The following is a 47,658-nucleotide window of genomic DNA, read 5'->3' on the forward strand; positions in this document are numbered from 1 at the left end:
CAGCGGGTGACGCCGGAGATCGACGGGGTGGTGAGCCGGGTCTCGGCGGACGTGACGAGCGACCCGAAGACGGGGATGAGCTACTACGTGGCGCGCATCCAGGTGCCCGAGGAGCAGACGGCGCGTCTGAACGGGGCCAAGCTGGTGCCGGGCATGCCGGTGGAGAGCTTCATGCAGCTCGGCGAGCGCTCCGTGCTCTCCTACCTCACCAAGCCCCTCACCGACCAGATCGCCAAAGCCTGGAGAGAACGATAGACGCGGGCGGGACGCGCCGATCCGTCTTGCCTCCCGGGGGCGAATCCTGATAAGGCAGCCGCCTTTCCGCGATGCGTCCGCTGCCATCGCCGGGGATGCCGAGAGGCGCTCCCGTTCCCGAGACTTGAACCGACAGGCGGCCGGGACCTCCGCGCCGAGAGAGAACCGATGAAGATTCGCAACTCGCTGAAGTCGCTCCGCGGCCGGCATCGTGACAACCAGCTCGTGCGCCGCAAGGGCCGGGTCTACGTGATCAACAAGACCCAGAAGCGCTTCAAGGCGCGCCAGGGCTGAGACCCTCCGCGGCCCGCGGGCTTCCCGCCCGCGGGCGCCGCATTCCGCGCGGCCGGAGCCCGCGCGGCAAGCGAGCGCGTTGACGCGCGCGCGCGGGGCGCACAAGCTCTCCCGATGCTGCGCCTCCTCCCCCTCGCCCTGGCAGCCCTCCTGGCCGCCGCGCATCCCGCCGCCGCGGCCCCGCCCGGCACGCTGTCCCGCGAGCCGCAGGCCGAGGACCGCGACAAGCCGGAGACGGCCAAGCCCAAGCCGCCCGCGAGCCTCGACGAGTTGTTCGCGCGCCTGCGCGACTCCGAGGACGATGCGGAGGCGCGCGGGATCTCCAAGCTGATCGAGCGGCGCCTCGACCGGTCGGGCAGCGCCACCGCCGACCTCCTCACCGAGCGCGCCCGCCAAGCCATGGCGAGCCAGGATTTCCCCCTCGCCGTCGAGCTGATGGACCGGGTGCTGACGCTCGAGCCCGGCTGGTCCGAGGGCTGGAGCCGGCGGGCCAGCGTGTTCTGGCACCTCTCCGACAAGGCCGCCGCGATCGCCGACCTGCAGCGCGCCCTCGTGCTGGAGCCGCGCCATTTCGAGGCCTGGGCGACGCTCGGCCGGCTCTACCTCTCCATGGACGACAAGGCGCGGGCGCTCGGCGCCTTCCGCCGCGCCGCCGCCCTCTATCCGCGCATGGACAAGGTCCAGAGCTCGATTGAGCGGCTCGCCCCCGAGGTCGATGGCCGCGACCTCTGATGGGCGTCGCGCAGGCGCTCGCCGGGCTCGCCGGCCTCGTCGCGGCCCTGATCGGCGGCGTTCTCGGCCTCGGCGCCCTGGCCAGCCTCCTGATCACGCTTCGTGCCGAGGCGGAGTTTCCGCCGGCCGGCCGCTTCGTCCCCGTGGCGGGCGGCCGCCTCGCCGCGATCGAGGCCGGCCCCCGCGAGGGCGCGCGCGGCACCGTGATCCTGCTCCACGGCGCCTCGGCGAACGGCGCCGAGCCGATGGAGGGGGTGGGCCGCCTCCTCGCCGCCCAGGGCTTCCGGGTGATCGCCTTCGACCGGCCGGGCTTCGGCTGGAGCGACCGCCTCGCCGCCGCCACGCCCGCCGCGCAGGGAGCCGTCATCGCCGAGGCCCTGGAGGGGATGGGGATCGGCCCCGCCATCGTGCTCGGCCATTCCTGGTCCGGCGCGCTCGCGGCGAGCCTCGCCCTCGACCATCCGGAGCGGGTGGCGGGCCTCGCCCTGGTCTCGCCGGTGGCCCTGCCATTCCCGCAGCGCCCGGATCCTCCCTGGTACTGGCGGCTCGCCCTGAAGCCTCCCGTGGCGTGGCTCCTCAGCCGCACCCTGGCTCCGCCGGTGGCGATGACCTACCTGGAACGCGCGGCGAGATCCGTGTTCGCGCCGCAGGCGGTGAGCGACGATTATCTGACCCGGGCGCGCGCCGCCCTGGTCCTGCGGCCGGGTACGCTGCTCGCCAACGTGCAGGACCTGACCGGGCTGCCCGCCGCTCTGGCGGCGCAGGGCCCGCGCTACGGCGACATCCGGGTGCCGACCGTGATCGTGGCGGGCGAGGCGGATCCGATCGTGCGCACCGAGTTCCAGGCGCGCCCACTCGCGCAGCGCATCCCCGGCGCGGAGCTCGTGGTGCTGCCGGGCATCGGCCACATGGTGCATTACGTTGCCGCCGAGGCCCTGGCGCGGGAGGTCGGCCGGCTCGCGGAGCGGATCGGCGAGCGCAGGCCGCTGCCGGCGGCGGCCCCGTGACGTCAGGTGGCCGGCCTCTCCCGACCGGGAGAGGCGAGGCGTCGCTCACGCCCGGGCGGCGTGCTCGCGAGTGACGAAGGCGATGCGCACGAGGTTCGTGGCGCCCGGCGTGCCGAAGGGGACGCCCGCCACCACGATGACCCGGTCGCCAACCTCGGCGAAGCGCTCGCGCACGGCGAATTTCGCGGCCCGGAAGGCCATGTCGTCGACGTCGCTCGCGTCGTTCGTGACGATCGGGTGCGTGCCCCAGGCCATGGCGAGGCGGCGCGCGGTCTCCCGCTTCGGCGTGAGCGCGATCACGGTCGCGTTGGGGCGGGAGCGGGCGAGCCGCAGGGCGGTCGAGCCCGAATGGGTCCAGGCCATGATCGCGTTGAGGCCGAGGGAGCCGACCATCTGGTGAGCCGCGGCCGCGATCGCGTCCGAGGCGGTGGCCTCCGGGGCGGAGCGCTGCTGGGCCGTCAGGATGTCCCAGTAGAGCGCGTCCCGCTCCACCTGCTCAGCGATGCGGCTCATGGTCGAGATCGCCTCGACCGGGAAGGCGCCGGAGGCGCTCTCGGCCGAGAGCATCACGGCGTCGGCGCCCTCGTAGACCGCGGTCGCCACGTCCGAGACCTCGGCGCGGGTCGGCACCGGGGCCGTGATCATCGATTCGAGCATCTGCGTCGCGACCACGACGGGCTTGCCGAGGCGCCGCGCGCCGCGGGTGATGCGCTTCTGCACGCCGGGCACCTGCTCGAGGGGCATCTCGACGCCGAGATCGCCGCGGGCGACCATCAGGCCGTCGGAGACCTCCATGATCTCGTCGAGGCGGGTCAGCGCCTGCGGCTTCTCGATCTTGGCCATCACCAGGGCGCGGCCGGCGGCCAGCGCCTTCACCTCGGCCATGTCCTCGGGGCGCTGCACGAAGGAGACGGCGATCCAGTCGGCGCCGGCATTGAGCCCGGCCTCGAGGTCCAACCGGTCCTTGTCGGTCATGGCGGGGACCGGGATCACGGTGTGGGGCAGCGAGACGCCCTTGCGGTTCGAGATGCGGCCGCCGACCTCGACGCGGGTCACGGCGCGGCCCGGCCCCACCTCGGTGACGGTCAGGCGCAGCTTGCCGTCGTCGATGATGACCGAATGGCCGGGCTCCAGCGCCGAGAGGATCTCGGGATGGGGCAGGTAGACGCGCTCGGCGTTGCCCGGCGTCTGGTCGCTGTCGAGGACGAAGCTCGCCCCGTTCGCGATCATGGCGCTGCCCTCGGCGAAGGCGCCGAGGCGCAGCTTCGGGCCCTGCAGGTCGACGAGGATCGCGATCGGGCGCTTGGCCTCGCGCTCGATGGCGCGGATCACCTCGATCTTCTCCGGCAGCGTCTCGCGCGGCAGGTGGCTCATGTTGAGCCGGAACACGTCAGCGCCCGCGTGGAAGAGCTTCGTGATCATCTCCGGCGTGTCGGAGGCCGGTCCGAGCGTGGCGACGATCTTCGTGCGGCGTGAGCGTTTCAATCCGGCCTCCATCAAGGCAGCGCAAGCCCGGCGGTGCGTCGTGTCCGGCCGGTTGAGGGCGAGCGGCCACAAGCACCGGCCGGGCCGCCGCGTCAAGCGGCCGGGGCCGGCAATCGCCGTTTCACGGGGGAGGCGCGCGCCGCTCCGGGGCCGAGGCTTCGGACGTCGCCTTCGGAGGCAGGGGAAAGAGGGTGACGAAGCGCTCCGCGAGCGCCCGGTCGCCCTCGAGGCTCAACGCGCCGGCGAGCGCCTCGAAGGACTGGCCGCCGTAGATCGCCGCGGCGATGACCGGGGCGGGGCCGGAAAAGACGAGGTCCGCCCCCTCGAGCGGCCCACGCTCCACCGTGATCGCCCCGTCCGCGACGCGGGCGAGGTAGGTTTCCGCGCCGATGCGGAAGCCGATCCGGGCCGACAGCCCCGCCGCCCGCGCCGGGTCGAGCATGGTGCGCAGCGACAGGAACAGCGAGGTGGCGCTGAAGGGCAGGCTCGGGTCGTGGAGCGGCGAGCGCGCCGCCCAGCGGCCGAGGGCCTGGAAGATCGGCTCGCTCTCGGAACCCCAGGGCGTCAGCGCGTAGACTTGGCTACCGGCCGGCGGCGGCAGCCTGAGGCGCACGAGGATCCCCACCGCCTCCAACCCTTCGAGGCGCTGCGTCAGCACGTTGGCGCTGATCCCGGGGAGATCCGCGCGCAGGTCGCTGAACCGCTTCGGGCCGAGCATCAACTCCCGCATGACGAGGAGCGCCCAGCGCTCGCCGACGAGATCGAGGGCGTGCGCGGCCGCACAGGCATCCTCGTAGCGCCGGGACGTTCTCGAACCCTCAGTCACTTTTTCTAACTTCATAGTTGCAATTTATAACTTAATCGGGCATCAGGGTCAAACTTGGCCGTGAGGGCCGGGCGAGGAAGGAAAGTCCGATGCCGCAGATGATCTTCGTGAACCTGCCCGTGCGCGACGTGGCGAAGTCCACGGCCTTCTACGAGGCGGTGGGCGCCACCAAGAACCCGGCCTTCTCGAACGACGACGCGTCCTGCATGGTGTTCTCGGATGTCATCCACGCGATGCTCCTGAGCCATGCCTTCTTCGGCACCTTCACGACGAAGACGATTCCAGACGCGCGCGAGACCTGTCAGGTGCTGATCTGCATCTCGCAGGAGAGCCGCGAGGCGGTCGACGCGATGGTGGCGAGGGCCGCGGCCGCGGGCGGGCGCGCGGATCCCGGCCCGACGCAGGATTACGGCTTCATGTACGGCCGCAGCTTCGAGGATCCCGACGGGCACGTCTGGGAGATCAGCTGGATGGATCCCGTGGCGGCGGCGCAGGGTCCGGAGGCCTACGCCGCGGCGAACGGCTGAGGCGGCATCGAAGGGTCGCGGCGAATCGGGCACGATCGGCCGCCCACTGACGAGAGAGGGAGACCGGCATGTCCGAGCGCGCCAACAGCTTCGTCTGGTACCAGCTCATGACGACCGACACGGGTGGGGCGGAAGCCTTCTACCGCGCGGTCGTGGGATGGGAGGCGCAAGCCTGGGAGGGCGAGGGCGGCCCCTACACGGTGCTCAGCGCGGATGGGCGCCCGGTCGCCGGGATCGCGCCCCTGCCCGACGAGGTGAAGGCGCAGGGCGGCCATCCGGGCTGGAGCGGCTTCGTCGGCGTCGCCGACGTCGAGGCGATGGCGGAGCGGGTGGCCGCGGCCGGGGGCGGCGTGCGCAAGGGCCCCGAGGACCTGCCGGGCGTCGGCCGGTTCGCCGTCGTCACCGATCCGCAGGGCGCGTTCTTCGTCCTGTTCCAGCCGAGCGGGCCCGCCATGGCGGAGGCCCCTGCCGGCACGCCCGGCCATGTCGGCTGGCACGAGCTCTTCGTGACGGACTGGGTTGCCGCCTTCGACTTCTACGCCGGCCTGTTCGGCTGGACGAAGGACCGGGCCGTCGAGCTCGGGCCGATGGGGACCTACCAGACCTTCGCGGCGAACGGGCGCGCGATCGGCGGCATGATGAACCGGCCGCCGAGCCTGCCGGTCTCGGCCTGGGGCTACTATGTCACGGTGCCGGAGATCGATGCCGCCGCCGCCCGCGTCACGGAGCACGGCGGCAAGGTGCTGATGGGTCCGCACGAGGTTCCGGGCGGCTCCTACATCGTGCAGTGCATGGACCCGCAGGGCGCCTTCTTCTCCCTCGTCGCCGCGCGGCGGTGAGGGGGTTCAGGGCGAGGGCGCGGCCGGCTGGTTCGGGTCGGTGAGCTGGATCGTCCAGCTCTTCTGCTCGCCGGTATCGACCTCGAAGAAGCCGTTGCGGTCGTAGCCGCGGGCGAGGCAATCCTCGACCCCGCGGATCGTGAACTCGGCATCCTTGGTGCACATCAGCGAGCGCCCGCTCCACTCGCCGCCGCGCGTGTAATCCACCGCGAAGACGTAGTAGAAACGGGCCGCGAGCGCCCCCTTGAGGAGCGTCTCGCAGGCCTTCGGCGTCAGGTCCCACCACCCTTCCGTGACCCAGCCCTGCGGGTCCCGGTAGCCGAGCGCGACGCCGACCTTGCTCGCCGTCAGGTTGCACATGCGCAGGTCCGCCCGCGCGGGCCCAGCGCCGAGAAGGCAGAGGCCGGCCGCGAGGACGAGACCGAGCGCGAGGCGGGGCGAGCGCACGCGCTCAGCCGACGAGGATGATGCGGCAATCGTTGACATTGGTGCGGGTGGGGCCGGGCTGAACGAGGTCGCCGATCGTCGCGAAGAAGCGCGTCGAGTCGTTGTCGGCGAGCATCGCGGCCGGATCGAGGCCGGCGGCACGGGCGCGCTCCAGCGTCGTCGGGTCGACGAGGCCGCCCGCCGGGTCGGTCGCCTCGCCGCGGCCGCCATCGGTGCCGTCCGTGTCGGCCGCGATGCCGGCGATGCCGGCTTCGCCCTCGAGCGCGATGGCGAGCGCCAGCGCGTATTCCTGGTTCGGACCGCCATGGCCCTCGCCGCGGATCGTGACGGTGAGTTCGCCGCCGGAGATCAGCGCTACCTTGCGGCCTTGCGCCTTCGCCTCGCGGGCGAGGCGCGCGTGCTCGGCCGCCACCTCGCGGGCTTCGCCCTCGAGATCGGGGCCCAGCATGACGGGCTCGTAGCCCGCCTTCCCGGCGGCCGCGGCGGCCGCTTCGAGCGCGTCGATCGGCCGGGCGATGATGCGGTACTCGGCGCGGGCGAAGGCCGGGTCGCCCGCTTTTGGGGTCTCGTTGTTCGGGTCGTCGAGGAGCGCCCTGGCGGCCTCGGGCAGGGGGATGCCGCGGCGCTCGCAGATGGCGCGGGCCTCCGCCAGCGTCGAGGGGTCGGGCACGGTCGGCCCCGAGGCGATCACGGCCGGGTCGTCGAAGGGCACGTCGGAGATGGCGAGCGTCAGGATGCGCGCGGCGTTGCGGGCGGCGAGCGCGAGGCGCCCGCCCTTGATGCGCGAGATGTGCTTGCGCACCGTGTTGATCTCGTTGATCGGCGCGCCCGAGCGCAGGAGGGCGCGGGTGATGGCCTGCTTCTCGGTGAGCGTCAGGTCGCCGGCCGGCGCGATCCAGTTCGCCGAGCCGCCGCCGGAGAGGAGCACCAGCACCTCGTCGTCGGGGCCGGCCTCCGAGGCGATGCGCAGGGCTTCCTTCGTGGCCTCGATGCCGGCGGCATCCGGCACCGGGTGACCGGCCTCGACCATGCGGATGAGCGGCGCCTCCTCCCCATAGCCGTGGCGGGCCACCGCGAGGCCGCTGATGCGGTCGGCCCCGAGCCCGTGCTCCTCCCGGTAGAACCGGCTCGCCACCGCGGCCATGCTGCCGCCCGCCTTGCCGGCGCCGAGGATGATCAGGCGGCCCTTGGGCGGGGGCGGCAGGTGGGGCAGGAGGCAGCGCGCCGGGTGGGCAGCGGCGATCGCCTCGGTGAGGAATCCGTTGAGCAGGCTGCGCAGGTCGGTCGCGCCGGTCTCGTTCGGCGTCCCGGTCGGGGCGGGCGTGGTGGCACTCATGCGGGCGTCCTCGCGCGTCGTGTCGTCTTCTTCTCGTGCGTCCTCGCCCTCGCGCCCGCGTCAGCGAGGGGAGGGCGACGGGCCTCATGTTGCCGTGAGCGCACGATCCTTGATACGTGCTCTGCCCGAGCCTCGACCCGTCGGCAAGCTGGAAACGAACCGGATCCCCCATGCCCGTCCCGCATCCGCCCCACCCCGTCGAGACGGTGCCCGGCGATCCGGCCTGCGGTCTGCTCCTGATCTGCGACCACGCCTCGAACTTCGTGCCGGAGGACATCGTCCTCGGTGTGGCCGAGGCGGAGTTCGGCCGTCACATCGCCTACGACATCGGCGCGGCCGGCGTGACGCGGGCGCTCGCCCGGCATCTCGGCGCCCCCGCGATCCTCACCCGCTTCTCGCGCCTCATCATCGACCCGAACCGGGGCCGGGCCGACCCGACCCTGGTGATGCGGCTCTCGGACGGAGCGGTGGTCCCGGGCAATGCCCGCATCGACGAGGCGGGCAAGGCGGAGCGCGTCGCCCGCTTCTACGAACCCTTCGACCGGGCGATCGACGCGGGCGTCGCGGCGGGCGAGGCGGCGGGCGCCCTGCCGGCCATCGTCACGATCCACAGCTTCACCCCCTACTGGCGCGGGGTGGCGCGGCCCTGGCAGGTCGGCATCCTCTACGACCGGGACGACCGCCTGAGCGCGCCTCTCATCGCCGGCCTCAGGGCCGACCCGGCCGGGCTCACGGTCGGGGACAACGAGCCCTATGGCGGGGGCCTGCCCGGCGACACGATCGACCGGCACGCCACCGCCCGCGGCCTGCCGAACGCGCTCGTCGAGATCCGCCAGGACCTGATCGCGGGCGAGGGCGGCCAGGCGGAATGGGCCGAGCGCTTCGCCAAGCTGCTCGGCCCGATCCTCCGCCACGGCGCTTGACGCGGGCGCCCGCGCCGCCGACCTGAGCGGACACGCCCCATCCAGGAGCAGACCACGATGCCCGAGATCGACCCGAAGACCCAGACGGAGCTGGAGGCCGCCGTGTTCCGGCGCCTCGTCTCGCACCTGCGCAACCGCCCGGACGTGCAGAACATCGAGCTGATGAATCTGGCGGGGTTCTGCCGCAACTGCCTCTCGAACTGGCTGAAGGACGCCGCCGACGAGCGCGGCCTGCCGCTGACCAAGGACGAGAGCCGCGAGCAGGTCTACGGCATGCCCTACGAGGCCTGGAAGGCCCAGCACCAGGCGGAGGCGACCCCCGAGCAGCAGGCCGCCTTCGCCGGGCGGCAGGCCGAGCCGCACTGAGCCCGGCGGGCCCGGCTCGGCTAATCTCCCGGTAAGGTTGCTCGCCTACCACCCCGCGTGAGGCGCCGCGCGCGGCGCGCAGATGGAAGGACTTTCGGAGACATGGCAGCCTCAGCAAGCCCGGCGGTCGACCCCTCCTCGGTCGCCGCCGACCAGCTCAAGAGCTTCATCGAGCGCATCGAGCGCCTGGAGGAGGAGAAGGCGGGCCTCGCCGGCGACATCAAGGACGTCTACGCCGAGGCGAAGGGCACCGGCTTCGACACCAAGGCACTGCGCAAGATCATCTCGCTGCGCAAGAAGGACCATGCCGAGCGCCAGGAGGAGGAGGCGATCCTCGAACTCTACATGCAGGCCCTGGGCATGGCGTAGCCGCGCCCGCTCAGGTCCGGGCGGCCTCGTCCGCACGCACGAGGTCCCGCCATTGCAGCACCAGCCGCTCGAAGGCGGCGACATCCTCGGGCGCGAGGCGGCCCAGCGTGCGCGCCACGTAGGCCTCCTGCGCCGCGATGCCCCGCGAGGCGAGGCCCGTGCCCGCCGGGGTGAGGTGGAGCGCGTGGGAGCGCCGGTCGCCGGGAATCGCGCGGCGCTCGACGAGGCCCGCCTCGACCAAGCGGTCGATCAGCCCCGAGACGTTGCCCTTCGTGACGTAGAGGCGCGCGGCCAGTTCCTGCTGCGTCAGGCCCTCGCGCTCGGTCAGGGTCGAGAGCACGTCGAATTGCGGGATCGAGAGCCCGATCTCGCGCAGTTCCGCCCCGACGGCGGCCGAGACCCGCCGGTTCAGGCGGATGAACCGGAACCAGACCCGGAGCGGATCGACCGGATCCGGCTCGTGAGCCGGGGCTTGGCCCGGACTTTCCATGGCTGTGACACGCGACATCGTGGCCTGCCTATAGCAGACCCGCGGCCGGCGGGCAGCGGGGCTCCCCGAGACAACTGTGGGAGGTTGCGCGCCGGCCTCATCCGCTGTCGGCAGCGGGCTTCCGGAGGCCGCTCTTCCCCGACCGGTACGTGTTCTGGTTGCGGTCCGCGCCGCGGGTAGCGCGGCGGCCGGGCGAGTTGTAGAGCTTGGGTCCCGCCGCGTGCCCCCTCCCGCCTCAGCCAGCCTCGGACAGCGAACCCGCCACCATGCGCCGCCTGCTCATCGAGGAACCCGTCACGCGTGCCGGCGGCCTGTCGCGGCAGGTGGCGTGGCTGGCGCTCCTCGTCACGGGGATCGCGCTCCTGCTCGTCCGCGATCCGCGGGCGGAGACCGGCCCGGCGCTCGCGACCCTCGGCAGCGGGCTCGCCCTCGCCCTCGTCTCGGTGCTGCTCGCGGCCTACGCCTTCCTGCGGGTCTGGCGCGAGGGCGCGCGCGGGCTCGGCGCGGCCTTCGGCGGCCTGTTCCTGGCGCTGCTCGTCCTCGCCTACCCCGCCTACGGGGCCCTGCGCGGCCTGCGCCTGCCGGCGATCAACGACGTCACCACCGACATCGAGAACCCGCCCGCCTTCTCGCGCTCGCGAACCGCCTTTGCCGCCCGCGACGGCCGCTACCCGCCCGATCCCGGGCCGGCCGCGCGCGAGCGGCAGCGCGGCGCCTACCCGCAGATCGCGCCGCTGACCCTCGACATCGACGCGGACCAAGCCTTCGAGCTGGCGCGGAAGGCGGCGATCAACCGGCGCTGGCAGATCGTCGAGGCGATTCGCCCCGGCGGGCGGATCGGCAACGGGCGGATCGAGGCGATCTCGCGCAGCCTCGTCCTGAACCTGCCGGACGACGTCACCGTCCGCGTGCATCCCCGGGCGGACGGGGCGCGGATCGACGTGCGTTCGGCCTCGCGCCTCGCGGGCCGGGATTTCGGCGTCAACGCCGACCGGATCCGGGCCTATCTCGACGAGGTCGCCAACCTCGCCATCGCGGTGAAGTGAGGGTTCGCACGCGATCCGGCTCCTCCGGGGTGCCGGATCGCGCCGCCGATCAGATCCCGGCCCCGGCCCGGTAGCGGCCGTCGAGGCGGGCAGGCCCGTCCGTGAGGACGAGGCCGCGCTCCACCAGATCCTCGAGATGGGCGAAGACGGAGAGGGCCGCGGCCCCCAGCAGCGCCGGGTTGAGCCCCTGATAGATCGCCTCGACGATCCCGCGGATGTCGGCCTCGCCCGCCGCGATGCGGGCGCGGATCGCGGTCTCCCGCTGGCGGCGATGGGCGGCGAGACCCCGAACGAAGCGGCGCGGATCGCGCACCGGGCCGCCATGGCCGGGCCAGTAGACCGTCTCGGACCGCTCCCGCAGCTTGTCGAGGGAGTCCAGGTAGGCGCGCATCGAGCCGTCCGGGGGCGCGACGATGCTCGTCGACCACGCCATCACGTGGTCGCCCGAGAACAGCGCCTCCTCCTCCGGCAGGGCGAAGGCGAGGTGGTTCATGGTGTGGCCGGGCGTCTCCACGGCGGCGAGCGTCCAGCCGGGTCCGGAGACCGTCTCGCCCTCGCGCAGTTCGCGGTCCGGCCTGTGCAGCCTGTCGGCGCTGGCGTCGAGCATCGGCAACTCGCCCTCGGCGAGCGAGCGCGCCGCCCGGTGCGGCCCGCACCCGACGATCGGCGCGCCCGTGCGCGCGGCCAGGAGGCGCGCGCCCGGCGAGTGGTCGCGGTGGGTGTGCGTCACCACGATCGCCTCGACGCTCTCGCCCGCGAGGTCGGCGAGGAGCGCCTCCACGTGGCCCGCATCCTCGGGCCCCGGATCGATCACCGCGACGCGGCCGCGCCCGACCACGTAGGTGCAGGTGCCGCTCGCGGTGAACGGGCCGCCATTCGGGGCGATGCGGCGGCGAACGAGCGGCGTCAGCGCCTCGATCGTCCCCGGCGCGGGCGTAGCACCGTCGAAAGCCGGCTCGGCCTCCGGCCCGCCATTCGTCTCACCCATCGATCGGAACTCGGGTCTCGGCCTCGGGCGGCGTGCCCGGACATCCGCGCGGGCCTACGACATCGCGCCGCCGCGGACAACGGAGCGCCGCTCAGCGGGCGTAGGGCGAGGGCTCGACCACGCGCACCGGGCCGAAGCCGCCTGACGCCCCCTCGGCGCGCAGAGCGCCCCGGAAGCCGTCGCCGATCGCGGCGACGCGGACGATGGTCCCCCGGTCGGCCGCGCGCATCGCCTTCCGGAAGGCGCGGATCTCCGCCTCCCGGCGCAGGACGCCGACCCTGTCCTCGATCGTCCGGGTCCGGGCGGCGGACAGGCCCCGCGCCCGGCGGAAATCGACGAGTTCGAGGGCGCCCGAGCGGGCCGGGCTCACCACGCCCACCGTCGTGCGCATCGCGACCACGTCGCCCCGGCGCAGGGTGCGGTCCTGCGCGATCGGGAAGAGGGGGCCGCCGCCCGCGGGCTGGCAGGAGCAATCCGCGACGCGGCGCTGGCGATAGACGTTCGCGAAGACCGCCCCGAGATAGGGCTGTCCCTTGAGGCTCACCGCGCGGTCGAGGTCGTTCTCGCCGCGGGACAGCGTGTAGAGGCTCGTCGCGGCATTCGGGCAGGCGGCGGCGCAGGCCGCCTCGTGCACCGGCAGGTCCTGGCGCGAGGCGAGATTGCCGAGGGGGAAGAGATAGCCGTCGCAGGCACGCACGCAGACCGTGCGCGTCCCCGCGAGCGCCGAGGCGGCGATCCGGTCCGCGCGGGGCGTGGCGCGGCGTCCGTGCACGCTCCGCCCGCGCAGGTCGGCGAGGCGCCGCCCCTGCTGGACCCAGCGCTCGCGCGGGAGGCGATGCGCCTCGGGCAGGGTGGCGTAGCGCAGCGGCCGGGAGGCGGGCAGGGCGACGCGCTGCGTCGGCTGGGGGCGGAAGAGGTCCTCGAAGAAGCCGAAGATCCCGTTGCGCTCGGAGGCCCGCACGAGGCTGGCGCTGATGACCACGGCTCCCATGCCCAGGATGAGGCCGGCCAGAGCCGTCCCGAGCATCTGCCGAGGCGTGCCGCCGGAGACGAGGAACCGGACCAACCGCACCCTCATCGTCATGGATCTCTCCCCGGACGCCGCCGAATCGTCCGGCCAAGCTCGCGCGGAGCCTATTAAGCGGGGCGACCGCCGCGCGACAATTGCGGAAGACCGCGCAGACTCCGCGACGATTGGTCGATCCTCGACGGAACAGCAGCCCGGGCGGGCGCAAGACTGCGCGCAACACTACGGATGTCCACCCCGCAACCGGACCTCGGAGACTGAGCGAGGGCGCGAGACACGGGGATCGCGCGCACGAAAAAGCCGCCCGGAGGCGGCTTCGAGAGGATCGACGAGCCCGGAGGCCGCTGGGAGAGGGCGCTCAGCGGCGGTGGGCCGGGTGGCGACGCACGCGGACGGGCACCGGCTGCGGAGCGGGGGAGGGAATCACGCCACCGAGCAATCTCTCCACGCCCTTGAGCGCGGCATCGGCCGCCGCGGTGGCGGCCTCGGTGAAACGCTTGGCGGCGGTGGCGAAATCTCTCATCGCGGAGCTCACATTCAGGGCTCGTTTCCGGGGACCGTCTACGAACGCGAAGCTGGCCGGCCCTGTTCCGGGCCGCAGCACGCGGTCGTGCGGTGCGACACTCAAGATGAGAACCGAACGCGCCCGGCGGGAGGGCCGGAGGCGATGCGCCGCAGCCCTCCGTGATCAGGCTGGGGCGAGGCCCAGGCACGCGGGCCGCCGGCAAGAGATCACCCCCGCGAGCACTCGGGGGCGCGCAGAGGAACGGATTCGAAAACTTGGCGTTATTGCCTTCAGAAGGTGACGGCTCAGCCCGCACCACGCTTGAGAAGGAACACGCAAATGCTCGGATGGGCCGTAACGTTTCTTGTCGTGGCGCTCGTGGCCGCGCTCCTCGGCTTCGGCGGCATTGCCGGCACGGCGATGGAAGCCGCCAAGCTCGTCTTCTTCGTCGCCATCGTGCTGTTCGCGATCTCGGCGGTGATCGGCCTGATGCGGGGTCGTTCGCCCACCCTGTAACCTCGGTGACCCAGCGCAGCCTGCAGTGAGCGGCCGCGCGAAAGGCCGCCTCGCCGATCAAGGCGGGGCGGCCTTCTAATTCGAGGGCGGCTTGGCGCGAGAAGCGCCTCAGGCCTTGTCGGGCTCGGAGGCGTCGAGACGCGCGATCAGATCGCGGAAGCGGTCGGGCACGGGCTGCTGAATCACGGCGTCGTACATTGCCCGCAGATGATTGCCGATGCGCCGCTGCGTCTGCTCGCTCAGACCGGCTCCCGAATCCTGACGTCTGGAATCAGAGGCGCTTCCGCCACGCGCCTTCTCTCCGCCGCCCCGCTCCGGACGGTCCCCGGCACCACCATCATCGTTCATCCACAGGTCCCCTTGACGCCGCAGAGCGGCGCCGCCGCGATTGTTTTGCGGCTTGACATACGTCATGGCTGCTGCAGCAACGCCGTGACACACAATCGGTTCCGCCCACCCGGAACGGAGTCGGACCGTCCGCGTTGGGGCGGAGGCTAGCAGAAGAACGGCAAGGCCCAGGGGATCTTATGTCGACATCGCAACTCGTCGTGCAGCACCTGCCCTATCTGCGCCGCTACGCGCGCGCGCTCACGGGCAGCCAGGTCGCTGGCGATGCCTACGTGGCGGCCACGCTGGAAACGCTGGTGAACGAGCCCGAGACGCTCGGCCGGAGCTCCAACGTCAAGGCCGACCTGTTCCGCGTCTTCACCCGGATCTGGAACTCGCTGTCGGTGAATGGCCAGAGCGAGCAGGTCCAGCACGATCTGCCCGCCGAGGTTCGGCTCGGCCAGATCACGCCGCTGCCCCGCCAAGCCTTCCTGCTCTCCTGCCTCGAGGGCTTCTCCGAGGAGGATGCCGCGATCATCCTCGACGTCGACGTCTCGGAAGTGCGCGACCTCGTGGACGAGGCGGGCCGCGAGCTCGCCGCCGACATGGCAACCGAGATCCTGATCATCGAGGACGAGCCGCTGATCGCCATGGACCTCGAGGCCCTCGTCGAGGGTCTCGGCCACAACGTGATCGGCGTCGCCCGCACGCGCACCGAGGCGATCAAGCTCGCCGGCGACAAGCGGCCCGGCCTGATCCTCGCCGATATCCAGCTCGCCGACGGCTCGTCGGGTCTCGACGCGGTCAACGACCTCCTGAAGACCTTCGAGGTTCCGGTGATCTTCATCACCGCCTACCCGGAGCGGTTCCTCACCGGCGAGCGCCCGGAGCCGGCCTTCCTGATCGCCAAGCCGTTCCAGCCGGCCAACGTCTCGGCGGTGATCAGCCAAGCGCTCTTCTTCCAGCAAAGCGCCCGCCGCCGGGAAGCCCGCACCGCCTGACCCAGCGTCGATCGGGACCACCGACAGCAGCCCCGGCCCGCAAGGCCGGGGCTTTCGTTTGCGCGCTCTCTCCTGCGTCGGCCCGGGCGCCGGGGCCAAGTCCGCAAGAGTAGGCGAGCGCGCAAGAAAAAACGGGCCGGAGGGATCCGACCCGTTCGAAGGTTCCGGCCAATGCACAAGGGGAATGCGGGGAGGACCAGGTGGCCGGGTGTCATGCTAACGGCCAGGGAGCGGCCAGGTTCCGGACGCATCCCATTTTTCCGGTGGTCTGCGGCATTTCCGCCACAAGGATGCCTGTGGAAGACGGTGGACGGGGCCTGCGGCGCAGCGGGTCTGATCGGCCGAATACTCACTCTGAGCTAGACGATCGCAATTAAGGAACCGGTTACCCCCAGCACGCGTTGTCCCGACATCCTGTCAAGCTCCCATCGGAGATCCCGACGATGCTTCGGTCCGGCTTCATTCTCGGCGTGAGTGGTCCGGCTGTCGTCTTGACCCTGCTCGTCCACCCGATGGTGCGGCACAAGGCCGACACGTGGAGCACGGTCCCCACGGCTCAGGCGCAACCCGTCGCCGCCTCGGAGTCGAGCGCGATCGTCCTGCCCGCGCCCCTGCCGGGCATGCGCCCGGTCTCCACGGCGCTGAGCCCGATCCGCTTCGCGACGGCGCCCCGCCCCGCGGGCCAGAGCCCGACCGGCCCCGCCGTCTCGCAGCAGCAGGGAACCGAGATGGGCGAGCAGGCACCGATCCGCCCCCGTCGCATGCGCGACGGCTGCGAAGGCGCGCTGAGCTCTCTCGTGGGCCCGGAGGCGCGGCGGATGGTCCCGGGCCGCTGCATCGCCTAGGCGAGCGGGCCGCCCCCAGGACGCAGCCAACTCAGACTCATGCGGGGGGTCAGGCCGTCGGCACCCGATCTAGAGGAACGAAAAACCCCTCGCCGGTGACGAGGGGTTTTTCGTTTTGGTGCTCGCCGGGATGGCAGCGAGGGTGAGGCCGCGCCCGAGAGGGCGGGCGCCACCCCCGCGGAAGTCCTACTCCGCGCCCCCGCGGCCCGTGCCGGTCGACTGGCCGCCCTTGCGGCCGGCGGACGACGCGAGTTCCCGGTCCTGCGAGAACGAGCGCTTCTCGGCGGGCACGCTGCGCCCGCCCTTGCTCGCGATCTCGCGCTGGCGTTCGAGGTCCATCGAGGCGAAACCTCGCTTCGAAGTCGAATTTCCAGTTGCCATCAGCGCCTCCTCAGGCTTTGCCTCACACGAGGGTCAACCTTCACCAGTAACCGATGGTTCCTCTGCTCGATCGTCGCCCCGTGAGCGGCAACCCCGAACCTTCCGATGCGTTGTGCGGGCAGAACCGCGCGGCCCAAATATTCGCCCCCTGCAGCACTGGGTCATTTTGGGTCAGTCACGGCCGCGCAGAGATGAAGGCATGACATGACAAATCGCGAGATGGCGAAGGGCGCAGCCTCGGCAGATCCCGCCGCGGCACCGCGACCGAACGAGCACCCGCTCCCGCCCATGCCCGCCCCCGAAGACAGCAGCACGCCGACGACCCGCGAGGAGCCGGTCGACTCGCCCCAGCCCAATGCCAGCGCCAAGCGGGCCCCTCCGACCCCGACCCATCCGGGCCTCGCGACGGACCGGACCTGACGCCCGGCTTCAGGCCCCGCGACGCCGCCTCATCCGGGAGAGGATCAGGATTCCGCCCGCGATGGCGACGAACGTGGCGAGCGCGGCGGCCACCAAGAGGCGGCGGACCAGCGGCGTGTAGAGGCCGGTCGCCGCATCGAACCCGTAGCAGAGCAGGGTGAACCGGTCGGCGAGCGTGCCGACCCGCCCTTCCCCCGCCTCGACGATTGCGAGGCGGAGGTCGCGCCCGTTCATCGCCAGCGGCGAGAGGACCCGCGCCAAGCGCCCGTCGGGCGCGAGGAGCAGGGACGCGGCGGGGTGGGCGATCGCGTCCGCCCCAGGGTCCCGGATGAAGCCGTAGCCGAGGGCGCCCGTCAGCCGCTCGATCGTGGCCTGATCGCCGACGAGCGCGCGCACGCCCTCGCCGAGAGCCGCACCGGCGCCGTCCCTGTCGAGGAGGGCGCGGGCGGCGGGCGGCCCGTCCCGCGGATCGAGCCCGACGAGGATCAGCGATATGTCGATGCCGGGCCGCAGGCCGGTGGCCCGCAGCGCCGCCGCCGACAGCGACACCATCGGGTCGCAGACGTTGCCGCAGGTATAGTCGACCGGAAGGAGCAGGGCAGGGCGCCCACCGAGCGCGGCGCCAAGGCCGATCGGGCGCTCTTCGCGCGCCTCCGTGAAGACGAGGTCCGGGGGAACGCGCGCACCGGGCGGCGGGGCGACGGCGACGCTCGCCATCTCGGCCCGGGTGAGGCGCGCCTCGGCAGCCGGAGCCAGGCCGCAGGCGAGGGCGATGAGGAGGGCGCGAAGGCGCCTGTGGCGAGGCCGGGCGCGTTCTGACGCGACGGGGGCCTCTGGACAAGGGGCGCGCAACCCGCATGGATACGGGCCCTCTTCGATCTCGTGAGACGGACGGTTCGGCCTTGGCGCGTCACGGAGCAGCATCATGACCCTCGACGCCGAGGTCCTGTCCCTCAGGCAGGTGCCGCTGTTCCGCGAGGTGGAGCCGGCACGCCTGAAGCTCCTCGCCTTCACGAGCGAGCGCGTGCATTTCGAACCGGGCCAGCGCTTCTTCGCACAGGGCGACATCGCCGACGCGGCCTACCTGATCCTCGAGGGCAGCGCGGCGGTGTCGATCGAGGGCGCGCAGGGGCCGTTCCGGCTGGCGCTCCTTACCGAGAACGCCCTCGTCGGCGAGATGGGCATCCTCGCCGACCAGCCGCGTTCTGCCACCGTCACGGCCGAGACCGCGACGACGGCGCTCCGCGTCGACCGCGGCGTCTTCCTCGAACTGCTCGGGCAGTTCCCGCAGATCAGCATCGCCGTGATGCGGGAACTCGCCCTGCGCCTGGAGCAGACCAACCCGGCCCTGGCCCAGAGCCGGGGCTGAGATCAGCGGTACTTCCAGCCCCACTCGCCGTAGATCGGGTAGCCCCGGCGATAGGCCTCGTACTCGGCGCCCCGGTCGTTCGGGCGGTAGCCGTTGCGGTAGGCGTAGGGGCTCGGCTCGATGTAGCTCGGGTTCTGCAGCTGCTGGCGGAGGTAGCCGTCGCCCTCGCCCGAGGAACCGCCGCCGCGCGCCTGGGCGGCGCCCGCGGCAAGGGTCAGGGTGGCTGCGGCCACCAGGATCGTCCGGATCATCGTCGTCTCCGATTTCATCTGGTCGGACAACGATATGGGGACGGCGACGGTTGCTGGCCAGGATGGCCGGCGGGGCGCGAAATGCGCCCCCTCACGCGCTCGTGTAGGTCACACGCTCGTGTAGGTGATGAACTCCATCAGGGAGCCGTCCGGGTCGCGGAAATAGACGCTCGTCCCCTCGCCGGCCGCGCCGTTGCGGGTGACGGGTCCGAGCTCGACCGGAACGCCCTGGGCGGCGAGATGCGCCATCGCCGAATCGATGCTGCCCGACCACCGGAAGCAGAGGTCGCTGTTGCCCGGCATCACCGGCTTCTCGGCCCGCGGCTCGCCGATCTGCCCGGGCCCGTGGACGTTCAGCTGCACGCCTCCGAAGCGGTAGGCGAAGCCGCGCCCGACCGGGATCACCTCGGCACCGAGGACGTCGCGGTAGAAGGCGGTCGAACGGTCCCAGTCCGAGACGTGGATGACGCAATGGTCGAGGTGGATCGCAGGGCGGAGCGCTTCGTCGGGACCGGTCCCGGCGTCGATCGGCAGGGTCTGCGTGTCGGCCATCGGACGCCCCGTCTCGCTGTCCTCGATGACCGGGAGATAGGGCGGCCGGCGCGGGGCTGCGAGCGGTTCGGTACCCTCGCATACGGTCGATCCCGAAACCGTGAGCGCCGCGGGCGGGCAAGGCCATTGGCCACGCGATGCGGCGCAAAAGTCACATCGGATCCGGGCCGGAGGGGTTAGCAAGGGCCGGATCGAGACGAAACCAGCATGGGGGGCGCATGAACCGCCGCATCCTGATCGCCGCGATGTTGATCGCGCCGCTCGCAGCCTGCAACAGCCGCGGGCCCGTCAACATGGCGGCCGAGGACGATTCGGCCTGGTACATCGGGTCGATGCCCGACAAGCCCTACGACGTGCCGCTTGTCGACAAGTCGCGGCTGGACCCGAAATACCGGCGGCAGATCGTGCGCTACGGCGGCCCGGAGAAGCCCGGCACCATCGTGGTCGACATCGACAACCGCCAGCTCGCCCTGGTGCAGGAAGATGGCACCGCCGTGCAGTACGGAGTCGGCGTGGGCAAGCTCGGCTTCTCCTGGAAGGGCGAGGCGCGGGTCGGCCGCAAGGGCGTCTGGCCGGATTGGAGCCCGACCACCACGATGGTCTCGCTCAACCCCGACCTGCCGCGCACCCGCAAGGGCGGCCTCGACAATCCGCTCGGCGCGCGCGCCCTCTACCTCTACCAGGGCAACCGGGACATCCTGTTCCGCATCCACGGCACCAACGAGCCCTGGAGCATCGGCGAGCAGCTCTCCTCGGGCTGCGTGCGCATGCTCAACGAGGACATCGTCGACCTCTACGAGCGGGTGCCCGTCGGCACGACGGTACTCGTCAAGCGCAACGGCAAGTACCGGGTCTGAGCGGCGGGCGCTCTGTCGCGCAACCCGGGGACGAGATCCATGACGATCACGATCGCGAAGCTGCAGCCCATCCTCGCCATCGCGGCGGGCGCGCTCATCCTGCTGCGCCCGCAGCTCCTCCACTACATCGTCGCCGCCTACCTGATCCTCGTGGGTTTGATTGGCCTCGGCGTCTTCCGCGCTCTATCTTGACGGTGGCGGCCCGCGCGTCGGGCCGCGGCCGCCGGCTCGACCGGCCGGTGACAGGAGGCGGGGAGCGTCAATCCCTGCGCAGTGCGAAGCTGTGCCGTTCGTCTTGCATTGCAGCAGGAGATGGTCCACCCCGCCGCCACAAGCTCGGGGCTGTCACAAATCTGCGAAGTGGACGGGATCGATATGGCGACCGACGGCACGACGAAGTGGGTCTACTCGTTCGGCGACGGCAAGGCCGAGGGTAAGTCCGCGATGCGCAACCTGCTCGGCGGCAAGGGCGCGAACCTCGCCGAGATGTCGAATCTCGGCCTCCCCGTGCCTCCCGGCTTCACCATCACCACCGAGGTCTGCACCTATTATTACGATCACGGCAAGCAGTACCCGCCCGAGCTGAAGGATCAGGTCCAGGCGGCGCTGGCGCAGGTCGGCGCGCTGACGGGCAGGACCTTCGGCGACGCGGCAGCCCCGCTCCTCGTCTCCGTCCGCTCCGGCGCGCGCGCCTCGATGCCGGGCATGATGGACACGGTGCTGAATCTCGGCCTCAACGACGAGACGGTCGAGGCGCTCGCCCGCGGCGCCGGCGACCCGCGCTTCGCCTACGATTCCTACCGCCGCTTCATCACCATGTACTCGAACGTCGTGCTCGGGGTGGAGCACCACGCCTTCGAGGAGGCGCTCGAGCATTACAAGGAAGGCAAGGGCCTCAACCTCGACACCGATCTCGGCGCCGAGGATTGGAAGCACCTCGTCGGCACCTACAAGGAGATCGTGCGGCGCGAGCACGGCTCGGACGTCCCGCAGAAGCCCGAGGACCAGCTCTGGGGCGCGATCGGCGCCGTGTTCAATTCGTGGATGATCCCGCGCGCCAAGAAGTATCGCGAGCTGAACAGCATCCCGGAGAGCTGGGGCACCGCCGTCAACGTGCAGGCGATGGTGTTCGGCAACATGGGCGACACGTCGGCCACCGGCGTCGCCTTCACCCGCAACCCGTCGACCGGCGAGCGCGCCCTCTACGGCGAGTTCCTGATCAACGCGCAGGGCGAGGACGTGGTGGCGGGCATCCGCACGCCGCAGGACATCACCGAGAAGGCGCGCATCGAGGCGAAATCCGACAAGCCCTCGATGGAGCGCGCGATGCCGGAGAGCTTCGCGGAGCTGACGCGGATCTACGGCATCCTCGAGAACCATTACCGCGACATGCAGGACATGGAGTTCACCATCGAGAGCGGGAAGCTCTGGATGCTCCAGACCCGCAACGGCAAGCGCACGGCCAAGGCCGCCCTCAAGATCGCGGTCGATCTCGCGAGCGAGGGCCTGATCAGCCACGAGGAGGCGATCGGCCGCGTCGAGCCCGGCGCCCTCGACCAGCTCCTGCACCCGACGATCGACCCGAAGGCCGAGCGCAAGGTGATCGCCTCGGGTCTGCCCGCCTCGCCGGGCGCGGCGACCGGCGAGATCGTGTTCAACTCCGAGGATGCCGAGGCCGCCCGCAAGGCGGAGCGCAAGTGCATCCTCGTGCGCATCGAGACGAGCCCCGAGGACATCCACGGCATGCACGCCGCGGAGGGCATCCTCACCACCCGCGGCGGCATGACGAGCCACGCGGCGGTGGTCGCCCGCGGCATGGGCAAGCCCTGCGTCTCCGGCGTCGGCACGATCCGCATCGACTACAAGGCTGGCACGCTGACGGTGGGCGGCGTCACGCTGAAGGCGGGCGACCGCATCACCATCGACGGCTCGACGGGGCAGGTGCTCCAGGGCGAGGTGAAGATGCTGGAGCCGGAACTCTCCGACGACTTCGCCACCCTGATGGAATGGGCCGACGCGGTCCGCACCATGAAGGTGCGCGCCAACGCCGACACGCCGACCGACGCCCGCACCGCCCGGAATTTCGGCGCCGAGGGCATCGGTCTCTGCCGCACCGAGCACATGTTCTTCGAGGGCGACCGCATCGTCGCCGTGCGGGAGATGATCCTCTCGGACGACTTGGACGGGCGCCGGCAGGCCCTCGCCAAGATCCTGCCGTATCAGCGCCAGGACTTCCTGGAGTTGTTCACGATCATGTCGGGCCTGCCCGTCACGATCCGCCTGCTTGACCCGCCGCTGCACGAGTTCCTGCCGCACACTGACGCCGAAGTGGCCGAGGTCGCGGCCGGCATCGGCGTGCCGGAGGACAAGCTTCGCCACCGGATGCGCGAACTCTCCGAGTTCAACCCGATGCTGGGATTCCGCGGCTGCCGTCTCGCCATCGCCTTCCCGGAGATCGCGGAGATGCAGGCCCGCGCCATCTTCGAGGCCGCGGTGCAGGCCGCCAAGGATACCGGCGCGCCCGTCACCCCCGAGGTGATGGTCCCCCTCGTCTTCACCAAGGCCGAGTTCGACATCGTCAAGGCTCGCATCGACGCCATGGCGAAGGCCGTCTCTGAGGAAACCGGCGCCACCGTCGATTACCAAGTGGGCACGATGATCGAGCTGCCCCGGGCCGCACTCCGCGCCAACGAGATCGCGGAGACCGCGGAGTTCTTCTCCTTCGGCACGAACGACCTCACCCAGACCGCGCTCGGCATCTCCCGCGACGATGCCGGCACCTTCCTCGGCGCCTACACGCAGAAGGGCATACTCGCCGCCGATCCCTTCGTGACGATCGACCAGGAGGGCGTTGGCGAACTGGTGCGGATCGGCGCCGAGCGCGGCCGCTCGGTGCGGGCGAACCTGAAGCTCGGCATCTGCGGCGAGCACGGCGGCGACCCGGCCTCGATCGGCTTCTGCCAGGAGGTGGGGCTCGACTACGTGTCCTGCTCGCCCTACCGCGTGCCGATCGCCCGGCTCGCCGCGGCGCAGGCCGCCCTCGACGCCCGCTCCGGCGGCGAGGGTTAAGGACCGCCCATGCCCTCGTGGAATACGGGGAAAACCCGTGCTCCACAAAGGGCTTGCGGTTGATTCCTTAACCCCTTTCTGAGATCCCGGCGCCTGGCTTCTCGCCCTGCGCCGGGCAGTGCGAAAAACCGATCGAAAAATTCCCGTCCGACAGCGAACCGAGGGCGCATCGGCACGTTAGGTGCTTGCGACGGACTGCGACGCGCGAGCGTCGCCCGGTCCGCCCGGGCGAAGCCTCCCGCGGGAACGACGGCCATGAACGACCCGAGCCCGACCCCCCTCTATATTGGCGAAAATTCCGGCACCGTCCCGATCCATCGGGCGGTCGAGAAGGCGTATCTGTGGGTGCTCGCCGCCCTCGGCGGCACGGCCGCCGCGGGCCTCGTCGTGTTCGCGGTGGCGACGCAATGCGGCAGCGACGCCGAGCGCATCGCGAACGCGACGGGCAGCGGCTATCTCGAGACGCTCGTCACGGCGCTCGCCGCGAACCACGGCCGCAAGCCGCTCTGATCCGGCCGGACGCTCCCCCTCCCTGACACGGCCCGCAGGCCGGCCTCCCGGCGCGGGCTAGCGCTGGCCGGGCACGGCCCGCATCGCGGAACCCGAGAAGCGGCCGGTGGCGAGATCCTCGGCCTGCCCGTTGCGGGTGAAGCGCGTCGCCACGAGGCTCGCGGGTTCGGCCACGAGGACGGGCGGGGCGGCGTTCGGCACGGGCCGCGCGAGCGTCACGTGCACGGGCGCGGAGCGCGGTGCGGAGGCGGGGCCGCCCGTCGCGGAGACCGCCTCGAACAGGGCACGCAGCTGGGTCTTCTCGTCCGCATCCGCCGGCACCAGGCTGGCCTTGCGCGCCGGTGCGGGAGCCTCGGCCGGCGCGGCCTGCGCCATGCCGACCACGCCGAGGCCGGCGAGCTGGACCGGGCGGGGCGGCGGCAGGGGCATCGACAGCGCCTCCGCTATTGCGGCGAACTCGGCCGGGCGGCGCGGCGGCAGGGGCGCGGCGAGCGCGACGGCGGCGTCCGCCTCCGGCGCGGGCTTCGCCGGTGCCTCGGCAGTGAGCAGGCTCTGCGCGTCCCGCCCGTTGCGCTGGAGCAGCGAGCCGCGCAGCGCCTCGCTGGCATTCGGCGCGGCGTAGGCGAGGGCGGCCCGGGTGCCCGTCATGTCCTCCGGATCGGCGCTCGCGACGGCGACGACGGGCTTTGCCCGCCGCGACGGAGCGGGGGCCGCAGGGCTCGGGGCGGGCTCTCCGCCGCCGCCTCCGCCGAACAGGCCGGCGAAGAAGCTCTTGATGCTCGGCCCCTCGTCCTCCTCGGCCTGCGCCACGGCGGTGACGCCGAGCACCGTGCCGCCGCGCGCCAGGATCTCGGCGCGGGCTTCCTCGTAGCGGGCCAGCGGCCGGTTGTCGGAGGGGAGGTGCACGGTCTTGCCGTCCGGGACCAGGCGGGCGAGCTGGTCGTGCGTCATCCGCGGCCAGGAGCGCACGGAGCCGACGTCGAGATGCACGAAGGGCGAGCCCGCCCGGGGATACCAGCCGACGCCGCCCCGCTGCATGCGCATGCCGATCCCTCGGATCTGATCGATCGAGACGTCGGGCAGGTAGAAGTCCATCGCCTTGCCCAGCATGTGCTGGCTGAACTCGGCGACCGCGCGGGAGCGGCGGCGCAGCATCGCGTTGGTCCCGGGCGAGCGGTAGGCCGAGACGATATGGATCGCCTCCGAGGAGCCGAGCTGCCGGTAGGCTTCCCACACGGTGTCGAACAGGCGGGGATCCATCTTGGTCTTCTCGTCGACCCGCCAGTCGCGCAGGAGCCAGTTGAGCTGGTCGAGGCCGGCCCGGTCGTAGCGCCCGTCCCGACGGAACGTGATGGTGGCGCTTTCCTTGGTGTGGGTGTGGAAGATCGTGAGCGAGCGCGTGTCGCCGTTGGCGACGGCGTCCTGCGTGCCGCTGGTCCCACCGAGGAGGGTAAGGGTCAGCGCCGAGACGGCCAGCGCCGCGCGTCGGAGGGGTGTCGTGCTGTGGGAGCGGAGGGCGGCGTGACGGGGGTTCGGGGCCGGTTTGGGCCCGGCTCTCAGCAGCCTACGCACGATGTCCTCACCCCTTGCCAGATGCCGCGCCGGGCGCGGACGTCATGGTGAACGCAGGGTTGCCGAAAACCGTAAAGGCCGGGTTATCGGGTCCGCAGGCTGATCACCGTCGGGTCTTAACCGCTAAGGTGCAACCGTGGCGAAAAAGGGCCGACAAGAGCGCTGGCGCACGCGGACCTTGTGGATCCGCGGGCGTTTCGTCCCGGGGCGTACCGAGTTCAGGCGCAGACGCGGGCCCGGTCGGCGCCGGAACCCGGATGCCGGTCGCGTTCCGGCGTCCCTCCGCCGCGATCGCGGCCCCGGATCACCACCACCCGCGCGAGACGGGAGCCGAGCGGGGCGTCCAGAGGCCCGGCTCGCCGAAATCGGCCGGCGCCTGCGCGGATCGGGCGGTCCGCCGGGGAGCCCGGGGGGCGTGCTCGACCGCATGCTGCGGCTTCGGCTTCGGCATCTCGGCAGCGCGCCGCTTCGGCTCCGCCGGAGCCCGGGCGACGAGGGCTGCCCCGCCCGGCAGGCCGAGGGCCGCGCGCAGGCGGGCGTCGACGCCGTAGAGGTCGGGCAGGGTCCGGAACTGGCCGGCATCGTCGATGTAGGCCGTGAAATAGGCGAGGTGGACGGGCAGCTTCTCGGCGAGCCGGATGGTGCGCTCGCCCTTGCCGATGAGCTTCGTCAGACGCTCGCTCGTCCAAGCCGCGGGCAGGACCGAATCGGCAAAGCGGAAGGGATCGTCGACGCGCACGCAGCCGTGGCTCATCGCCCGGAAGGAGGCCGAGAACAGCGAGCGGTTCGGCGTGTCGTGCAGGTAGACCGCGTGGTTGTTCGGGAACAGGAACTTGATAAATCCGAGGGCGTTGCGCTCCCCCGGCGGCTGGCGCACCGAGATCGTGTTGCCGCGGCGCACGACTTCGTAGCCGCGCCGCGCCGCGTAGTTCGGGTCGCGGGCGAGGCCCGGCAGGAACTCGTTCTTCAGGATCGAGGGCGGCACGTTCCAGGACGGGTTGACGACCGCGTATTCCATCATCCCGGAGAAGATCGGCGTGGGCGATTCCGTCTTGCCGACGATCACCCGGGTCTCGTCCCTGAGGACGCCGTCGCGGAACACCCGCAGGCGGAACTCGGGGATGTTGACCATCACGTAGTCGCGCCCGAGGGCCGGCAGCCAGCGCCAGCGCTCCATGTTGACGAGGATCTCGGCCTCGCCCTCCGCCCGGACCGGCTTGGCGTCGGGTGCGCCGAGGGCCGCCACCGTCTGGGGCGTGAGGTCGCCGCTCGCGGGCAGGCCGCGACGCTTCTGGAAGGCCGCCACCGCCGCGGCGACGCCCGAATCGTAATCCTCCGGCTCCCCCGGAGCAGCGTCGAGGGTTCCGCCCCTTCGCGAGGCGAGGCCGAATCGGGCGCGGATGAGGGGCACGCGCGGGTCGCGCATGCCGAGCTTCAGGACGGGTCCCGGCGGCAGCGCCGCCGGCGTGCCGGCGGGCGCGCGCTCGCGGATCGCGGCGAGCCGCGCCTTCAGGGCGCGGTAGCCGGCCCCCTGGGGATTGTAGCGCTGCAGCAGGTCGCCCGCCGTCTCTCCGCCGCTCGCGATCGGGCCGAGCACCGCGTCCGCCGCGGGCAGATCGAGCGTCGGGGTGATCAGGCGCGAGAGCGAGGTCGGGTTCACGCGCCCGCCCCGCGCGTCGCGGGCATAGAGGGCGATCGCCGCCGAGAGCTTGAGGTCGGCCTCCGCGATCTCGGCCTCGGTCTCGGGGCGGGTCATCACGCCGAGCACGGGCACGGGATAGGCGGCGGGATCGAGCCCGTCCTCGCCCGCGAGAGCGAGACGCGCGGCGGCGGCCTTGGCAGCGGGCGTGAAGGCGCGCTCCGCGATCCAGACCGGCTTGAAGGCGCCGAGCGCGTAGAAGGCCTGGATCGCCTCGCGCTCCTTCGCGGTCAGGCGCCCGAGCAGGGGCGCGGGGTCGGCGAGGCGTGCGGCCACGGCCGCGGCCTGCGGATCGGCCGGGGGAGGGGGCACGGCCGGCGCCGGGGCCTCGGCGGTTCCTTCGGGCTTGGCCGGCTCGGCCTGCGGGGCGGACTCGCCCACCTCCTTCGGCCCGGCGGTCGTCGCCTCGGCCTTCGGCTCGGCGGGATCCGGCCTCTCGGCGAGCGCGTCGGTGCGGACCGGGTCCGGCGTCGGCGCCGCCTCACGGGTGGGCGCCGCCTCGAGGGTGGGCGCGGCCGCGGCGGGCGCCGCCTCCACCGGGTGCGCGGCCTCCGGCTGGATCTCGGCGGAAGCCGGCCGGAGCTGCGGCGCCGCAGCCGCCAGGACGGCCAGGGCGAGGGTGGCAGAGCGCGACAGGCTCATGGCTGCTCTCCGGGACATGCGGCCGAGCCGCCAAGCCCTTCGTAGGGTTATGGTCTCAAGCCCGGCCGTGTGCAATCGCACGGGCCGGACGCCGCCCTCAGGCGGCGGCCTCCTCGGACCCCTCGTCAAGGCCGAGATCCTTGAGCTTGCGGTAGAGGGTCGATCGTCCGATCCCGAGGCGGCGCGAGACCTCGGACATCCGGCCGCGGTAGAATTGCAGGGCGAAGCGGATGATCTCGGCCTCGAGAGCCTCCATCGTCTTCATCTCCCCGGTATCCTCGACGACGAGAGACATGGCGTGGGGGTCGCGCACCTCGACGCGCACGATCTCGCGCACGGGCTCGGGCGCGCCGGTCGAGAGCATCGGCTGGCTGGGCGCGGGCGGGATGCGCACGTCGAAGCCGTCGACCTGGGCCGCGATCTGGGGAAATTCCGAGACGGTCAGCTCGTCGCCGTCGGCGAGGACCACGGCCCGGAACAGGGCGTTCTCGAGCTGGCGCACGTTGCCGGGCCAGCCGTAGCGCGTGAGCAGCGCCATCGCCTCCGGCGTCACCGAGCGGACGCGCTTGCCTTCCTCGGCCGCGAAGCGGGCGCAGAAGGAACGCACGAGGTCCGGGATGTCCTCGCGGCGCGCGCGCAGCGGGGGCAGAGTCATCGGGAAGACGTTGAGCCGGTAATAGAGATCCTCGCGGAAGCGGCCCTGCTTGACGAGGTCGAGGAGCGAGCGGTTCGTCGCCGAGACGAGGCGGATGTCGACCCGCACGCTGCGCTTGCCGCCGACCGGATCGACCTCGCCCTCCTGCAGAGCGCGCAGGAGCTTGACCTGCGCGTCGAGGGGCAATTCGCCGATCTCGTCGAGGAAGAGGGTGCCGCCCGACGCCTCGACGAACTTGCCCACATGCCGCTCGGTGGCGCCCGTGAACGCGCCCTTCTCGTGGCCGAACAGCGTCGACTCGACGAGGTTCTCGGGGATCGCCCCGCAATTGACGGTGACGAAGGGCTTGCCGCGCCGCTCGCCCGAGCCCTGGATGGCGCGGGCCAGCACCTCCTTGCCGACCCCCGACTCGCCCTCGATCAGGACCGGGATGTTCGACTTCGCCGAGCGCTCGGCCAGCCGAATCACCCGGTCCATGTCCGGGCTCTTGGAGGCGAGGTCCTTGAAGGTGAGCGCACCCGATGCCCGGCGGCGCATGCGCCGGACCTCCTCCTCGAGCTGGTCGACCTTGAGGGCGTTGCGGATCGAGACCTGAAGCCGCTCGGCGCCCGCGGGCTTGACCACGAAATCGACGGCCCCCGCGCGCATGGCGTTGACCACCGCGTCGATCGAGCCGTTCGAGGTCTGGACGATGACCGGCGTGTCGAGCCCGCCCTTGCGCATCTCGGCTAGCACGCCGAGCCCGTCGAGGCCCGGCATGACGAGGTCGAGCAGCACCACGTCGATGCCCTCGCCGGCCCGCAGGAGGGCCAGCGCGTCCGCCCCGTTCTCGGCGACCAAGGCCTCGAAGCCGAAGCGGCGCACGGCCGCCTCGGCGAGGCGGCGCTGCACGGGATCGTCGTCGACGATGAGGATCGTAGTCGACATGGGGGCTCCCATCCGTGGCGGCGCGATCGGACGGGCGACGGGATCGCAGGCTCCCGCGCCCGGCCGTCCGGCGCCCTGTTTCGTTTCGAGCCGCAGGGTCGCGCAAAGGCGTAAAGTCCCGCTTAACGACGTTGCACGATTTCGCTGTGGGCCGTTCCGGCGGCCGGAGGCCGGGCACACGATGGCGTGCGACGCCGTGACCGTCGCCGGCCGCACCGAGGCATCGGTTGATCGTGGGCGGTCCGCGCTCGATATCAGGGGGAGCGGGGCCGGATCGCCCCGCGAGAAGGAATCACGAATCCATGCCGAGCCGAGCCGTCGCGCCTGTCCTGATGCCGGAGCCGTCGCGCAATGTGGACGGGGCGCACGCGGCCCGCGCCGCCGCCCACGCGCTCGACCTTGGCGCCCTGCCCGAATGGGACCTCTCCGACCTCTATTCCGGCATCGATGCGCCCGATTTCCGGAACGACCTCGCCCGCGCCGAGAGCGAGTGCCGCAGCTTCTCGGAGCGCTACGCCGGCCGCATCGCCGATCTAGCCGCCGGGCCCGACGCCTCGGGGGCGCTCGGCGAGGCCGTGCGGGCCTACGAGGGAATCGAGGAGCTGCTGGGCAAGCTGATGTCCTATGCGGGCCTCGTCTATTCCGGCGACACCACCGACGAGCGGCGCGCCAAGTTCTACGGCGACACCCGCGAGCGCCTGACGAACGCCTCGGGCGACCTCCTGTTCTTCGCCCTCGAACTGAACCGGGTCGACGATGCGGTGATGGATGCGGCGATGGCGGAGGGCCCGCTCGCCCACTACGCGCCCTGGATCGAGGATCTGCGGCGGGAGAAGCCGTTCCAGCTCGAGGACCGGATCGAGAAGCTGTTCCTCGAGAAGTCGGTGACCGCGAACGCCGCCTGGGACCGGCTCTTCAACGAGACGATCGCCGCCCTGCGCTTTCCCGTGCGCGGCGAGCCGCTGACGCTGGAGCCGACGCTCAACAAGCTGCAGGACCCGGACGGTGCGGTCCGCAAGGAGGCGGCGGGCGCGCTCAGCGAGGTGTTCCGGGCGAACCTGCGCATCTTCACGCTGATCACCAACACGCTCGCCAAGGACAAGGAGATCTCGGACCGCTGGCGCGGCTTCAAGGATGTGGCCGACGCCCGCCACCTCGCGAACCGGGTCGAGCCCGAAGTGGTGGCGGCCCTTGTCGAGGCGGTGCAGGCGGCCTATCCGCGCCTGTCGCACCGCTATTACCGCCTCAAGGCGAAGTGGTTCGGCGTCGAGGCGCTGCCCTACTGGGACCGCAACGCGCCGCTGCCGAAGGTCGAGCAGCGCACGATCCCCTGGGCGGAGGCGCGCGACACCGTGCTCGACGCCTACGGCGCCTTCTCGCCGCGGATGGCCGGCATCGCGAAGGACTTCTTCGACCGCCGCTGGATCGACGCGCCGACGCGTCCCGGCAAGGCACCCGGCGCCTTCGCTCATCCGACGGTGCCCTCGGTCCACCCCTACGTGCTCGTCAATTACCAGGGCAAGCCGCGGGACGTGATGACGCTCGCCCACGAGCTCGGCCACGGCGTGCATCAGGTTCTGGCAGGCCCGAACGGCGCCCTGATGGCGCCCACCCCCCTGACCCTCGCCGAGACGGCCAGCGTGTTCGGCGAGATGCTGACCTTCCGGCGCCTGCTCGCCGGGACGACGGACACGGTGCAGCGCCGCGCCATGCTCGCCGCCAAGGTCGAGGACATGATCAACACGGTGGTGCGTCAGATCGCGTTCTACTCGTTCGAGCGGAAGGTCCATCTCGCCCGTCAGGCGGGCGAACTGACGGCCGAGCAGATCAACGCGCTCTGGATCTCGGTCCAGGCCGAGTCGCTCGGGCCGGCGATCACGCTCGACGCGGGCTACGAGCCCTTCTGGGCCTACATCCCGCACTTCATCCACTCGCCCTTCTACGTCTACGCCTACGCCTTCGGCGACTGCCTCGTGAACTCGCTCTACGGCGTCTACGCGAAGGCTGAGGAGGGCTTCGTGGACCGCTACTTCGCACTGCTCGCGGCGGGCGGCTCGAAGCCGTACGGCGAACTCCTCGCCCCGTTCGGGCTCGATGCCAGCGACCCCTCCTTCTGGCAGATCGGCCTTGGCATGATCGAGGGCATGATCGCGGAGCTCGAGGCGATGGAGGGGCAGGGCTGAGGCCCAGCGCCGCCACCCTCGAATTTGGCGCGACCCGAAGGAAATGTTATACTTTCCGTATAACAACCCACGGGTGCGCCGATGAAACTGGAAGTGAAGAAGATCGGCAACTCGACCGGCCTGATCCTGCCGCGCGAGTTGCTGGGCACGCTGAACTTGGCTCAGGGCGACTGGCTCTATGTCACGGAGAATGCGGACGGCTCCGTTCGGCTGTCGCCTTACGATCCGGCTTTCGAGAAAGGCATGCGGATCGCTGAAAAGGCGATGAAGACGTACCGGAACGCCCTGTCCGAACTTGCCAAATGAGCGAGATCGTCTGGCTGACGAGCGACCTCGTCCAGGCGATTCACGCGCATCAGCTCAAGCTCTTCGGTGGCCCGCCCGGTCTGCGCGACCTGGGCGCCCTCGAATCGGCGCTTGGCCGTCCGGTCAATCGCGCCGCCTACGGGGAAGCCGACTTGGCTGAGCTCGCCGCGGCCTACGCCTTCGGCCTCGCCAAAAATCATCCGTTCGTCGACGGCAATAAGCGTGCAGCCCTGCTCGCGCTCGTCACCTTCCTCGGGCTGAACGAGATCGATTTCGTCGCGGACGAGGCGGAAGCCGTTGTGATGATCCTCGGCCTCGCCGCCGGCGAGGTCGACGAGACCGGCCTCACCCGCTGGATCCGCGACAACTGGCCGGCGGCCTGAGGCGGGCCGCGGAGGGGGGAGGGCGCGGCGCGCCGCCCCACCGCCCTGGCAGCGAGACGGGTTCGGCTTATCTCCGGGTCTGATCCCCGAAGACCCGTCAGAAGAACCCGATGGCCGAGATCGACCGCGAAGCCAACCGCTTCTCCGCCCGCGCGAGCCGCTACGCCCGCGTCGGGGCCAATGTGGGCGGCGTCGCCGCGCGGATGGCGGGCGCGCGCCTGTTCGGCAAGGAGGGCACGACCAACGCCGCCGCTCTCGCGCAGGCCCTCGGCGGCCTGAAGGGCCCGATCATGAAGGTGGCGCAGCTCCTGGCCACCGTGCCGGATCTGCTGCCGCCCGAATACGCGGCCGAGCTGCAGAAGCTGCAGGCCGACGCGCCGCCGATGGGCGCCGCCTTCGTCAAGCGGCGCATGATGGCGGAGCTCGGGGCCGACTGGCAGTCCCGGTTCGGCAGCTTCGACCTGAAGCCCTCGGCCGCGGCCTCGCTGGGACAGGTCCACCGGGCCGTCTCGAAGGAGGGGACTCGGCTCGCCTGCAAGCTCCAGTATCCGGACATGCAATCCGCGGTTGAGGCCGACCTGAAGCAGCTCGAGGTCGCCTTCGCCCTGCACCGGCGCATGAATTCCTGGCTCGATACCCGCGAGATCGCCAAGGAGATCGGCGCCCGCGTGCGCGAGGAGCTCGACTACGCCCGCGAGGCCAAGCACGCCGCCCTCTACGGCGGCGTCCTGCGGGACATCGACGCCGTGCGCGTGCCCGACGTTCATCCCGACCTCTCGACCCGCCGTCTCCTCACCCTCGGCTGGCTCGACGGCGACAAGATCCTCGGCTTCGCGGACAGCCCGGTCGAGATCCGCAACCGCATCGCCCAGGCGATGTTCAAGGCGTGGTGGCACCCGTTCAGCCGCGCCGCCGTGATCCACGGCGACCCTCATCTCGGCAATTACACCGTCTTCTCCGAGGGCGGCGAGGCCCAGGGCATCAACCTGCTCGACTATGGCTGCGTGCGCATCTTCCATCCCCGTTTCGTCGGCGGCGTGGTCGATCTCTACCGGGGGCTGCTGACGCAGGACGAGGCGCGCATCGTCCACGCCTACGAGGTCTGGGGCTTCAAAAACCTCAATCGTGAGTTGATCGAGATCCTCAACATCTGGGCCCGCTTCATCTACGGGCCGCTGCTGGAGGATCGCACCCGCACCGTCGCGGACGGGGTCAAGCCCGGCGAGTACGGGCGCCGGCAGGCCTTCGAGGTGCATCAGGCGCTCAAGGAGCGCGGGCCGGTGACGGTTCCCCAGGAATTCGTGTTCATGGACCGCGCCGCGGTCGGCCTCGGCGCCGTGTTCCTGCATCTGCGCTCGGAACTGAACTATCACCAGTTGTTCGAGGCGGAGATCGAGCACTTCTCCCTCGACGCCCTGGCCGCGCGGCAGGGCGAGGCGCTCGCGGCCGCGGGCCTTCCGAAGCCGGATTAGGCTCGGCCCCCAGCCGTGCCGCCGGCGCGCTTTTTCAGGGCGGAACGCGCGGAACGGACTGGACAATTTCTCTGGTATACCAGAAACTGCGCCGCAGGGATGGGGCAGCGGCGCATGCCGATTGCGACGCGTTAGACCTTGCGTTAAATCCGCTCGGGACCAAGCAAGACCACGTCAAGGGGACGAGCGCACGATGGCCGATACGAAGACTTTGTCCGGGGTCCGGTACAGCCCGGCGATGGACGAGAAGACGCACGAGCAGACGTATCGGGGATTCGTACGTTTCGTCGAGATCGCCACCGGCGTGGTGATCTGCTGGGTCCTGGCACTGGCCGTGGGCGGCATCCGCGAGGCGTGGCTCACCGCGATCCTCGGCGTGGTCCTGTCGAGCGTGGCCGGCGCCGTCGGCGCGCTTGCGCCGGGGATCGGCTGGAAGGCGCCGGCGGCGATCGGCCTGTTGCTTGCCTTGTACCTCGCCTTCGCCTGAATCCAGGCTCGGTGTCGGACGGCCGACAGTTACATTGTTCGCATTTTCATCAGACTAACCGGGCCACCCGCCTCGTCTTGCTGCGCCGAATCGCAGAAGGGGAGGCGGTCAATCGAAGGGGAATTCCTGAATGCGCATCGCTGTGCTGTCGGAGGCGGATCCCGCGGAAACGCGGGTCGCGGCGGTGCCCGAGACGGTCAAGAAATTCATCGGCCTCGGCGCCGATGTGGTCGTCCAGTCGGGCGCCGGCCTGAAGGCCGGTGTTCCGGACGGCGAGTACGAGGCGGCCGGCGCCACCGTTGCGCCCTCCGCCGAGGAGACCGCGCGGGACGCCGATCTCGTCCTCAAGGTGCGCCGCCCAGCCGCCGAGGAGCTTCCGCTCTTCAAGAAGGGCGCCGCCGTCGTCGCCATCATGGATCCCTACGGCCGTGAAGCCGAGCTGAAGGCGATCGCCGATGCGGGCGTTTCCGCCTTCGCGATGGAGCTGATGCCACGCATCACCCGCGCGCAGGTGATGGACGTCCTCTCCTCCCAGGCGAACCTGGCCGGCTACCGCGCGGTGGTCGACGGCGCCGCCGAGTACGGCCGCTCCATGCCGATGATGATGACGGCCGCGGGCACCGTCCCGGCCGCCCGCGTCTTCATCATGGGCGTCGGCGTGGCGGGCCTCCAGGCCATCGCCACCGCTCGCCGCCTCGGCGCCGTCGTGACGGCCACCGACGTGCGGCCCGCCACCAAGGAGCAGGTCGAGTCCCTCGGCGCCAAGTTCGTGGCGGTCGAGGACGACGAGTTCAAGCAGGCCGAGACCGCGGGCGGCTACGCTAAGGAGATGTCGGCCGAATACCAGAAGAAGCAGGCGGAGCTGGTCAAGGGCCACATCGCCAAGCAGGACATCGTGATCACGACGGCCCTGATCCCGGGCCGCCCGGCGCCGAAGCTCGTCTCCGAGGAGATGGTCGCCTCGATGAAGCCGGGCTCGGTCCTCGTCGACCTCGCGGTCGAGCGCGGCGGCAACGTCGCGGGCGCGAAGGCGGGCGAGATCGTCACGACCGACAAGGGCGTGAAGATCGTCGGCCACACCAACGTGGCGGGGCGGCTCGCCGCGACCGCGTCGGCCCTCTACGCGCGCAATCTCTACGCCTTCCTCGAGACGCTGATCGACAAGGAGACGAAGGCGCTCGCGATCAAGTGGGACGACGAGCTCGTCAAGGCGACGAACCTCACCCGCGACGGCGAGGTTGTGCACGCCTCGTTCCAGCCCAAAGCAGCCTGATCCCGCCGGAGACACTCCCGATGGCAACCCTTCCCCCCGACCAGGCGGTCGATCAGACCCGCGTGCTCGCGGACACGGCGCGCGCCGCCGCCGAAGCCGCCCGCCGCGCTGCCGACCAGGCCGCCTCCATCGCCGACGGCCTCGGCCACGGCGCCGCCGCCATGACGCACGGCGCGGTGGACCCCACCGTGTTCCGCCTCGCCATCTTCGTGCTCGCGATCTTCGTGGGCTACTACGTGGTCTGGTCCGTGACCCCGGCACTGCACACGCCGCTGATGTCGGTGACCAACGCGATCTCGTCCGTCATCATCGTCGGCGCGATCCTCGCCGCCGGCGTGCCGCTCGTCGAGCACGGAACCGGCTGGGCCCGCTTCTTCGGCTTCATCGCCATTATCCTCGCCAGCGTGAACATCTTCGGCGGGTTCCTCGTCACACAGCGCATGCTCGGCATGTACAAGAAGAAGGCCTGAGGCGATGTCCGAGAACGTCTCATCCCTTCTCTACATCGTCTCCGGCGTCCTGTTCATCATGGCGCTGCGGGGGCTCTCGCACCCGACCACCTCCCGGCAGGGCAACCTGTACGGCATGGTCGGCATGGGGCTCGCCATTCTCACCACGCTGGTGGGCCATCCGCCCGCGGGCTTCAGCGCCTGGATCCTCGTGCTCCTCGGCCTCGCCATCGGCGGCGGCGCGGGAGCGGTGATCGCCAAGCGCGTGCCGATGACGGCGATGCCGCAGCTCGTCGCCGCCTTCCACTCGCTGGTTGGCCTCGCGGCGGTCTTCGTCGCGGCCGGCGCCCTCTACGCGCCGCAGGCCTTCGGCATCGTCGAGGGGGGCCACATCCACGGCCAATCCCTCTTCGAGATGGGCCTCGGCGTCGCCATCGGCGCCATCACCTTCACGGGTTCGGTGATCGCCTTCGCCAAGCTCGACGGCCGGATGTCGGGCAAGCCGATCATCCTGCCCCAGCGGCACGCGATCAACATCGCGCTCGCCATCGCCCTCGTCGCGCTGCTCGCCGTGTTCATCGGCAGCGGCAGCAAGGTGGTGTTCTGGCTGATCGTGATCCTGTCGCTGGTGCTCGGCGGCCTGCTCATCATCCCGATCGGCGGCGCCGACATGCCCGTCGTCGTCTCGATGCTGAACTCCTACTCGGGCTGGGCGGCCGCCGGCATCGGCTTCACGCTCGGCAACCTCGCGCTCATCATCACGGGCTCGCTCGTGGGCTCGTCGGGCGCGATCCTGTCCTACATCATGTGCCACGCGATGAACCGATCGTTCTTCTCGGTCATCCTGGGCGGCTTCGGCGGCGACTCCGCCGTGGCCGGCAGCGGGCAGGTCGAGACCCGCCCCGTCAAGCAGGGCTCGGCGGACGACGCCGCCTACATCATGAAGAACGCCGAGCGCGTGATCATCGTGCCCGGCTACGGCATGGCGGTGGCGCAGGCCCAGCACTCGCTCCGCGAGATGGCAGACCTCCTCAAGAAGGAGGGCGTCGACGTGAAGTACGCCATCCATCCGGTGGCGGGCCGCATGCCGGGCCACATGAACGTGCTGCTCGCCGAGGCGAACGTGCCCTACGACGAGGTGTTCGAACTGGAGGACATCAACGGCGAATTCCCGCAGGCGGATGTGGCCTTCGTGATCGGCGCCAACGACGTCACCAACCCGGCCGCCAAGACCGACAAGACCTCGCCGATCTACGGCATGCCGATCCTCGACGTGGAGCGGGCCAAGACCGTGCTCTTCATCAAGCGCGGCATGGGCTCGGGCTACGCGGGCGTCGAGAACGAGGTCTTCTTCCGCGACAACACCATGATGCTGTTCGGCGACGCCAAGAAGGTCGTCGACTCGATCCTCAAGAACCTCTGACGGCAGCCCTTCGGGCACGGAACCGGGCGGGGCGGGCGCGCGAGCGTCCGCCCCGTTTCCGTTCCGGGTCCGGCACCGGACGGATCATCGCGGATCGGCTCGCGTTGGCGTGGCACCTCGCCCGACCACCGCAGGAGCCTGATGACCGCTCTCAGACGACGGGATCTCCTCGCTGCCGGGATCCTGACCCTGGCGCTTCCCCGCCCGGCTCGGGCGGCCCCGGTGGTGCGCGTCCTCGACGCGCGCTTCGCGTCCGTCGTCGATCCCACGGCCCGGCTCGAGACCGTCTACGCGGGCGGGCGCTGGTGCGAGGGGCTCTGCCCGGCCCCGCATCTCGGCGGCCTCGTCTTCAGCGACGTGAAGGCGAACCGGATCTGCATCCTCGGTGACGACGGCCGGGCGCGGCCGTTCCGCGACCCGTCGAACAACGCCAACGGCAACACCCTGGACCGCGAGGGCCGTCTCGTCACCTGCGAACATCGGGGGCGGCGGGTCGTGCGCCGGGAGCCGGACGGAGAGCTCACCGTGCTCGCCGACAGCTTCGCGGGGCGGCCGCTCAATGCCCCGAACGACGCGGTGCTGGGGCCGGACGGCGCGATCTGGTTCACCGATCCCGTCTTCGGCATCCGCCTGCCCGACGAGGGCGTGATGGCGGAGCCGGCGCAGAGGGCGCGCCGGGTCTACCGGGTGGCGGAGCCCGGCCGCGTCGAGGCGATGACCGACGCCGCCGACCAGCCGAACGGCCTCGCCTTCGCGCCGGACGGGCGGACCCTCTATCTCAGCGATGCGGGCGCTGCGCTGCAGCCCGAGGGCGCGCGCACCATCCTCGCCTTTCCGGTCGGGCGCGGCCATCGGCTCGGGCCGAAGCGGCCCTTCGCCGAAGTGGAGACCGGCGCGCCGGACGGCCTCGCGGTCGACGCGCAGGGCCGGCTCTATGCGGCCTGCGAGGACGGCGTGCGCGTCTTCGACCCGGACGGCACCTGGCTCGGCCGCATCGCGACGCCGCGCGCCGCCGCGAACCTCGCCTTCGGCGGACCGGACGGGCGCCGCCTGTTCGTCGCGGCCGGCTCCTCCATCCACGCCATCGACCTGACGGCGGCCGGCGCGCGCCGCGCCGGCTGAGACCACGAGAGGACGTACCATGGCCCTTGCCCGCCGCGACGTGATCGCGCACGGCCTGACCGCTGCCGCCGCCCTCGGCCTCGCCCGCCCTGCGGAGGCCGCCCCGGCGGGCGGCACGCAGGCCGCCACGAGCCGGAGCGCGGGGGCGATGGAACTCGCGCTCCTCGCGCACGCCCCGTCGACCCCGACCGGCCTCGCGATCTCCCGCTCGGGCCGGGTCTTCGTGATGATGCCGCGCTTCGACGCCAAGGTGCCGATCACGGTGGGCGAGGTCGCGCGGGACGGCTCGGTCCTGCCCTATCCGAGCGAGCCCGCGAACCGGCCGGACCCGACGAACCCGCAGACGAGCCTGCTGCACGTGCCGAACGGCGTGTTCGACCGCGACGACACGCTCTGGCTCCTCGATGCCGGCCTGCCCGAGGGCAAGGGGCCGCCCGTGCCGGGGGGCGCGAAGCTCGTCCAGGTGGATCTTGCCGAGAACCGGATCCGCCGGATCGTGCCGCTCGAATCGGGGATCACCCCGTCCTCCTCCCTCAACGACCTCCGGGTCGACATCCGCGAGGGACGGGCTGCGGCCTACATCACCGATCAGGGTCAGGGGGAGGAGGGCGCGATCCTCGCCGTCGACCTGAGATCCGGGCGCGTCGTGCGGCGGCTCCAGGGCCATGCCAGCACCCGATCCCAGAAGAACCTCGTCAAGTTCGTCGAGCACCAGCCCGTGATGCTGCGCCCGGAGGGCGGCCCGGAGAAGCCCGTGCAGGGCGGCGCCAACGGCATCGCGCTGAGCCCAGACGGGCGGCGGCTCTACTACGCCCCCCTGATCGGGCGCCGCCTCTACGCGGTGGATGCGGCCTCGCTCCTCGATCCGGACGCCACCGACGCCGAGGTGGCGGCCGGGGTCGAGGATCTCGGCGAGAAGGGCATGACGGGCGGGCTCACCACCGATGCCGAGGACCGCGTCTATCTCACCCTGCAGGAGCAGAACGCGGTCGCCCGCCGCCATCCGGACGGGCGGATCGAGGTGATCGCCTCGGACGAGCGCCTGATCTGGGCCGACACGTTCTGGATCACGCCGGACCGCTGGCTCTACGTCTCGGCCGCGCAGGTGAACCGGCGCCCGGAATACAATGGCGGCGCGGATCTGCAGAAGCCGCCCTACGCGATCCTGCGCGTGCGCATCGACGCGGACCCGGCGGGATAGACCCCCTGTCTCATGCGGGGGAGCCTGTCGCTTTCGGGCGGCAGCGCCCGGCCGCGGTTGCGGCTATGATGACCCCGTGTCCGCCACAGCCATGCCCGATCCACGCGCTCTCCTCGATGTGACTGCCTCCCTCCTCGGACGGTGCTGGCGGGAGCGCTGTGCCGCCCAGGCCACCGAGCATCACGCGCTGACCATGACCCAGGTCCACGGCCTGCCGGATCTGCTCGCCCGCGTGCTCGCGGGCCGCGGCGTGCGGCCGGCCGAGGCGCAGGGCTACCTGCAGCCCCGCCTGCGCGACCTGATGCCCGATCCCGACTGCCTCCTCGACATGGAGGCCGCCGCCGCGCGGCTCGCCCACGCCGTGCGCCGGGCCGAGACGGTGGCGATCTTCGGCGATTACGACGTCGACGGGGCCGCGAGCACGGCCCTGCTCGCCGATTACCTGCGCGTCCTCGGCGTACCGACCCGCATCCACATCCCCGACCGGATCACCGAGGGCTACGGGCCCAACGCCGAGGCGGTGCGCGCGCTCGCGGCCGAGGGCGCGAGCCTCCTCGTCACGGTCGATTGCGGCACGAGCGGCCACGCCCCCCTCGAGGTGGCGCGGGAGATCGGCCTCGACGTCGTCGTCCTCGACCATCACGCCGCCGCCGAGACCCTGCCGCCGGCCCGCGCCATCGTGAACCCGAACCGCCTCGACGACCTTTCCGGCCTCGGCCATCTCTGCGCGGCGGGCATCGTGTTCCTTACGCTGGTGGCCCTCAACCGCACCCTGCGCCGGGAGGGCTTCTTCCGGGATCGCGCGGAGCCAAGCCTGCCGGACGCCCTCGACCTCGTGGCGCTCGCGACCGTGGCCGACGTGGTGCCGCTCGTCGGCCTCAACCGCGCCTTCGTGGTGCAGGGCCTCACCGTGATGCGGGCCCGCGGGCGGCGGGGTCTCGCCGCCCTGTTCGATGCGGCCTCCCTCGCCGAGGCGCCGGAGGCGTGGCATCTCGGCTACCTGATCGGCCCGCGCATCAATGCCGGCGGCCGGATCGGCGACGCCTCCCTCGGGGCGAAGCTCCTCTCGACGCAGGATCCGGCCGAGGCGGCCCGCATCGCGGCCGAGCTCGACCGGCTGAATCGCGAGCGGCAGGTGATCGAGGCGGAGGCTGTCGCGGCAGCGGAAGCCGAGATGGACCGGGCGCTCGGCCTCGATCCGGACCGGCCCGTGCTCGTCGCGGGCTCGCCCGACTGGCATCCGGGTGTGGTCGGCCTGATCGCGGCCCGCCTCAAGGAACGCTTCGGCCGGCCCGCCTTCGCCTTCGCGCTGCGCCCGGACGGAAGCGCGGTCGGCTCCGGCCGCTCGATTCTCGGCGTCGATCTCGGGCAGGCCGTGCGCCTCGGCGTGGAGGCGGGGCTCGCGCGAAAGGGGGGCGGCCACGCCATGGCGGCGGGCGCCACCATCGCGGGCAGCGATCTCGCCCGGTTCCAGGCGCATCTCGCCGAGACGCTCGGCACGACCGTGAAGACGGCGCGCGCGGCGGAGGCCCTCCTCCTCGACGGCACGCTGAGCGCGGGCGGCGCCACGGCGGAGACCGTGCGGCTGATCGGGCGGGCGGGGCCCTTCGGCTCGGGCTCCCCGGAACCCGTCTTCGCCCTGCCGCGCCACCGGGTGGTCGATGCCGGCCTCGTCGGCAACGGGCACGTGCGGGCGCGCCTGCGCAGCCGCGACGGGCAGGCGATCGGCGCCATCTCCTTCCGGGCCGCGCAGGGGCCGATCGGCCAAGCCCTCCTCAACGGCATCGGCCGGGAGTTCCACGTGGCCGGCACCCTCGCCTGCGACCGCTGGCGCGGCGCCGAGCGGGCACAGGTGCGAATCTGCGATCTCGCGCCGTGCGGATGAGGGGCAGGCAAGCCGGTTGACACCCGCTTTGCCCCTCATCATAAGGGCCGCACGCGGCCTTGAGGGCCGGCAGTTTGGGGGAATGTCCCGAGCGGCAAAGGGGGCGGACTGTAAATCCGCTGCGTAAGCTTCGTAGGTTCGAGTCCTACTTCCCCCACCAAGCATCTTCACGGATCGCGATCGAGGAACCGGCGCCTTCTCAAGGGCCGACGGCCGTGCTAATCGGCCCCTCGCGCGGGTGTAGCTCAATGGTAGAGCAGCAGCCTTCCAAGCTGAATACGAGGGTTCGATTCCCTTCACCCGCTCCACCCGATCCCTGCCTTCCGCGCTAATCCGTCGACCGGCCGCCTCGCTTCGATCGCGGGCGGTGGGGCGGTCACGGCACTTGCCGGCTGCGCGCCCGTGACGCGCGTGGCGCCCGCCTCATGCATCCCCTCCTGATCAAGCTCGGCCTGCGCTTCGAGCAGCCCGCCGACGAGCGCGATTTCGTCCGGCATTTCACGCTCGACGATCTCGGCCGCACGCGGGCCGCGATGCTGCTCGGCGCCTTCGTTTACTGCGCCTTCTCCGTCTGGGATTGGATCCTCGATCCCGCCGTCTGGACCACAACCCTCGCGATCCGGCTCGCGGTCGCCGGGTTCGTGCTGCTGCCGCTCACGGCTGCCCTCGGATCGCGGCCCGCGCAATCCTGGGCGGAGCCGATCTACCTCGCCTACTGCGCTGTGCCGGGCTGCGTGCTCAGCCTGATCTACCTCCGGCTCGAACCCGGCTTCGACCATGCGGCCGCAGGCATGATCATCGTCATCCTGTTCGTCTCGACCCTGCTGCCGCTCCGCCTGACCTCACTCGCCGCCTTCTGCGTCCTGACCTGGACCTGCTTCGCGCTCTGCGAGTCCTTCGCCGTCCACGAGCGGGCCGGCATGCGCTTCGTGAACAATTTCGAGATCGGCATGGCCTACGCGCTCTCGCTCTACGCGGTGGGCGCGCGTGAAGTCCGGGCAAGGCGCCAGTTCCAGACGGAGCGCGCCCTGCGGCGCGAGATGGAGCGTTCCGAGAGGGCGCTCGCCGAGTTGCGGGATGCCCAGGCCCATCTCGTCCAGGCCGAGAAGCTCGCCTCGCTCGGGCAGCTCGTGGCCGGCGTCGCCCACGAGATCAACACGCCGCTCGGCCTCGCGCTCACTACCTCGACGGCCGTCGAGGGGGACCTGAGGCGGCTCGTGGCGACCGTCGAGTCGGGCCAGGTTCGCCGGTCGGACCTCACGCAGGCCATCGCGCGGCTCCGGGAAGGGATGGGGCTCCTGTTCGCGAACCTCACGCGCGCGGCCGATCTGGTGACCAGCTTCAAGCAGGTGGCGGTCGATCAGGCCAACGAGGAGCGGCGCTCGTTCGAGCTGCGTCCCTGGCTCCATGAGCTGATGAGCACCCTCGGGCCCCTGCTGCGCCGCAAGGGTCACGCGTTGCGCATCGCCTGCGAGGATGCGGTGATCCTCGATTCCTACCCGGGCGCGCTCGCGCAGGTGATCAGCAACCTCGCCCTCAATGCCGTGATCCACGGTTTCCCCGAAGGCCATGCCGGCCATCTCGACCTGTCGGTCTCGCGGACGGAGGAGGGCGGCCTGCGCCTCGTCTTCCGCGACGACGGCGTCGGCATCCCGGCGGACCAGTTGCAGAAGGTCTTCGAGCCCTTCTTCACGACCCGGCGGGACCAGGGCAGCACGGGCCTCGGCCTGCACATCGTCTTCAACCTCGTCGTCTCGAAGCTGCAGGGACGGATCGAGCTCGCGAGCGGGACCGGAACCGGAACGCGCTTCACGATCACCCTGCCTCTCACCCTCGAACGGGTCCGCGAGCGGGAGGAACGGGCGACCCTGTGATATCCTCCCCGCCCGATCGGCGCCTGGATCGGGCTCGCTCAACGACCGGAGGTTGAAGATGAGTGACGGATATCCATCGATGACGGCCCTGTTGGGCCTCCTGGCCCTCGCCGGCTACCAGAACAGGGACAAGATCGCCGAGTTTCTCGGCGGCCGCCCGCAGGGCGACCCCGCGCCTGCCGGACCGGCGGGACATCAGGGCGGCTCGGGGGCCGGCTTGGGCGGAAGCCTGGGCGGGGGTCCGGGCGGCGGCCTGGCCAGCGGCTTGGGCGGGCTCCTGGGCAGCCTCGCGGGCACCTCCGGCGGCAGCGGCGCGGGCGGCTTCCTGCACAGCGGCCTCGGCGAGATGCTGGAGCGCTTCCAGCAGGCCGGGCATGGCGCCGCGGCGCAATCCTGGGTGAATACCGGCCCGAACCAGGAAATCAGCCCGCAGCAACTCGAGACGGCGATCGGCCCCGACGTTCTGGCCACGCTCACGCAGCGGACCGGGCTGTCGCGGGACGATCTGCTCGCGCGCCTCTCGCGGGATCTGCCGCAGGCGGTCGACCGGTACACCCCGGACGGACGGGTGCCGGCCCGCTAGCGGATCCTCCGCCCGCGGGCCGGCCCGCTCACGCCACCCGGGTCGGCCGGGACGTGAGCTGCGCCTGCAGGCGTCCGGCTTCCTCGGGGCCGAGTGCGAGCACGAGCCTCACCGCTTCCTCGACGAAGGCCGAGGGCGTGGTGCCGGCCCGCTTGGCCGCACGGGCCACCGCGAGCCCGAGGGCGAGGTCGATCTGTACCGGTGCCGTTCGGCCCACCGCCTCCATGGCGGCCGGCACGGGCGGCGGGACCGGTGCGGGTTGCCGCGGCAGCCCGCGCGCCTCGCGCCGCCCCTGCGTGGCCAGGCGGTCCGCACGCTCGTTGAGCGGATCGCCGGCATGGCCCCGTACCCAGGTCCAGCGCACGTCGCGGCGATTCGCCAATTCGTCGAGGCGCTTCATCAGGTCGACGTTCTTGACCTCGCCGGTGGTCGTGCGCCAGCCCTTCGCCTTCCAGCCGCGCATCCACTCGGTCACGGACTTGACCACGTACTGGCTGTCGCAGCGCATCTCGATCGGCGCACCCTCCGGAAACTGCTCCAGCGCCCGGATGGCCGCCGTCAGCTCCATCCGGTTGTTGGTGGTGCCCGGCTCGCCGCCGCAGAGTTCCACCGCACCCTCGGGTGCCGCGATCACGACACCCCATCCACCCGGCCCGGGATTGGGGTCGCAGCCCCCATCGGCATAGACAACGGTTCGCATGGACGCGTGATCCTTCGGAAACGGGGTCGGCGCCGGATCTGCCGGATGCGGTTCCGGCGCGGCACCTCCTTGCTAGCCGCAGGCCGGAAACGAATGGTTGATCACGGCCGCGGTCCCGCGATCCTCCGCCGCTCGCCCGGCAACGCTTCGTTAACCATCGTGAACCGATCCTGGCGCATCTGCAGGGGATTCGGATCACGATGCCGTCCACACCGCTCCGACCTACAGCCACAGCCCTCGCGCGCGACCCGATCCCGGTCGAGCTGATCGCGGCGCTCTACCGCGCCAGCGCGAGCGACTTCGCCCGCCTCGTCGCTCACATGCCGGAATACGGCCGCGCCCGGATCGCCGCCTACTGCGTGGAGCGCGAGCGCCTGCACCAGCTCGGCGTGCGCCTCGCCGCCACCTGTGGGGAGGCGGCGCTGGTCAAGGCCGCCGGGGCGGAGGTCGGTGCGGCCCTCTTCGCGCATGCCCGCAGCGAGACGGCGGAGCCTGAGGCCGGCCCGCTACCCGCGCCGTCACACCTGCAGATGATCGACCTGTCCGGCGGCGCGACGGAGCAGGCCCCGCAGGGCCGCGCCAGGGCCGCCTGACGCGGCCCGGTCGTCCTTCCGGATCTCGGCGTCGATGCCGGCAGATCGGCTCGGGAGACAGAGAACCCGCGCTCGATCCGTCGACGTCGAGGCGTCCTCGGAACTCTTGATGGATCCGCCGAGCGCCTACCGGAGACCGCCGGACGCCACGATGACCTCACCGGTGATCCAGCGCGATTCGGGGGAGGCGAGGAAGACCGCGAGCGGGGCGATGTCCTCCGGCTGGCCCGTCCGCCCGAGCGGCGTCCTCGCCACCATGTCGCGCTCCATGTCCGAGCCGATCAGCCCCAGCGTGTGGACGCCCTCCGTCACGACGACGCCGGGCGCGATCGTGTTCACGCGGATCCGGCGCGGTCCGAGCTCCTTCGAGAGGACCTGCGTGATCGAGGCGACCGCCGCCTTCGTGGCGGTGTAGATGGCCGTCGACGGCGGCGCGAGCTCGGTCGCTGCGGAGCCGATATTGATCACGCTGCCGCCCTCGGGGCCGAACTGCCTGATCGCCTGCTGGGTGGCGAGCAGGAGCCCCAGCACGTTCGTGTCGAACTGCCGCCGGTATTCCGCCTCGCTGAATTCGTCGATCGTGGCGAAGCGATAGACGCCGGCATTGTTCACGAGGACGTCGACGGGGCCCAGGAGGCGCTTCGTCTCCGCGAACAGGTGCTCGACCTCCCCGGCCTGCCCGACATCGGCACGGATCGCGACCGCCCGACCGCCCGCCTCCTCGATCTCGCGGACGACGCGCTCCGCACCCTCCGCGCTCGAAGCGTAATTCACCACGGTTGCGGCCCCTTCGGCCGCCAGCGCCTTCGCGATCCCCGCGCCGATGCCCTTCGAAGCGCCGGTGACGACCGCTACCTTGCCTTGCAATCTCGCCATGACCCGTCTCCTGCCGCCCCTCCATTCGATATTTAGATGATCATCGAATTGTTGCCTGTGCGGAGCGGCACCCGGCCGCAGGCGCTCAGATCTCCGACAGGCGCGCCAGATAGGCGCCGAGGATATCACGCTGCAGCACGAGATTGGCGAACTTGCCCTCGCGCCGGATCTCGATCAGGCCGGCGGTCTCGAGTTCCTTGACGTGGTGCGAGAGGGTCGCCGGGCTCACGTTCTGGGTCTCGTTCAGGCTGCTGCACGGGCACAGGCCGCCGTTGAGGCCGAGCTGCTTCAGGATCTCGTAGCGCCGCGGCTCGGCGAGGGCGCGGGCGATGCGGGCGAATTGGCGATCCGTGAGCGGGGGTGTCGGAGGCGATCCCATGGCGGAGGACGCATAGAGCACGAGGCGGGGCAGGGAAATCCCAGCCGCCGGTGAACCGCACACGATGACACGGATCTCGAGCGCGCGATGCGCCGCCGGAGCCGCAGGCTTCCCCTCAAGTCAGAAATTCGGCGAGGGCGGCGAGGACGAGGTCGGGCCGCTCCTCCTGCAGGGTGTGGCCGCAATCGAGGGCGTGGCCGCGCACGTCGAGCGCCTTCTCGCGCCAGGTCGCGAGGACGTCGTAGCTGCGCCCGACCGTGCCCTTCGCGCCCCAGAGCGCCAGCAGCGGCACCGCGATGCGCCTGTCCGCATCGGCGGCATCGTGCTCCAGGTCGATCGTCGCGGCGGCCCGGTAATCCTCGCAGATGGCGTGGCGCGTCGCCGGATCGCGGTAGACGCGCAGGTACTCGGCGAACAGGTCCGGGCTCGGCACGCCAGGGGTCTTCGACTGACCCTCGGCATGGGTGCGCAGGAAGTATTCCGGATCCGCGCCGATCAGCCGTTCCGGCAGAGGCTCGGGCTGGATCAGGAAGAACCACCAGAAATAGGCGGTCGCGAACGCCTTGTCGGTGCGCGCGTACATCGTCGCCGTCGGAGCGATGTCGAGCACGGCGAGCCGCGCGACGGCGTCCGGATGGTCGAGGGCGAGGCGGTGGGCGACGCGCCCGCCGCGGTCGTGGCCGATCACCGCGAAGCGCTCGTGTCCGAGCGCCCGCATGACGGCGAGCGCGTCGCGCGCCATGGCGCGCTTGGCGTAACCGGCATGGCGCTCGCCGCCCGGTGGCTTCTCGGAATCGCCGTAGCCGCGCAGATCCATTGCGACGACGCCGAAGCGCTCGGCGAGCACGGGCGCGACCGCGTGCCAGGTGGCATGCGTCTGCGGGTGGCCGTGAAGCAGCAGCAGGGGCGGCCCCGCGCCGCCGATGCTGGCGCGGATCCGCACCCCGTCCGCGTCGATGTCGCGAAGCTCGAATCCGGCGAGGAAGGGGTCCGCCTTCATGTCCGGCTCCTCACCGCGCGAGCCAGGGACGGTCGGCGTGGTAGCGCCTCTCGAAGGCGCGGATCGCGGCCGCGTGGTCGAGCGTCGTCCCGATCGCGTCGAGGCCGCGGACGAGGGCGTCCTTGCGCGAGGCGGGGATCTCGAACCCGATGCGCACCCCGTCGCCGGCCAGGATGGTCTGCTCCGGCAGATCGATCGTGAAGCGGTTGCATCCGGGCTCGGCGGCGAGAGCCGCCAGGGTCTCGACCCGCTCCGGGTCGAGACCGACGAGGAGGAGCCCGTTATTGGCGGCGTTGTCCGCGAAGATGCCGGCGAAGGTGGTGCCGACGAGCGCGCGGATGCCGAGCTGCAGGAGCCCCCAGACCGCGTGCTCGCGGGAGGAGCCGCAGCCGAAATTCGGTCCGACCACGAGGA

General features: G+C 71.5%; 54 protein-coding genes and 2 tRNA genes. 35 read left to right on the forward strand and 21 right to left on the reverse strand.

Going from position 1 to position 47,658, the window contains the following annotated elements:
* From E1J50_RS11870 to E1J50_RS11885, 4 genes are all read left to right on the forward strand, one after another.
* Window positions 1-255: beta-barrel domain-containing protein (locus E1J50_RS11870; RefSeq protein WP_483466573.1), on the forward strand; the 255-nt coding region annotated here is incomplete at its 5' end.
* A 168-nt stretch (window positions 256-423) separates the two neighbouring features.
* The gene (ykgO, locus tag E1J50_RS11875) at window positions 424-549 is read left to right on the forward strand and encodes a type B 50S ribosomal protein L36 (protein ID WP_003601867.1); all 126 of its coding nucleotides are present in this window, start codon (window positions 424-426) and stop codon (window positions 547-549) included.
* A 114-nt stretch (window positions 550-663) separates the two neighbouring features.
* Window positions 664-1,281, forward strand: coding sequence for a tetratricopeptide repeat protein (locus E1J50_RS11880; RefSeq protein WP_132253802.1), 618 nt, complete (start codon window positions 664-666; stop codon window positions 1,279-1,281).
* Complete coding sequence (locus E1J50_RS11885; protein ID WP_132253804.1) at window positions 1,281-2,288, forward strand: alpha/beta hydrolase; 1,008 nt, start codon at window positions 1,281-1,283, stop codon at window positions 2,286-2,288. The genes E1J50_RS11880 and E1J50_RS11885 overlap by 1 nt, the downstream gene beginning before the upstream one ends.
* Window positions 2,289-2,333: 45 nt before the next feature.
* On the opposite strand, the gene pyk is transcribed toward E1J50_RS11885, so the two are convergent.
* On the reverse strand, window positions 2,334-3,773 hold the full coding sequence (pyk, locus tag E1J50_RS11890) for a pyruvate kinase (protein WP_132253806.1): 1,440 nt from the start codon (window positions 3,771-3,773) through the stop codon (window positions 2,334-2,336).
* Window positions 3,774-3,894: 121 nt separating this feature from the next.
* Window positions 3,895-4,614 carry a winged helix-turn-helix transcriptional regulator gene (locus E1J50_RS11895; protein WP_132253808.1) on the reverse strand — a complete coding sequence of 240 codons (720 nt, stop codon included), beginning with the start codon at window positions 4,612-4,614 and terminating at the stop codon, window positions 3,895-3,897.
* A gap of 74 nt (window positions 4,615-4,688) precedes the next feature.
* Here E1J50_RS11895 and E1J50_RS11900 point away from each other — a divergent pair, with 74 nt between their 5' ends.
* Complete coding sequence (locus E1J50_RS11900) at window positions 4,689-5,126, forward strand: VOC family protein (protein ID WP_132253811.1); 438 nt, start codon at window positions 4,689-4,691, stop codon at window positions 5,124-5,126.
* Between the two features lie 68 nt (window positions 5,127-5,194).
* Complete coding sequence (locus E1J50_RS11905) at window positions 5,195-5,965, forward strand: VOC family protein (RefSeq protein ID WP_132253814.1); 771 nt, start codon at window positions 5,195-5,197, stop codon at window positions 5,963-5,965.
* Between the two features lie 6 nt (window positions 5,966-5,971).
* On the opposite strand, the gene E1J50_RS11910 is transcribed toward E1J50_RS11905, so the two are convergent.
* Together E1J50_RS11910 and E1J50_RS11915 are read right to left on the reverse strand one after the other, a co-directional pair.
* Window positions 5,972-6,451 (reverse strand): DUF1036 domain-containing protein, encoded by a 480-nt coding sequence (locus E1J50_RS11910; protein WP_132253817.1) that lies wholly within the window; start codon window positions 6,449-6,451, stop codon window positions 5,972-5,974.
* Window positions 6,417-7,748, reverse strand: coding sequence for a glycerate kinase type-2 family protein (locus tag E1J50_RS11915; protein WP_132253820.1), 1,332 nt, complete (start codon window positions 7,746-7,748; stop codon window positions 6,417-6,419). The genes E1J50_RS11910 and E1J50_RS11915 overlap by 35 nt, the downstream gene beginning before the upstream one ends.
* 170 nt (window positions 7,749-7,918) lie before the next feature.
* Between E1J50_RS11915 and E1J50_RS11920 the strand changes: the two genes are divergently transcribed.
* The 3 genes from E1J50_RS11920 to E1J50_RS11930 all read left to right on the forward strand — a co-directional run bounded on the left by E1J50_RS11920 (window position 7,919) and on the right by E1J50_RS11930 (window position 9,406).
* Window positions 7,919-8,671 carry an N-formylglutamate amidohydrolase gene (locus tag E1J50_RS11920; protein ID WP_132253822.1) on the forward strand — a complete coding sequence of 251 codons (753 nt, stop codon included), beginning with the start codon at window positions 7,919-7,921 and terminating at the stop codon, window positions 8,669-8,671.
* A 57-nt stretch (window positions 8,672-8,728) separates the two neighbouring features.
* Complete coding sequence (locus E1J50_RS11925; protein ID WP_132253824.1) at window positions 8,729-9,037, forward strand: DUF1244 domain-containing protein; 309 nt, start codon at window positions 8,729-8,731, stop codon at window positions 9,035-9,037.
* 102 nt (window positions 9,038-9,139) lie between these two features.
* Entirely contained in the window at window positions 9,140-9,406 is a 267-nt protein-coding gene (locus tag E1J50_RS11930; RefSeq protein ID WP_109895687.1) for a DUF2312 domain-containing protein, read from the forward strand.
* A 10-nt stretch (window positions 9,407-9,416) separates the two neighbouring features.
* Here the strand turns inward: E1J50_RS11930 and E1J50_RS11935 are convergent, their stop codons facing one another.
* On the reverse strand, window positions 9,417-9,896 hold the full coding sequence (locus E1J50_RS11935; RefSeq protein ID WP_132253903.1) for a MarR family winged helix-turn-helix transcriptional regulator: 480 nt from the start codon (window positions 9,894-9,896) through the stop codon (window positions 9,417-9,419).
* 266 nt (window positions 9,897-10,162) lie between these two features.
* Between E1J50_RS11935 and E1J50_RS11940 the strand changes: the two genes are divergently transcribed.
* On the forward strand, window positions 10,163-10,942 hold the full coding sequence (locus E1J50_RS11940; protein ID WP_132253826.1) for a DUF1499 domain-containing protein: 780 nt from the start codon (window positions 10,163-10,165) through the stop codon (window positions 10,940-10,942).
* A gap of 49 nt (window positions 10,943-10,991) precedes the next feature.
* Here the strand turns inward: E1J50_RS11940 and E1J50_RS11945 are convergent, their stop codons facing one another.
* The 3 genes from E1J50_RS11945 to E1J50_RS27260 form a co-directional block, all read right to left on the reverse strand.
* Window positions 10,992-11,930 carry an MBL fold metallo-hydrolase gene (locus tag E1J50_RS11945; RefSeq protein WP_132253829.1) on the reverse strand — a complete coding sequence of 313 codons (939 nt, stop codon included), beginning with the start codon at window positions 11,928-11,930 and terminating at the stop codon, window positions 10,992-10,994.
* Window positions 11,931-12,021: 91 nt separating this feature from the next.
* Entirely contained in the window at window positions 12,022-13,014 is a 993-nt protein-coding gene (locus E1J50_RS11950) for a DUF2865 domain-containing protein (protein ID WP_132253831.1), read from the reverse strand.
* A 301-nt stretch (window positions 13,015-13,315) separates the two neighbouring features.
* Window positions 13,316-13,480, reverse strand: a complete 165-nt coding sequence (locus tag E1J50_RS27260; RefSeq protein WP_165937842.1) for a hypothetical protein — start codon at window positions 13,478-13,480, stop codon at window positions 13,316-13,318.
* A 321-nt stretch (window positions 13,481-13,801) separates the two neighbouring features.
* On the opposite strand from E1J50_RS27260, the gene E1J50_RS11955 reads away from it, so the two are divergent.
* On the forward strand, window positions 13,802-13,978 hold the full coding sequence (locus E1J50_RS11955) for a DUF1328 domain-containing protein (RefSeq protein ID WP_003599466.1): 177 nt from the start codon (window positions 13,802-13,804) through the stop codon (window positions 13,976-13,978).
* 108 nt (window positions 13,979-14,086) lie between these two features.
* Here E1J50_RS11955 and E1J50_RS11960 read toward each other — a convergent pair whose 3' ends face one another.
* A complete protein-coding gene (locus tag E1J50_RS11960; protein ID WP_132253833.1) occupies window positions 14,087-14,392 on the reverse strand; it encodes a NepR family anti-sigma factor in 306 nt (101 codons plus the stop codon).
* Between the two features lie 113 nt (window positions 14,393-14,505).
* Between E1J50_RS11960 and E1J50_RS11965 the strand changes: the two genes are divergently transcribed.
* Together E1J50_RS11965 and E1J50_RS11970 are read left to right on the forward strand one after the other, a co-directional pair.
* Entirely contained in the window at window positions 14,506-15,306 is an 801-nt protein-coding gene (locus E1J50_RS11965; protein WP_132253835.1) for a response regulator, read from the forward strand.
* A 491-nt stretch (window positions 15,307-15,797) separates the two neighbouring features.
* On the forward strand, window positions 15,798-16,151 hold the full coding sequence (locus E1J50_RS11970; protein WP_245516544.1) for a hypothetical protein: 354 nt from the start codon (window positions 15,798-15,800) through the stop codon (window positions 16,149-16,151).
* Between the two features lie 186 nt (window positions 16,152-16,337).
* Here E1J50_RS11970 and E1J50_RS11975 read toward each other — a convergent pair whose 3' ends face one another.
* Window positions 16,338-16,532 carry a con-10 family general stress protein gene (locus E1J50_RS11975; protein WP_109895673.1) on the reverse strand — a complete coding sequence of 65 codons (195 nt, stop codon included), beginning with the start codon at window positions 16,530-16,532 and terminating at the stop codon, window positions 16,338-16,340.
* A 288-nt stretch (window positions 16,533-16,820) separates the two neighbouring features.
* Between E1J50_RS11975 and E1J50_RS28430 the strand changes: the two genes are divergently transcribed.
* Complete coding sequence (locus E1J50_RS28430) at window positions 16,821-16,952, forward strand: hypothetical protein (RefSeq protein ID WP_342635906.1); 132 nt, start codon at window positions 16,821-16,823, stop codon at window positions 16,950-16,952.
* Window positions 16,953-16,961: 9 nt separating this feature from the next.
* On the opposite strand, the gene E1J50_RS11985 is transcribed toward E1J50_RS28430, so the two are convergent.
* Complete coding sequence (locus E1J50_RS11985; protein WP_132253841.1) at window positions 16,962-17,669, reverse strand: SCO family protein; 708 nt, start codon at window positions 17,667-17,669, stop codon at window positions 16,962-16,964.
* Window positions 17,670-17,877: 208 nt separating this feature from the next.
* On the opposite strand from E1J50_RS11985, the gene E1J50_RS11990 reads away from it, so the two are divergent.
* Complete coding sequence (locus E1J50_RS11990) at window positions 17,878-18,321, forward strand: cyclic nucleotide-binding domain-containing protein (protein ID WP_132253843.1); 444 nt, start codon at window positions 17,878-17,880, stop codon at window positions 18,319-18,321.
* Between the two features lie 2 nt (window positions 18,322-18,323).
* On the opposite strand, the gene E1J50_RS11995 is transcribed toward E1J50_RS11990, so the two are convergent.
* On the reverse strand, window positions 18,324-18,572 hold the full coding sequence (locus E1J50_RS11995) for a hypothetical protein (protein WP_245516545.1): 249 nt from the start codon (window positions 18,570-18,572) through the stop codon (window positions 18,324-18,326).
* A 108-nt stretch (window positions 18,573-18,680) separates the two neighbouring features.
* Entirely contained in the window at window positions 18,681-19,124 is a 444-nt protein-coding gene (locus E1J50_RS12000) for a VOC family protein (RefSeq protein WP_132253847.1), read from the reverse strand.
* Window positions 19,125-19,342: 218 nt separating this feature from the next.
* Here E1J50_RS12000 and E1J50_RS12005 point away from each other — a divergent pair, with 218 nt between their 5' ends.
* The 4 genes from E1J50_RS12005 to E1J50_RS12020 all read left to right on the forward strand — a co-directional run bounded on the left by E1J50_RS12005 (window position 19,343) and on the right by E1J50_RS12020 (window position 23,560).
* On the forward strand, window positions 19,343-19,981 hold the full coding sequence (locus tag E1J50_RS12005) for a L,D-transpeptidase (RefSeq protein ID WP_132253849.1): 639 nt from the start codon (window positions 19,343-19,345) through the stop codon (window positions 19,979-19,981).
* Window positions 19,982-20,020: 39 nt separating this feature from the next.
* Complete coding sequence (locus E1J50_RS12010; protein ID WP_132253851.1) at window positions 20,021-20,173, forward strand: DUF3096 domain-containing protein; 153 nt, start codon at window positions 20,021-20,023, stop codon at window positions 20,171-20,173.
* Between the two features lie 183 nt (window positions 20,174-20,356).
* Window positions 20,357-23,050, forward strand: a complete 2,694-nt coding sequence (gene ppdK / locus E1J50_RS12015) for a pyruvate, phosphate dikinase (protein WP_132253854.1) — start codon at window positions 20,357-20,359, stop codon at window positions 23,048-23,050.
* Window positions 23,051-23,305: 255 nt separating this feature from the next.
* Window positions 23,306-23,560, forward strand: coding sequence for a hypothetical protein (locus tag E1J50_RS12020; RefSeq protein WP_132253856.1), 255 nt, complete (start codon window positions 23,306-23,308; stop codon window positions 23,558-23,560).
* Window positions 23,561-23,617: 57 nt separating this feature from the next.
* On the opposite strand, the gene E1J50_RS12025 is transcribed toward E1J50_RS12020, so the two are convergent.
* The 3 genes from E1J50_RS12025 to E1J50_RS12035 all read right to left on the reverse strand — a co-directional run bounded on the left by E1J50_RS12025 (window position 23,618) and on the right by E1J50_RS12035 (window position 29,055).
* Entirely contained in the window at window positions 23,618-25,132 is a 1,515-nt protein-coding gene (locus E1J50_RS12025; RefSeq protein ID WP_132253858.1) for a peptidoglycan L,D-endopeptidase MepK, read from the reverse strand.
* Window positions 25,133-25,436: 304 nt separating this feature from the next.
* Window positions 25,437-27,473 carry a L,D-transpeptidase family protein gene (locus tag E1J50_RS12030; protein WP_132253860.1) on the reverse strand — a complete coding sequence of 679 codons (2,037 nt, stop codon included), beginning with the start codon at window positions 27,471-27,473 and terminating at the stop codon, window positions 25,437-25,439.
* Window positions 27,474-27,570: 97 nt separating this feature from the next.
* Entirely contained in the window at window positions 27,571-29,055 is a 1,485-nt protein-coding gene (locus E1J50_RS12035; protein WP_132253862.1) for a sigma-54-dependent transcriptional regulator, read from the reverse strand.
* Window positions 29,056-29,357: 302 nt separating this feature from the next.
* Between E1J50_RS12035 and E1J50_RS12040 the strand changes: the two genes are divergently transcribed.
* The 15 genes from E1J50_RS12040 (at window position 29,358) to E1J50_RS12110 (ending at window position 43,696) form a co-directional block, all read left to right on the forward strand.
* On the forward strand, window positions 29,358-31,238 hold the full coding sequence (locus tag E1J50_RS12040) for a M3 family oligoendopeptidase (protein ID WP_132253864.1): 1,881 nt from the start codon (window positions 29,358-29,360) through the stop codon (window positions 31,236-31,238).
* Between the two features lie 81 nt (window positions 31,239-31,319).
* Window positions 31,320-31,544, forward strand: coding sequence for an AbrB/MazE/SpoVT family DNA-binding domain-containing protein (locus E1J50_RS12045; RefSeq protein ID WP_132253867.1), 225 nt, complete (start codon window positions 31,320-31,322; stop codon window positions 31,542-31,544).
* Window positions 31,541-31,927: a type II toxin-antitoxin system death-on-curing family toxin gene (locus E1J50_RS12050; RefSeq protein WP_132253869.1), complete on the forward strand. Its 387-nt coding sequence runs from the start codon at window positions 31,541-31,543 to the stop codon at window positions 31,925-31,927. The genes E1J50_RS12045 and E1J50_RS12050 overlap by 4 nt, the downstream gene beginning before the upstream one ends.
* Window positions 31,928-32,037: 110 nt before the next feature.
* Complete coding sequence (locus E1J50_RS12055) at window positions 32,038-33,399, forward strand: ABC1 kinase family protein (protein WP_132253871.1); 1,362 nt, start codon at window positions 32,038-32,040, stop codon at window positions 33,397-33,399.
* Between the two features lie 193 nt (window positions 33,400-33,592).
* A complete protein-coding gene (locus tag E1J50_RS12060; protein WP_132253874.1) occupies window positions 33,593-33,886 on the forward strand; it encodes an aa3-type cytochrome c oxidase subunit IV in 294 nt (97 codons plus the stop codon).
* Between the two features lie 130 nt (window positions 33,887-34,016).
* On the forward strand, window positions 34,017-35,159 hold the full coding sequence (locus E1J50_RS12065; protein WP_132253876.1) for a Re/Si-specific NAD(P)(+) transhydrogenase subunit alpha: 1,143 nt from the start codon (window positions 34,017-34,019) through the stop codon (window positions 35,157-35,159).
* A gap of 20 nt (window positions 35,160-35,179) precedes the next feature.
* A complete protein-coding gene (locus E1J50_RS12070) occupies window positions 35,180-35,629 on the forward strand; it encodes a proton-translocating transhydrogenase family protein (protein ID WP_132253878.1) in 450 nt (149 codons plus the stop codon).
* A gap of 4 nt (window positions 35,630-35,633) precedes the next feature.
* The gene (locus tag E1J50_RS12075) at window positions 35,634-37,031 is read left to right on the forward strand and encodes an NAD(P)(+) transhydrogenase (Re/Si-specific) subunit beta (RefSeq protein WP_132253881.1); all 1,398 of its coding nucleotides are present in this window, start codon (window positions 35,634-35,636) and stop codon (window positions 37,029-37,031) included.
* A 141-nt stretch (window positions 37,032-37,172) separates the two neighbouring features.
* The gene (locus E1J50_RS12080; RefSeq protein ID WP_132253882.1) at window positions 37,173-38,153 is read left to right on the forward strand and encodes an SMP-30/gluconolactonase/LRE family protein; all 981 of its coding nucleotides are present in this window, start codon (window positions 37,173-37,175) and stop codon (window positions 38,151-38,153) included.
* 19 nt (window positions 38,154-38,172) lie between these two features.
* Window positions 38,173-39,354: an SMP-30/gluconolactonase/LRE family protein gene (locus E1J50_RS12085; protein WP_132253885.1), complete on the forward strand. Its 1,182-nt coding sequence runs from the start codon at window positions 38,173-38,175 to the stop codon at window positions 39,352-39,354.
* 91 nt (window positions 39,355-39,445) lie between these two features.
* On the forward strand, window positions 39,446-41,239 hold the full coding sequence (recJ, locus tag E1J50_RS12090) for a single-stranded-DNA-specific exonuclease RecJ (protein WP_132253906.1): 1,794 nt from the start codon (window positions 39,446-39,448) through the stop codon (window positions 41,237-41,239).
* 76 nt (window positions 41,240-41,315) lie between these two features.
* Window positions 41,316-41,399, forward strand: a tRNA-Tyr gene (locus E1J50_RS12095).
* Between the two features lie 74 nt (window positions 41,400-41,473).
* Window positions 41,474-41,547 (forward strand) — tRNA-Gly (locus E1J50_RS12100).
* A 117-nt stretch (window positions 41,548-41,664) separates the two neighbouring features.
* Window positions 41,665-43,113 carry a sensor histidine kinase gene (locus tag E1J50_RS12105; protein ID WP_132253887.1) on the forward strand — a complete coding sequence of 483 codons (1,449 nt, stop codon included), beginning with the start codon at window positions 41,665-41,667 and terminating at the stop codon, window positions 43,111-43,113.
* A gap of 58 nt (window positions 43,114-43,171) precedes the next feature.
* Complete coding sequence (locus tag E1J50_RS12110; RefSeq protein WP_132253890.1) at window positions 43,172-43,696, forward strand: YidB family protein; 525 nt, start codon at window positions 43,172-43,174, stop codon at window positions 43,694-43,696.
* A 28-nt stretch (window positions 43,697-43,724) separates the two neighbouring features.
* On the opposite strand, the gene rnhA is transcribed toward E1J50_RS12110, so the two are convergent.
* On the reverse strand, window positions 43,725-44,396 hold the full coding sequence (rnhA, locus tag E1J50_RS12115) for a ribonuclease HI (RefSeq protein ID WP_132253892.1): 672 nt from the start codon (window positions 44,394-44,396) through the stop codon (window positions 43,725-43,727).
* Between the two features lie 200 nt (window positions 44,397-44,596).
* Here rnhA and E1J50_RS12120 point away from each other — a divergent pair, with 200 nt between their 5' ends.
* Window positions 44,597-44,989 (forward strand): hypothetical protein, encoded by a 393-nt coding sequence (locus E1J50_RS12120; RefSeq protein WP_245516546.1) that lies wholly within the window; start codon window positions 44,597-44,599, stop codon window positions 44,987-44,989.
* Window positions 44,990-45,115: 126 nt separating this feature from the next.
* Here E1J50_RS12120 and E1J50_RS12125 read toward each other — a convergent pair whose 3' ends face one another.
* From E1J50_RS12125 to E1J50_RS12140, 4 genes are all read right to left on the reverse strand, one after another.
* Window positions 45,116-45,865 (reverse strand): SDR family NAD(P)-dependent oxidoreductase, encoded by a 750-nt coding sequence (locus E1J50_RS12125; RefSeq protein WP_132253895.1) that lies wholly within the window; start codon window positions 45,863-45,865, stop codon window positions 45,116-45,118.
* An 85-nt stretch (window positions 45,866-45,950) separates the two neighbouring features.
* Window positions 45,951-46,244 (reverse strand): ArsR/SmtB family transcription factor, encoded by a 294-nt coding sequence (locus E1J50_RS12130; RefSeq protein WP_132253897.1) that lies wholly within the window; start codon window positions 46,242-46,244, stop codon window positions 45,951-45,953.
* 115 nt (window positions 46,245-46,359) lie between these two features.
* Window positions 46,360-47,244: an alpha/beta fold hydrolase gene (locus tag E1J50_RS12135; protein ID WP_132253899.1), complete on the reverse strand. Its 885-nt coding sequence runs from the start codon at window positions 47,242-47,244 to the stop codon at window positions 46,360-46,362.
* A 10-nt stretch (window positions 47,245-47,254) separates the two neighbouring features.
* Window positions 47,255-47,658 (reverse strand): 3-isopropylmalate dehydratase small subunit (locus E1J50_RS12140; RefSeq protein ID WP_132253901.1); only part of this gene is annotated, 404 nt, incomplete at its 5' end.

This window comes from Methylobacterium segetis, from assembly GCF_004348265.1.
Lineage (GTDB): Bacteria > Pseudomonadota > Alphaproteobacteria > Rhizobiales > Beijerinckiaceae > Methylobacterium > Methylobacterium segetis.

Coding starts and splice junctions, on each gene's coding strand:
- E1J50_RS27260 (WP_165937842.1), bottom strand. CDS start 13,480: ATGAGAGATTTCGCCACCGCCGCCAAGCGTTTCACCGAGGCCGCCACC.
- E1J50_RS11985 (WP_132253841.1), bottom strand. CDS start 17,669: ATGGCGAGCGTCGCCGTCGCCCCGCCGCCCGGTGCGCGCGTTCCCCCG.
- E1J50_RS12125 (WP_132253895.1), bottom strand. CDS start 45,865: ATGGCGAGATTGCAAGGCAAGGTAGCGGTCGTCACCGGCGCTTCGAAG.
- E1J50_RS11880 (WP_132253802.1), top strand. CDS start 664: ATGCTGCGCCTCCTCCCCCTCGCCCTGGCAGCCCTCCTGGCCGCCGCG.
- E1J50_RS11940 (WP_132253826.1), top strand. CDS start 10,163: ATGCGCCGCCTGCTCATCGAGGAACCCGTCACGCGTGCCGGCGGCCTG.
- E1J50_RS11905 (WP_132253814.1), top strand. CDS start 5,195: ATGTCCGAGCGCGCCAACAGCTTCGTCTGGTACCAGCTCATGACGACC.
- E1J50_RS11975 (WP_109895673.1), bottom strand. CDS start 16,532: ATGGCAACTGGAAATTCGACTTCGAAGCGAGGTTTCGCCTCGATGGAC.
- ykgO (WP_003601867.1), top strand. CDS start 424: ATGAAGATTCGCAACTCGCTGAAGTCGCTCCGCGGCCGGCATCGTGAC.
- E1J50_RS11950 (WP_132253831.1), bottom strand. CDS start 13,014: ATGACGATGAGGGTGCGGTTGGTCCGGTTCCTCGTCTCCGGCGGCACG.
- E1J50_RS12055 (WP_132253871.1), top strand. CDS start 32,038: ATGGCCGAGATCGACCGCGAAGCCAACCGCTTCTCCGCCCGCGCGAGC.
- ppdK (WP_132253854.1), top strand. CDS start 20,357: ATGGCGACCGACGGCACGACGAAGTGGGTCTACTCGTTCGGCGACGGC.
- E1J50_RS11885 (WP_132253804.1), top strand. CDS start 1,281: ATGGGCGTCGCGCAGGCGCTCGCCGGGCTCGCCGGCCTCGTCGCGGCC.
- E1J50_RS12005 (WP_132253849.1), top strand. CDS start 19,343: ATGAACCGCCGCATCCTGATCGCCGCGATGTTGATCGCGCCGCTCGCA.
- E1J50_RS11915 (WP_132253820.1), bottom strand. CDS start 7,748: ATGAGTGCCACCACGCCCGCCCCGACCGGGACGCCGAACGAGACCGGC.
- E1J50_RS12040 (WP_132253864.1), top strand. CDS start 29,358: ATGCCGAGCCGAGCCGTCGCGCCTGTCCTGATGCCGGAGCCGTCGCGC.
- E1J50_RS11960 (WP_132253833.1), bottom strand. CDS start 14,392: ATGACGTATGTCAAGCCGCAAAACAATCGCGGCGGCGCCGCTCTGCGG.
- E1J50_RS12130 (WP_132253897.1), bottom strand. CDS start 46,244: ATGGGATCGCCTCCGACACCCCCGCTCACGGATCGCCAATTCGCCCGC.
- E1J50_RS12045 (WP_132253867.1), top strand. CDS start 31,320: ATGAAACTGGAAGTGAAGAAGATCGGCAACTCGACCGGCCTGATCCTG.
- E1J50_RS11900 (WP_132253811.1), top strand. CDS start 4,689: ATGCCGCAGATGATCTTCGTGAACCTGCCCGTGCGCGACGTGGCGAAG.
- E1J50_RS12135 (WP_132253899.1), bottom strand. CDS start 47,244: ATGAAGGCGGACCCCTTCCTCGCCGGATTCGAGCTTCGCGACATCGAC.
- E1J50_RS11910 (WP_132253817.1), bottom strand. CDS start 6,451: ATGTCAACGATTGCCGCATCATCCTCGTCGGCTGAGCGCGTGCGCTCG.
- E1J50_RS11990 (WP_132253843.1), top strand. CDS start 17,878: ATGACCCTCGACGCCGAGGTCCTGTCCCTCAGGCAGGTGCCGCTGTTC.
- E1J50_RS12020 (WP_132253856.1), top strand. CDS start 23,306: ATGAACGACCCGAGCCCGACCCCCCTCTATATTGGCGAAAATTCCGGC.
- E1J50_RS11945 (WP_132253829.1), bottom strand. CDS start 11,930: ATGGGTGAGACGAATGGCGGGCCGGAGGCCGAGCCGGCTTTCGACGGT.
- E1J50_RS12010 (WP_132253851.1), top strand. CDS start 20,021: ATGACGATCACGATCGCGAAGCTGCAGCCCATCCTCGCCATCGCGGCG.
- E1J50_RS11935 (WP_132253903.1), bottom strand. CDS start 9,896: ATGGAAAGTCCGGGCCAAGCCCCGGCTCACGAGCCGGATCCGGTCGAT.
- rnhA (WP_132253892.1), bottom strand. CDS start 44,396: ATGCGAACCGTTGTCTATGCCGATGGGGGCTGCGACCCCAATCCCGGG.
- E1J50_RS11925 (WP_132253824.1), top strand. CDS start 8,729: ATGCCCGAGATCGACCCGAAGACCCAGACGGAGCTGGAGGCCGCCGTG.
- E1J50_RS12030 (WP_132253860.1), bottom strand. CDS start 27,473: ATGAGCCTGTCGCGCTCTGCCACCCTCGCCCTGGCCGTCCTGGCGGCT.
- recJ (WP_132253906.1), top strand. CDS start 39,446: ATGCCCGATCCACGCGCTCTCCTCGATGTGACTGCCTCCCTCCTCGGA.
- E1J50_RS11920 (WP_132253822.1), top strand. CDS start 7,919: ATGCCCGTCCCGCATCCGCCCCACCCCGTCGAGACGGTGCCCGGCGAT.
- E1J50_RS12105 (WP_132253887.1), top strand. CDS start 41,665: ATGCATCCCCTCCTGATCAAGCTCGGCCTGCGCTTCGAGCAGCCCGCC.
- E1J50_RS12075 (WP_132253881.1), top strand. CDS start 35,634: ATGTCCGAGAACGTCTCATCCCTTCTCTACATCGTCTCCGGCGTCCTG.
- E1J50_RS12000 (WP_132253847.1), bottom strand. CDS start 19,124: ATGGCCGACACGCAGACCCTGCCGATCGACGCCGGGACCGGTCCCGAC.
- E1J50_RS12120 (WP_245516546.1), top strand. CDS start 44,597: ATGCCGTCCACACCGCTCCGACCTACAGCCACAGCCCTCGCGCGCGAC.
- E1J50_RS12065 (WP_132253876.1), top strand. CDS start 34,017: ATGCGCATCGCTGTGCTGTCGGAGGCGGATCCCGCGGAAACGCGGGTC.
- E1J50_RS11895 (WP_132253808.1), bottom strand. CDS start 4,614: ATGAAGTTAGAAAAAGTGACTGAGGGTTCGAGAACGTCCCGGCGCTAC.
- E1J50_RS12060 (WP_132253874.1), top strand. CDS start 33,593: ATGGCCGATACGAAGACTTTGTCCGGGGTCCGGTACAGCCCGGCGATG.
- E1J50_RS11930 (WP_109895687.1), top strand. CDS start 9,140: ATGGCAGCCTCAGCAAGCCCGGCGGTCGACCCCTCCTCGGTCGCCGCC.
- E1J50_RS12050 (WP_132253869.1), top strand. CDS start 31,541: ATGAGCGAGATCGTCTGGCTGACGAGCGACCTCGTCCAGGCGATTCAC.
- E1J50_RS11995 (WP_245516545.1), bottom strand. CDS start 18,572: ATGATCCGGACGATCCTGGTGGCCGCAGCCACCCTGACCCTTGCCGCG.
- E1J50_RS11965 (WP_132253835.1), top strand. CDS start 14,506: ATGTCGACATCGCAACTCGTCGTGCAGCACCTGCCCTATCTGCGCCGC.
- E1J50_RS12085 (WP_132253885.1), top strand. CDS start 38,173: ATGGCCCTTGCCCGCCGCGACGTGATCGCGCACGGCCTGACCGCTGCC.
- E1J50_RS12110 (WP_132253890.1), top strand. CDS start 43,172: ATGAGTGACGGATATCCATCGATGACGGCCCTGTTGGGCCTCCTGGCC.
- E1J50_RS11955 (WP_003599466.1), top strand. CDS start 13,802: ATGCTCGGATGGGCCGTAACGTTTCTTGTCGTGGCGCTCGTGGCCGCG.
- E1J50_RS12080 (WP_132253882.1), top strand. CDS start 37,173: ATGACCGCTCTCAGACGACGGGATCTCCTCGCTGCCGGGATCCTGACC.
- E1J50_RS12035 (WP_132253862.1), bottom strand. CDS start 29,055: ATGTCGACTACGATCCTCATCGTCGACGACGATCCCGTGCAGCGCCGC.
- E1J50_RS28430 (WP_342635906.1), top strand. CDS start 16,821: ATGCCCGCCCCCGAAGACAGCAGCACGCCGACGACCCGCGAGGAGCCG.
- E1J50_RS12070 (WP_132253878.1), top strand. CDS start 35,180: ATGGCAACCCTTCCCCCCGACCAGGCGGTCGATCAGACCCGCGTGCTC.